Source organism: Effusibacillus consociatus (assembly GCF_042652925.1).
Lineage (GTDB): Bacteria > Bacillota > Bacilli > Tumebacillales > Effusibacillaceae > Effusibacillus > Effusibacillus consociatus.
The window spans coordinates 1-57671 of record NZ_JBHSHC010000112.1 but is presented as its reverse complement, the minus strand read 5'-3'; the positions used below and the strand labels follow the sequence as shown (position 1 = coordinate 57671).

The 57671-nt window shown below is 47.8% G+C and carries 59 protein-coding genes, 2 pseudogenes and 1 riboswitch (1 of these 62 running past the window's edge); of the genes and pseudogenes, 21 read left to right on the top strand and 40 right to left on the bottom strand.

Translation table 11 applies throughout. The features are described from left to right. The 6 genes from ACFO8Q_RS15090 to ACFO8Q_RS15065 all read left to right on the top strand — a co-directional run. Positions 1-208, top strand: partial view of a DUF3037 domain-containing protein gene (locus ACFO8Q_RS15090; RefSeq protein WP_380026639.1) — the final stretch only. 638 nt of this gene lie to the left of the window's left edge; only the last 208 of its 846 coding nucleotides appear in the window; its start codon lies off the left edge, out of view; it ends in the stop codon at positions 206-208. 65 nt (positions 209-273) lie between these two features. Next, entirely contained in the window at positions 274-885 is a 612-nt protein-coding gene (locus ACFO8Q_RS15085) for an ImmA/IrrE family metallo-endopeptidase (RefSeq protein WP_380026638.1), read from the top strand. Between the two features lie 10 nt (positions 886-895). Further along, positions 896-1321, top strand: a complete 426-nt coding sequence (locus ACFO8Q_RS15080; RefSeq protein ID WP_380026637.1) for a LexA family protein — start codon at positions 896-898, stop codon at positions 1319-1321. Positions 1322-1336: 15 nt separating this feature from the next. Further along, the gene (locus ACFO8Q_RS15075; RefSeq protein WP_380026636.1) at positions 1337-2938 is read left to right on the top strand and encodes a recombinase family protein; all 1602 of its coding nucleotides are present in this window, start codon (positions 1337-1339) and stop codon (positions 2936-2938) included. A 168-nt stretch (positions 2939-3106) separates the two neighbouring features. Then, positions 3107-3442, top strand: a complete 336-nt coding sequence (locus tag ACFO8Q_RS15070; protein WP_380027020.1) for a magnesium chelatase subunit ChlI family protein — start codon at positions 3107-3109, stop codon at positions 3440-3442. Positions 3443-3564: 122 nt separating this feature from the next. Then, positions 3565-3879, top strand: a complete 315-nt coding sequence (locus ACFO8Q_RS15065; protein ID WP_380026635.1) for a hypothetical protein — start codon at positions 3565-3567, stop codon at positions 3877-3879. A 45-nt stretch (positions 3880-3924) separates the two neighbouring features. On the opposite strand, the gene ACFO8Q_RS15060 is transcribed toward ACFO8Q_RS15065, so the two are convergent. The 10 genes from ACFO8Q_RS15060 to ACFO8Q_RS15015 form a co-directional block, all read right to left on the bottom strand. Next, positions 3925-4716 (bottom strand): ABC transporter ATP-binding protein, encoded by a 792-nt coding sequence (locus ACFO8Q_RS15060; protein WP_380026634.1) that lies wholly within the window; start codon positions 4714-4716, stop codon positions 3925-3927. Continuing rightward, positions 4713-5753: a FecCD family ABC transporter permease gene (locus tag ACFO8Q_RS15055; protein ID WP_380026633.1), complete on the bottom strand. Its 1041-nt coding sequence runs from the start codon at positions 5751-5753 to the stop codon at positions 4713-4715. Before ACFO8Q_RS15055 ends, ACFO8Q_RS15060 begins: the two co-directional genes overlap by 4 nt. Continuing rightward, the gene (locus ACFO8Q_RS15050) at positions 5753-6709 is read right to left on the bottom strand and encodes an ABC transporter substrate-binding protein (RefSeq protein WP_380026632.1); all 957 of its coding nucleotides are present in this window, start codon (positions 6707-6709) and stop codon (positions 5753-5755) included. The genes ACFO8Q_RS15055 and ACFO8Q_RS15050 overlap by 1 nt, the downstream gene beginning before the upstream one ends. Positions 6710-6827: 118 nt before the next feature. Beyond that, positions 6828-7005: riboswitch (cobalamin riboswitch) on the bottom strand. A 49-nt stretch (positions 7006-7054) separates the two neighbouring features. Next, positions 7055-7306, bottom strand: coding sequence for a YneF family protein (locus ACFO8Q_RS15045; RefSeq protein WP_380026631.1), 252 nt, complete (start codon positions 7304-7306; stop codon positions 7055-7057). Between the two features lie 20 nt (positions 7307-7326). Then, positions 7327-7689 (bottom strand): YraN family protein, encoded by a 363-nt coding sequence (locus ACFO8Q_RS15040; RefSeq protein ID WP_380026630.1) that lies wholly within the window; start codon positions 7687-7689, stop codon positions 7327-7329. Next, positions 7686-7976, bottom strand: coding sequence for an EscU/YscU/HrcU family type III secretion system export apparatus switch protein (locus tag ACFO8Q_RS15035; protein WP_380026629.1), 291 nt, complete (start codon positions 7974-7976; stop codon positions 7686-7688). The genes ACFO8Q_RS15040 and ACFO8Q_RS15035 overlap by 4 nt, the downstream gene beginning before the upstream one ends. Before the next feature lie 10 nt (positions 7977-7986). Continuing rightward, positions 7987-9429, bottom strand: a complete 1443-nt coding sequence (fliK, locus tag ACFO8Q_RS15030) for a flagellar hook-length control protein FliK (protein WP_380026628.1) — start codon at positions 9427-9429, stop codon at positions 7987-7989. Positions 9430-9453: 24 nt separating this feature from the next. Further along, a complete protein-coding gene (locus ACFO8Q_RS15025) occupies positions 9454-10233 on the bottom strand; it encodes a ribonuclease HII (RefSeq protein ID WP_380027018.1) in 780 nt (259 codons plus the stop codon). Positions 10234-10426: 193 nt separating this feature from the next. Continuing rightward, positions 10427-13903: an efflux RND transporter permease subunit gene (locus ACFO8Q_RS15020; protein WP_380026627.1), complete on the bottom strand. Its 3477-nt coding sequence runs from the start codon at positions 13901-13903 to the stop codon at positions 10427-10429. 30 nt (positions 13904-13933) lie between these two features. After that, positions 13934-14716: a TetR/AcrR family transcriptional regulator gene (locus ACFO8Q_RS15015; protein WP_380026626.1), complete on the bottom strand. Its 783-nt coding sequence runs from the start codon at positions 14714-14716 to the stop codon at positions 13934-13936. A 141-nt stretch (positions 14717-14857) separates the two neighbouring features. Here ACFO8Q_RS15015 and ACFO8Q_RS15010 point away from each other — a divergent pair, with 141 nt between their 5' ends. After that, the gene (locus ACFO8Q_RS15010) at positions 14858-15625 is read left to right on the top strand and encodes a MerR family transcriptional regulator (RefSeq protein ID WP_380026625.1); all 768 of its coding nucleotides are present in this window, start codon (positions 14858-14860) and stop codon (positions 15623-15625) included. Positions 15626-15673: 48 nt separating this feature from the next. On the opposite strand, the gene ylqF is transcribed toward ACFO8Q_RS15010, so the two are convergent. From ylqF to ACFO8Q_RS14980, 6 genes are all read right to left on the bottom strand, one after another. Further along, the gene (gene ylqF / locus ACFO8Q_RS15005) at positions 15674-16522 is read right to left on the bottom strand and encodes a ribosome biogenesis GTPase YlqF (RefSeq protein WP_380026624.1); all 849 of its coding nucleotides are present in this window, start codon (positions 16520-16522) and stop codon (positions 15674-15676) included. Between the two features lie 11 nt (positions 16523-16533). Further along, positions 16534-17064 carry a signal peptidase I gene (lepB, locus tag ACFO8Q_RS15000; protein WP_380026623.1) on the bottom strand — a complete coding sequence of 177 codons (531 nt, stop codon included), beginning with the start codon at positions 17062-17064 and terminating at the stop codon, positions 16534-16536. A gap of 86 nt (positions 17065-17150) precedes the next feature. Beyond that, the gene (gene rplS, locus ACFO8Q_RS14995; protein WP_380026622.1) at positions 17151-17498 is read right to left on the bottom strand and encodes a 50S ribosomal protein L19; all 348 of its coding nucleotides are present in this window, start codon (positions 17496-17498) and stop codon (positions 17151-17153) included. 124 nt (positions 17499-17622) lie between these two features. Beyond that, complete coding sequence (locus tag ACFO8Q_RS14990; protein ID WP_380026621.1) at positions 17623-17910, bottom strand: hypothetical protein; 288 nt, start codon at positions 17908-17910, stop codon at positions 17623-17625. Between the two features lie 2 nt (positions 17911-17912). Beyond that, positions 17913-18320: a Rossmann-fold NAD(P)-binding domain-containing protein gene (locus ACFO8Q_RS14985; protein WP_380026620.1), complete on the bottom strand. Its 408-nt coding sequence runs from the start codon at positions 18318-18320 to the stop codon at positions 17913-17915. A gap of 158 nt (positions 18321-18478) precedes the next feature. After that, the gene (locus tag ACFO8Q_RS14980) at positions 18479-18955 is read right to left on the bottom strand and encodes a hypothetical protein (protein WP_380026619.1); all 477 of its coding nucleotides are present in this window, start codon (positions 18953-18955) and stop codon (positions 18479-18481) included. Between the two features lie 158 nt (positions 18956-19113). Between ACFO8Q_RS14980 and ACFO8Q_RS14975 the strand changes: the two genes are divergently transcribed. From ACFO8Q_RS14975 to ACFO8Q_RS14955, 5 genes are all read left to right on the top strand, one after another. Continuing rightward, entirely contained in the window at positions 19114-19683 is a 570-nt protein-coding gene (locus tag ACFO8Q_RS14975; RefSeq protein WP_380026618.1) for an RNA polymerase sigma factor, read from the top strand. After that, positions 19680-20459 (top strand): anti-sigma factor, encoded by a 780-nt coding sequence (locus ACFO8Q_RS14970; RefSeq protein ID WP_380026617.1) that lies wholly within the window; start codon positions 19680-19682, stop codon positions 20457-20459. The genes ACFO8Q_RS14975 and ACFO8Q_RS14970 overlap by 4 nt, the downstream gene beginning before the upstream one ends. A gap of 144 nt (positions 20460-20603) precedes the next feature. Beyond that, positions 20604-21194 (top strand): hypothetical protein, encoded by a 591-nt coding sequence (locus ACFO8Q_RS14965; RefSeq protein WP_380026616.1) that lies wholly within the window; start codon positions 20604-20606, stop codon positions 21192-21194. Positions 21195-21231: 37 nt separating this feature from the next. Then, positions 21232-22230: a GMC oxidoreductase gene (locus ACFO8Q_RS14960; protein WP_380026615.1), complete on the top strand. Its 999-nt coding sequence runs from the start codon at positions 21232-21234 to the stop codon at positions 22228-22230. Positions 22231-22286: 56 nt separating this feature from the next. Then, positions 22287-24515, top strand: a complete 2229-nt coding sequence (locus ACFO8Q_RS14955; protein ID WP_380026614.1) for a GMC oxidoreductase — start codon at positions 22287-22289, stop codon at positions 24513-24515. Between the two features lie 7 nt (positions 24516-24522). Here the strand turns inward: ACFO8Q_RS14955 and ACFO8Q_RS14950 are convergent, their stop codons facing one another. After that, complete coding sequence (locus ACFO8Q_RS14950; RefSeq protein ID WP_380026613.1) at positions 24523-25128, bottom strand: DUF3298 and DUF4163 domain-containing protein; 606 nt, start codon at positions 25126-25128, stop codon at positions 24523-24525. Positions 25129-25402: 274 nt separating this feature from the next. On the opposite strand from ACFO8Q_RS14950, the gene ACFO8Q_RS14945 reads away from it, so the two are divergent. The 4 genes from ACFO8Q_RS14945 to ACFO8Q_RS14930 are packed head-to-tail and all read left to right on the top strand — an operon-like array spanning position 25403 to position 29521. Next, positions 25403-26908 (top strand): spore germination protein, encoded by a 1506-nt coding sequence (locus ACFO8Q_RS14945; protein ID WP_380027016.1) that lies wholly within the window; start codon positions 25403-25405, stop codon positions 26906-26908. Positions 26909-26942: 34 nt separating this feature from the next. Beyond that, a complete protein-coding gene (locus tag ACFO8Q_RS14940) occupies positions 26943-28112 on the top strand; it encodes a Ger(x)C family spore germination protein (protein ID WP_380026612.1) in 1170 nt (389 codons plus the stop codon). Between the two features lie 41 nt (positions 28113-28153). Further along, entirely contained in the window at positions 28154-28396 is a 243-nt protein-coding gene (locus ACFO8Q_RS14935; protein ID WP_380026611.1) for a hypothetical protein, read from the top strand. A 30-nt stretch (positions 28397-28426) separates the two neighbouring features. Further along, a complete protein-coding gene (locus ACFO8Q_RS14930) occupies positions 28427-29521 on the top strand; it encodes a GerAB/ArcD/ProY family transporter (RefSeq protein WP_380026610.1) in 1095 nt (364 codons plus the stop codon). Positions 29522-29550: 29 nt separating this feature from the next. Here the strand turns inward: ACFO8Q_RS14930 and ACFO8Q_RS14925 are convergent, their stop codons facing one another. Then, the gene (locus ACFO8Q_RS14925; protein WP_380026609.1) at positions 29551-30513 is read right to left on the bottom strand and encodes a sugar phosphate isomerase/epimerase family protein; all 963 of its coding nucleotides are present in this window, start codon (positions 30511-30513) and stop codon (positions 29551-29553) included. 172 nt (positions 30514-30685) lie between these two features. On the opposite strand from ACFO8Q_RS14925, the gene ACFO8Q_RS14920 reads away from it, so the two are divergent. The 4 genes from ACFO8Q_RS14920 to ACFO8Q_RS14905 all read left to right on the top strand — a co-directional run bounded on the left by ACFO8Q_RS14920 (position 30686) and on the right by ACFO8Q_RS14905 (position 36273). Continuing rightward, positions 30686-32212, top strand: coding sequence for a GMC oxidoreductase (locus ACFO8Q_RS14920; protein WP_380026608.1), 1527 nt, complete (start codon positions 30686-30688; stop codon positions 32210-32212). Positions 32213-32234: 22 nt separating this feature from the next. Continuing rightward, positions 32235-33875, top strand: coding sequence for a GMC oxidoreductase (locus tag ACFO8Q_RS14915; RefSeq protein ID WP_380026607.1), 1641 nt, complete (start codon positions 32235-32237; stop codon positions 33873-33875). A 62-nt stretch (positions 33876-33937) separates the two neighbouring features. Then, complete coding sequence (locus tag ACFO8Q_RS14910; protein ID WP_380026606.1) at positions 33938-35428, top strand: GMC oxidoreductase; 1491 nt, start codon at positions 33938-33940, stop codon at positions 35426-35428. 26 nt (positions 35429-35454) lie between these two features. Beyond that, a complete protein-coding gene (locus tag ACFO8Q_RS14905; RefSeq protein WP_380026605.1) occupies positions 35455-36273 on the top strand; it encodes a sugar phosphate isomerase/epimerase family protein in 819 nt (272 codons plus the stop codon). A gap of 100 nt (positions 36274-36373) precedes the next feature. Here ACFO8Q_RS14905 and pcrA read toward each other — a convergent pair whose 3' ends face one another. From pcrA to ACFO8Q_RS14875, 6 genes and pseudogenes are all read right to left on the bottom strand, one after another. Continuing rightward, positions 36374-38521, bottom strand: a complete 2148-nt coding sequence (gene pcrA / locus ACFO8Q_RS14900; protein ID WP_380026604.1) for a DNA helicase PcrA — start codon at positions 38519-38521, stop codon at positions 36374-36376. An 89-nt stretch (positions 38522-38610) separates the two neighbouring features. Then, complete coding sequence (locus ACFO8Q_RS14895; RefSeq protein WP_380026603.1) at positions 38611-39294, bottom strand: TetR/AcrR family transcriptional regulator; 684 nt, start codon at positions 39292-39294, stop codon at positions 38611-38613. 64 nt (positions 39295-39358) lie between these two features. After that, positions 39359-40444, bottom strand: a pseudogene (locus tag ACFO8Q_RS14890) (GerAB/ArcD/ProY family transporter). 35 nt (positions 40445-40479) lie between these two features. Continuing rightward, a complete protein-coding gene (locus ACFO8Q_RS14885) occupies positions 40480-40716 on the bottom strand; it encodes a hypothetical protein (RefSeq protein ID WP_380026602.1) in 237 nt (78 codons plus the stop codon). Positions 40717-40776: 60 nt separating this feature from the next. Beyond that, positions 40777-41205: a GerAB/ArcD/ProY family transporter gene (locus ACFO8Q_RS14880; RefSeq protein ID WP_380026601.1), complete on the bottom strand. Its 429-nt coding sequence runs from the start codon at positions 41203-41205 to the stop codon at positions 40777-40779. A gap of 100 nt (positions 41206-41305) precedes the next feature. Further along, on the bottom strand, positions 41306-41509 hold the full coding sequence (locus ACFO8Q_RS14875; RefSeq protein WP_380026600.1) for a spore germination protein: 204 nt from the start codon (positions 41507-41509) through the stop codon (positions 41306-41308). 257 nt (positions 41510-41766) lie between these two features. On the opposite strand from ACFO8Q_RS14875, the gene ACFO8Q_RS14870 reads away from it, so the two are divergent. Next, positions 41767-42627 carry a hypothetical protein gene (locus ACFO8Q_RS14870; protein ID WP_380026599.1) on the top strand — a complete coding sequence of 287 codons (861 nt, stop codon included), beginning with the start codon at positions 41767-41769 and terminating at the stop codon, positions 42625-42627. A 339-nt stretch (positions 42628-42966) separates the two neighbouring features. Here the strand turns inward: ACFO8Q_RS14870 and ACFO8Q_RS14865 are convergent, their stop codons facing one another. The 16 genes and pseudogenes from ACFO8Q_RS14865 to ACFO8Q_RS14790 form a co-directional block, all read right to left on the bottom strand. Then, a complete protein-coding gene (locus ACFO8Q_RS14865) occupies positions 42967-43173 on the bottom strand; it encodes a GPR1/FUN34/YaaH family transporter (protein WP_380026598.1) in 207 nt (68 codons plus the stop codon). Positions 43174-43194: 21 nt separating this feature from the next. Beyond that, the gene (gene acsA / locus ACFO8Q_RS14860) at positions 43195-44925 is read right to left on the bottom strand and encodes an acetate--CoA ligase (protein ID WP_380026597.1); all 1731 of its coding nucleotides are present in this window, start codon (positions 44923-44925) and stop codon (positions 43195-43197) included. 54 nt (positions 44926-44979) lie between these two features. After that, the gene (locus ACFO8Q_RS14855) at positions 44980-45630 is read right to left on the bottom strand and encodes an adenylate kinase (RefSeq protein WP_380026596.1); all 651 of its coding nucleotides are present in this window, start codon (positions 45628-45630) and stop codon (positions 44980-44982) included. A gap of 231 nt (positions 45631-45861) precedes the next feature. Continuing rightward, positions 45862-46893: an ABC transporter permease gene (locus ACFO8Q_RS14850; RefSeq protein WP_380026595.1), complete on the bottom strand. Its 1032-nt coding sequence runs from the start codon at positions 46891-46893 to the stop codon at positions 45862-45864. Then, entirely contained in the window at positions 46890-47546 is a 657-nt protein-coding gene (locus ACFO8Q_RS14845) for an ABC transporter ATP-binding protein (RefSeq protein ID WP_380027014.1), read from the bottom strand. The genes ACFO8Q_RS14850 and ACFO8Q_RS14845 overlap by 4 nt, the downstream gene beginning before the upstream one ends. Before the next feature lie 43 nt (positions 47547-47589). Next, positions 47590-47637: pseudogene (locus tag ACFO8Q_RS14840) on the bottom strand (hypothetical protein); the annotation flags it as partial. A gap of 178 nt (positions 47638-47815) precedes the next feature. Further along, positions 47816-48550 carry an exonuclease domain-containing protein gene (locus tag ACFO8Q_RS14835; RefSeq protein WP_380026594.1) on the bottom strand — a complete coding sequence of 245 codons (735 nt, stop codon included), beginning with the start codon at positions 48548-48550 and terminating at the stop codon, positions 47816-47818. A 10-nt stretch (positions 48551-48560) separates the two neighbouring features. Further along, positions 48561-49604, bottom strand: a complete 1044-nt coding sequence (locus ACFO8Q_RS14830; protein ID WP_380026593.1) for a DUF294 nucleotidyltransferase-like domain-containing protein — start codon at positions 49602-49604, stop codon at positions 48561-48563. 22 nt (positions 49605-49626) lie between these two features. Then, positions 49627-50310: an MgtC/SapB family protein gene (locus ACFO8Q_RS14825; RefSeq protein ID WP_380026592.1), complete on the bottom strand. Its 684-nt coding sequence runs from the start codon at positions 50308-50310 to the stop codon at positions 49627-49629. A gap of 100 nt (positions 50311-50410) precedes the next feature. Further along, entirely contained in the window at positions 50411-51802 is a 1392-nt protein-coding gene (locus tag ACFO8Q_RS14820; RefSeq protein ID WP_380026591.1) for an ammonium transporter, read from the bottom strand. 28 nt (positions 51803-51830) lie between these two features. After that, a complete protein-coding gene (locus tag ACFO8Q_RS14815) occupies positions 51831-52436 on the bottom strand; it encodes an ANTAR domain-containing response regulator (protein WP_380026590.1) in 606 nt (201 codons plus the stop codon). Between the two features lie 308 nt (positions 52437-52744). Then, complete coding sequence (locus tag ACFO8Q_RS14810) at positions 52745-54223, bottom strand: methyl-accepting chemotaxis protein (protein WP_380026589.1); 1479 nt, start codon at positions 54221-54223, stop codon at positions 52745-52747. Between the two features lie 108 nt (positions 54224-54331). Continuing rightward, complete coding sequence (locus ACFO8Q_RS14805; RefSeq protein ID WP_380026588.1) at positions 54332-55570, bottom strand: nitrate/nitrite transporter; 1239 nt, start codon at positions 55568-55570, stop codon at positions 54332-54334. Between the two features lie 127 nt (positions 55571-55697). Further along, positions 55698-56777 (bottom strand): FUSC family protein, encoded by a 1080-nt coding sequence (locus ACFO8Q_RS14800; protein WP_380026587.1) that lies wholly within the window; start codon positions 56775-56777, stop codon positions 55698-55700. Between the two features lie 189 nt (positions 56778-56966). Then, positions 56967-57146 carry a hypothetical protein gene (locus tag ACFO8Q_RS14795; protein WP_380026586.1) on the bottom strand — a complete coding sequence of 60 codons (180 nt, stop codon included), beginning with the start codon at positions 57144-57146 and terminating at the stop codon, positions 56967-56969. Positions 57147-57160: 14 nt separating this feature from the next. Then, positions 57161-57409, bottom strand: a complete 249-nt coding sequence (locus ACFO8Q_RS14790) for an HPr family phosphocarrier protein (RefSeq protein ID WP_380026585.1) — start codon at positions 57407-57409, stop codon at positions 57161-57163. Between the last annotated feature and the right edge of the window lie 262 nt (positions 57410-57671).

Genomic DNA, 57671 nt, shown 5'->3' with positions numbered 1-57671 from the left:
GTTGAAAAAACTTCGAACTATTGGTGAAACCGTATTAAACCCCTCTCAACTTGAGATTGTTACTTTGGTTTACACTGGCGAAATTAGAAACAAAAACGTGTTGACTGCTTTAAATATTCTTAGGGAAGAATCATCTGAAATAATTGAAGCACGCAACGAAAAATCAATCATTGAATTTGCAGATAAGATCACTTCCGAGGTAGTGTAAAAGCCCGCCAAGGGCTTTTATTTTCCACACAAAAGCGAACATACATTCCCATCAGGAGGCCCTTTATGTTCACAGACATCAATTCGTACAAACCTTCTTTCCTTGAACAAATTGTCATCGACACTTATCAACAGCTTGGAATCTCACATCCATCGGAGATCGATATGTACACGATTGCCGATCACTTTGGTCTTTCGATTATGGAGTTAGATGTCCGGAGCAAAGTCATGGGATCCACTATTGTCATCGACTCTAGACTATATCCCGAGGAGCAGCGCGAGGATTTCTTTCACGAGTTGACCCACGCAATAAGACACGCAGGGAATCAATTGGGTATGACAGATCTCTTCCGGGAAGCTCAGGAGACCGAAGCCAACCGGATGCCCTATTATTGGCTCGTTCCTAGTTTTATGTTAATCGAACAGATTGATCTTTCCCTTCCTTTACCTTGGCTCATCAAGCAGTTGGCCGAAATCTTCAATGTCACAGAAAAGTTTATGGAGAAACGTTTGCAACTGTTGAAGGCACGGATTGAAATAAATGCAGCGAAACACCAACTGTGCGCTGCCATGGAAAAGGTTCCGAAATACGCACTGATCCGCACCATCGGACTTACAGAATACTACTGTGATGCCCTCGGCAATGTCCTGTTTACTCGCCGCCGAGCTGAACTGTAGGAGGTGCCACATGAATTTGAAATATTATGTTCCTATCGCAGGAGAGTATTACACCAAAAAAGCGATTCCCTTCTATCCGGAGGAAAACTATCCGCTCTTAAAACTTTCTACTATGGACCTACAGGACCGTTTTGCCGTGATTATTGGTGATGACGGTCTTCAGAACTGGGGAGTCCGTCCTGGCGACTATCTCCTCTTCCGACGTCAAGGATGGCCCACAGAACACGGCCAGTTATGCTTTATCCATTTCGGCGAAGAAGTCATTCTGCGAATCATTCCGGATCTGTGGAATCCCGAAGTGGATTTAGTGGCTGCCAATGACGACTATCCACCAATTTCCACCCATCGAAATCAGTTTATTGTTTCCGGTGTATGTTATGGTATTAAGCGACAGGACGATGATTTAGAGATTCTACATACTAGCGATATTTTTTAAGAAGGATGAGGACGCATGGAACTTATCAATAATCAAAGAGTTGTCGCGTATCTCAGGGTCAGCTCGGAGGATCAGCAAGAAAGAGAAACTATCGAAAATCAGGTGGAGTTTGCAACCAAGTACGCAGACCTTCACAAGTTGGAAATCGTGGACTGGTATAAAGATGATGGGGTCACAGGAACAATTCCACTTGATGCAAGGCCTGACGGAAATCGTCTAATCGAAGATGCCAAAGCCGGTAAAATTGATCTCGTACTCATTTTCAACATGAAGCGCCTTGGACGAAAGGCGCGTGTAACGTTGGACGCGGTGTACCAATTAGAGAAATACGGTGTAAAGATTAAAAGCATGACCGAACCTTTCGATACAGGAGATCCTGTGGGCCGCTTTATAATTACAGTTCTCGCCGGCCAAGCCGAATTGGATCGTGATACTACCCTTGAAGTTCTTTGGCATGGGGCAAATCGTGCGGCCAGAAAAGGAAAATGGCTCGGCGGAATCGTGCCTTATGGATATCGGGTAAATGACGAAGGTTATCTCGAAATCAACGAGGATCCGCTCCCCGGTAAAGAAGATATGAGCGAAGCTGGCGTGATCCGGTTAATATATGATTTGATCGCCAACCAGAAGTGGACAACCCCCAAAGTGGCCGACTATCTAAATGCCCTTCATATCCCTACCTCATATTCGAAGGACGACCGGAAGGTTAAAAAGGGAAAACGCAAGGAAAGTACAGCAGGTATATGGAGACCCGGAAGAATCCGAAACATGGTTATTAATGAAACGTACAAGGGTATCCATTACTATGGAAAACGAACAAATAAACAAAGGGAATTAATACCTCGTATCGTCCCTGCCATCGTCACCGTAGACGTTTGGGATAAGGCCCAACAGGTATTGAAGGAAAATCAAATAGAGGCGTTCCGCAACGCAAAAAGACAATATTTATTACGAAGTTTAATCCGGTGCGGTACATGCGGTCTAACGTATCACGGAACCGCATATCCTGACAGGAAAACAAAAGTAAAGGCGTACTATATCTGTGGGGGTAAAACATCATATCGCGGCCCGTACCAAGGTAAATGTACGTCGAAGAACTTGCCGGCTGAATGGTTAGAAGAACGCATCTGGGAATCGTGTGTATCTTTTATTGAAAATCCTGGTGAAGCAATGCAAGAATTGGCTGCTACGATGCAAGTTCAGATTTCGAAAAAAGAAGACTTCGAAACAGAAAAAAGTCTCATTATGAAGGCCATCCAGGACAAGGATAACGAAAAGCAAAATATACTTGATCTCTTTAGAAGGAAGGTCATCGGTAGTTCAGACGTAGAGCTGCAGTTTCAGAAAATAGAACAAGAAAAGCTCGCGTTGCAACAACGTGCGAGAGAAATTTCTGAGAAGATTGATGAGGAAACGGATCTGGCCGACAAGTTCAACAGCCTCCAACAGTTATTAACCGGTCTTCGTGACAAATTACATGGGGATATGAGTTTTGAAGTACGGAGAGAGATCGTGAAAACCCTGGTAAAAGAAATCGAAGTTCATACCGAATTTTCTTCAGGCGAACGGAAAAAGCCAACGGCCTCCATTACCACCCATTATAATTTTCAAGGTTGATCTCCACACGGTTGTCCGTGTGGGTACTACGGGCAAGACGATCTCACAGGCGAGGTCCCATGCTCCTGCAGCCCCTTACTCGTGCAGCGCTATCGGAACCGCATATCCGGCCCCTTGCTCGACCGGATAGATCTGCATGTAGAGGTCCCCCGGATTCAATTTGATGAAATGCAGCAAACGAAAGCTCCGGAAAGTTCGAATGAAGTATTGATGCGGGTAACTCGTGCTCGCACCATTCAGCAAGGCCGTTTTTCGAACCGGAATATGCCCACCAACTCGAATATGACAGCCTCCCAAGTTCGCAAATACTGCTCATTAACCAAAGAAGCCGCGCAGCTGATGCGGCAAGCATTTGAAAAATTGGGACTGTCGGCACGCGCCCACGACCGAATCTTAAAGGTTGCCCGAACCATCGCAGATCTCGCGGGAGAAGAAACAATTCAAAGCCACCATATCGCAGAAGCAGTCCAATATCGAAGCCTTGACCGAAAATATTGGAAATAAGCCGTGCTATTCCTGCTTTTCCAGCATATTCTACTAACAAAACTACTTTCACAAATAAGGGCAGCAGGACAATCCCCCCTTCTGGCGAATAGTAGGTTAAGCATGGGAAGGAGGCGTTCTTATTGGCGAAGCAACAACCAGGGATCAACCTTTCTGAAGTACTTAAAGCGTTTGCTTGGCTGGACGTGTATCTGGATACCATTCAGGTTGAAGTAGGAGTGCCCGATCTATACCATGCGGTATACGGTCAAGAGTTGCCTTCCATTCAAATCGATATTTCCGACAGCGAACCAATGCTTTTGTTTGACCTCTGTGAATTGTTGGAAAAGAGCGGTTATCAAGACCTGGTTCACGAATTCTTCTCTGTATTGGTCGAAAATCAAATCGATGTAACCTCTTGGACCATGAATGAAATTCCGAATCGGAAGTCGAAATAAGAATCACTAAGCCCTCGACAAGCGTCGAGGGCTTTCTCTGTGCTGCTATGAATTCTGATACGCAATCCATTTCGGGGAGATCACGATTTGGGGCACAGGTAAACCTGGAACGTCCACAACCGTAACCCGCACACCAAATACTTCTTCTAACAGATGCGAACTGAAGATCTCCTGCGGGCGACCTATCTGGACGACCTTCCCGTCGCTTAGTAACAGAAGCTGATCACAGTACTGGGCAGCCAGGTTCAAATCGTGCAAAACCGCCACCCATGTCAATCCGTCTTTCTGTGCCTGGTTGAGCAGAGTCAAAAGCTCCAACTGGTGAAACATATCGAGATAGGTTGTCGGCTCATCGAGCAGCAGCAGCTCCGGCTCCTGTGCGAGCACCTGGGCCAATAAAATTCTCTGTCGCTCGCCGCCGCTGACCTCTTCCAGATTCCGATCACGAAGATGTAGGGTACAGGTACGCTCCATGCTCTTTTCACATATTTCGTGATCACGCTCGCTCTCCATCTGAAAGCGGCTGAGAAATGGATAGCGCCCAAGCATTACGGTTTCGTAGGCGGTGAATTGTCCCGAAACGTTTGCAATTTGCTGCATAAATGCAACACGTTTTGCAAGATCCTTTTTGCGATACGAATCAATCGGTTTCTGATCAAGGAAGGCTTTTCCCGCGGTGGGTGTCAGATGTCCGCCCAGCACCTGCAGCAATGTCGATTTCCCCGCTCCGTTAGGACCGATAATTCCCAAGCTTTGTCCTTTTGCCAACTGAAGGGAGACGTCTTGCAGGATCACATTCTCGCCCATAGTCAAGGAAACCTGTTCGAGTTGAATCATGACATTCCCCTCCTGCTTCTGTGAAGCTGCCATGCAAAGAACGGAGCACCGATTGCCGCTGTAACGACCCCAATTGAGAGTTCCAGCGGAGGAAGTACGGAACGCGCTGCCGTATCACACAAGACAAGAAAAATCCCACCTGCCAAAGTCGCCAACGGGATGAGAATCCTATGATCCGATCCAATTGCCATTCGAACAGCATGCGGAATCACCAATCCGACAAATCCGATAATCCCGGCAGTCGAAACTGAAACAGCGGTTAACAAAGAGGATGTCAGCAGCAAAATCGTCTTTGTTCGTTCGATATTCACCCCAAGGGAAGCAGCTCCCTTCTCCCCCATCGCGAATGCATTCAATTCACGGCTGTATGACCAAATTACTGCAAACCCGATCAGAAAGAAAGGAAGAACAGTTAATCCGTGTTCCCATCCCCGCAAACCTAGACTCCCCAGCAGCCAAAGAACAATCTGTTGGGTTTTGTTACCCGGAACCATTGTGAGAGTGAAGGTCAAGACCGCTCCAAAGAACGAATTCACCACCACTCCGGCCAGGATCAAAGTTTCGGTTTTCAGTTTGCGGTCGGTCCGCCCAATCGAAAACACCAGCAGGATGGCAAGCAGCGCACCCAAAAAAGATACGATCGGAACCGTGAACGCACCTACAATTGCAAGACTCGTTCCTAACGAAATCATAAGTGCCGCTCCAACGGATGCTCCCGCTGAAACACCAAGGATGTACGGATCTGCCAGCGGATTTCGCAGCACCCCTTGAAATGCAACTCCTGCCAGCGACAAAGAAGCGCCCACCATAACTCCAAGCAGCACACGGGGCAACCTGATTTTTGCCAGAATCGTTTCTTCCGTTTCCGTCCAATTCGGTGCAACAATCGCCTCTCCGAAGGGAAGCTGGTTGATGATATACCCGATTGAATGGGAAAGCGGGATATGGGAACTTCCCACTGAAAGCCCCACACCCGCGCTCACTATCAACAATATGCACAGAATTGCAACACCAATTGCAAGCTTGCGTATATTCATTATTTAAACAGCTCTGGATGAATCGCTTTTGCAAACAGTTCCAGACCCTCTACCAATCGAGGACCGGGACGGGAAACCAGGTTGGTGTCAACTGCGACCACTTTCTTCTCCTTCACTCCGGATATCTTATCCCAACCCGGACGGGCTGCAACCTCTTTTTCCACTTCCGCTGTCACACCGTGAGTAGAGATGATCACCTGCGGATTTTTGGCAACGACCTGCTCAGCGCTGATTTTTGCCCAATTGGCAACATCGGAAAATGCATTCTTTCCGCCTGCGAGCGTCACCAATTCATCCATAAAAGTTCCTTTTCCCGCCGTGAATATCTCCGGAGCGGGCGATACTTCAACATAAACCAGCGGCTTCTTGTCATCGGTCAGACCTTGTACTTTCGCCTTGACCTCAGACAATTTCTTCTCCATGTTCTTTGCAACCTCTTCCGCTTTGGATACGGAATTCGTAATTTTGCCGATTTCTTTGATTGCCTGCTGCACCTCGGCAATTGTTTTGGGTTCAACGGCATACACCGTAACATTGAGTTTGCGGAGAGCATCAATCGCTTTCCCGTTCAATGTTGCACCTGCGATCACAAGATCGGGTTGTTGTGCCACTACTTTTTCGGTATCTGTGTTCATATCCCCGATTACCGGTTTCGATTTCGCTTCTGCCGGGTAGTCGGACCATTTGTCAACCCCAACGACTTTGTCGCCGAGCCCCAGAGCGAATAAAATCTCCGTGTTGCTGGAAGCAAGTGAAACGATACGCTTCGGCTCTTGTTTGATCGTGATTTCAGTCCCGGTTGCATCCTTAACAGTCAAAGGGTATGTAGTTTGCCCAGGCGCTTTCGTTTCTTTGCTGACCGGCTGCTGCGGAGTTTCTGCAGTCTTGGATCCGCAGCCTGCGGCCAGACCGGCAGCCAATGCCAGAGTGGTTACGATTGATAAGAGCTTTCTCATGTTGTTGAACTCCCCTTTTCTATGGTAAAAAATACAAAAGCCCTCAACCACCAACGGTTAAGGGCAGAAAGGCCAAGAATCACAGCTTTTCCTGCCACACCCCTTTCCGCGAAGGTTGTGGGAAAAATACGAATTGGCAGGTCTCCTGGCTCAAGTTCATCGTTCCTGTTGGTCTTCCCGCAGATGCAGTGACATTCAAAACAGGAACTCCCTCTTACAGTGGCGGGACCGCATCGGAATTGCACCGATTTCCCTATTATCTCTCATTCGAGAGCACCAAGACGTATACTAATTGGTTTGCCATTAGCAACTCAGTATCTTGTCAATCGCGATTTCAAGTTACCGTTACTTTTTCTTTTTTGACCCAGCGGCAAAATTCTTCATGTTCTTCTGGCTCATGCTTTGCATTTGACGGGTTACCTGGGCAAGCTGCTTCTTGTTCAGGTTACGACCCATGCTTCTGGCCATCGCTTGAACATCCGCTTCCGACATCGTCATATTCGCCATTTGTTTCTTCAAATATTGTACGGCTCCGTAGAAACCGGCGACTGCTCCTACAAGGAAACATACAATACCAATTACCCAATACCAAACCATTATGCTCACTCCTGTTCGATCTAAAACGCATTTTGTATATGTTCGAGCACGGGGTCTTGTCCGTTCTCATACACCTGTATGCTGATCATATCAAAACGGAAACGGGACGTGCAAACTTTATTCGCAGTCAAAAAAGCGGCCGCTACTTGTCGTACCTTTCTCTGCTTTCGCCAATCGACAGATTCGACCGCCGTGCCGAAACGTGTCGATGAGCGGGTCCTCACTTCCACGAATACTGTACATGTTCCATCTTCCGCCACGATATCGATTTCTCCAATGCGGCACCGCCAATTGACGGCCAGAATCTGCCAGCCTTTCGTTTCAAGATATTGACGGGCAATCGCTTCTCCCAGGCGGCCCCGTTCCTTTCGAGTGTCTGTCATTCCTTGCGACCCGTTCCTTTACTCGATTTTCGTTCCAAAGACTGCACAAACACAAGAATCTCAGCCACCGCCTGATAAAGCTCCGGCGGAATTTCCCGTCCCAAATCGAAAGCCATTAATGTTTCCACAAGTACCGGATCCTGGTGGACAGGAACCCCATGTTCTCTTGCCAATTCAATGATTCGTCTGCCTGCCTCCCCTTGTCCACTGGCCACCACTCTGGGGGCCTGATCCGCATTCGGATCATACGACAAAGCAGCCGCCTTATGCAATTGGTATTTCTTCACCTGTCTCACCTCAAACCTTCAGATCAAACCCGCCGCTTGCAATCAATAGGGGCAACTGTGAAAACGGTTGGATCAGATCCGGGGAGCCTTTCTCCTTCCGGACGGCTCCCAGTTGAAAACCTGCTTCCTGCAGCCCCTGCCTCAAAAAAGCTAAATCAGAGTCGGCCAGCAGAAGCCGATTTTCCTCTTCCACAATCAAACGGAGAGATACAATCCGTTCCACAATTTGAACGTGCATATGCAATTCTCCAAGCGTCGGCAACTGCAAATGGAAATAGAGAAAGCAGTTATACGGATCAAGACGTTTTCCCTCTTTCTTGCGGGTCAACAAATGAATCTTTGCTTCTCCCGCCCCCTGTTCCACTTGTACCGGAAGTGCGAGATAGTGATAGAAAAAAGGGCTGGCGTCCTCTTTCAGGGAGTGCATCAATTGTTGCCCGGTCAAATGATTCAACGCCAGTTCAGCCCCGGAGTTATTGGGATTGACCTGAAGTTCGGCCAACAACAAGGATTTCAGCGTTGCAGGGACAGTTGTGTCCGAACCGTTTTTTTGCAGAAGGGCCATTTGATTATCATGTGCCAAGCCCAGCCGTTCCACAACCGCCTGCAAAGCTTGGCCCCTCTCCTGAGGAGGAAGTTGTTGAAGCTGATCCAGATCTAACAGGATATCTTGTATTGACACCATTTGATGGAGACTCAAAGACTTGGCGGAATCATTCGGAACACGCATTTGGACAGTACTTTCCTGCATGGAAGCGACTATCGGTTGGCCGCTTGGCATCCCCTCCCGCACTCCGGACGCATCGCCTGTTGAAACATTGCTTCGGGAAGAGATTGCTACTTTCAGGATTTCATGCAGCGGAGGACCGTACCAGAGAGTTTTCATAGCTTGAAACGTTGCCGGTGTCATAGGAATATTCTTGCGAACCATGTTCACCAGCGTCTCAAGGGACATGTCGCTTCGAGAAACATGCTGCTCCGGCTCTAGTAAGGCTTGCATAGTCTTTACGAGAGACTTAGAAACCGATAATTCCGCCGCCAGTAACCGATTGACAATTTTACGATTCGCCGGGGTGGCTTCGATGTCAAGATTCTTCAACAACTTCGCTAGTGAAGGGAATTCAGACTGATCAGGCTCACTGGATAAAGGAAACATTTTCCGGGAGTCGGGATTGGAACTCCCCTGTCCGAAAGGGCTGACCTTTAACTCCAAAAGGCCGCCCTCAGTTTGACCAATCACAACCAAAGAAAGAACGGTACCCTTAGGCAGTTGGGCCTCCATCTGGACCTGCAGAACCTGTCCTTTGATTCGAACCAGAGCCGCGCGGTCATCCAGCATTTCAATCAAGCTTGCCTGAACCACTTCACCGATTCGCAATTCGAGACCTCTGGCAGGCGAATCCGGGCGAAAGGCCTGTCCTATAGTTTCCATCAGTGATGACCAGATGTTCACCGGACCCCCTCCCTTGGCGAGATTCTATACCAACCCCGAAAACACGGCCACCGGAGCAAATGACCGGCGATGAATGGGACATGGGCCGTATTTTTGTAAAGCGTGGATGTGTTCAGGCGTGTAATAGCCCATATGTTTTTCAAAGCCGTATTCCGGATAGATACGGCCATATTCCTTCATCAATTGATCCCGGGTGACTTTGGCCAGGATGGAAGCCGCCGCTATCGAATGGCTTTTGGCGTCCCCTTTGACGATTGGCAGCTGTGGAATCGTTACCTTCGGTATCGTAACCGCATCGTTTAGCAGATGATCGGGTTCCACGCCCAAACCGTCAATCGCACGCCGCATTGCTTCGTAAGTTGCCTGGAGAATGTTGTATGTATCAATATAATCGACGTCGACAATGCCTACGCCACAAGCTATAGCTTTATCGCGTATTACATGGAAAAGAGTTTCTCGCTGCTCTGCCGTTAGCTGTTTCGAATCGTTCAACCCGGGAATCTCCACACCCACTGGCAGAATGCACGCTCCCGCTACCACCGGACCTGCCAATGGACCACGGCCGGCCTCATCTATACCGGCGATCATGCGAAATCCCTGGTCGGTTAATGTCCGTTCGAACTTCCAGAGCTGCTTCATACGCTCCGCTTCGGCCTGTTGGCGTGCCCGCTTTTTGATGTAGGATTCGGCCAAAGCCCGGACGCCTGAACGAGAATCCTTTTTTAACGCCAGCAATGTCCTGTCGGTTACGTCGGATTGGCTTTCCAACCAGGTTCGAATCTGTTCGATCGAATGGTTTTTCAGGTCTTTCATGCATGCACTCTCTCCTTCGATATCTACTACGAATTCGGCACTCATCCCCCTTTTTCCTGCAAATTCGAGAAATAGCAAATTACCTTGCAAACTCACAAAAGTGACGAAGAGACTATTGACCCACGCCGACATCAAAAAGAGGCGGCCCCACTCCTTTCAGGGGTCCCACCTCAACGTTCGTTTTTTAAGCTTCTTCCATCTTAACGATCCCGAACGGATTCTTCTCTGTTTGCTTTCGTCGAACCAGCCGGTTTCGAATCGAATTCAACACTTGATATGCGACCGGGACAATAACGAGGGTTAACAGGGTAGAAGTCGTAAGACCGGAAATCACTACAATTGCCAAAGATTTCGAAATTAAGCCGCCTTCGCTGGAAACTGCAAGCGGCAGCAGTGCGCCAATCGTCGCAACCGCAGTCATCAGAATCGGCCGTATCCGGGTTACACCCGCTTCAATCAATGCTTCCCTTATCTCCATTCCAGCGGCGCGGTTTTGCTGAACCCGATCCACCAAGACAATGGCGTTTGTGACCACTATTCCAATCAACATCAAGAAGCCAACCAATGCCGGCATTCCCAACGCCTCATCAAAGACATAAAGTCCCAACAATCCTCCCGTGAAGATAAACGGCAAGGAGAAAAGAATCGAAAACGGAGCCAGCATTTCGCCAAATGCGATCATCATCACCATGTAAACCAGCAGAATACTGGCCGCCATTGCGATTGCCATGTTGCGGAAGCCATCGCTCATCGCTTTGGCCTCCCCCTCAAAATAGTACGAGACGCCGCTTGGCAGGTTGAGATTTTTGATCCGGTTTTCCACCTCGTTCTGTATACCCGACGCATTATCAGAGGTAAAACCGCCCCTTACCGATACATACTCTTGTTGGTTCAAGCGTTGTATGGCAGTGGGACCGGGCTTCTCGCTAATTGTGGCGATATCGGATAACTTCACGTGCTCACCCGTCATATTGGTTATGATCTGATTCTGAATGACATCGAGCGTTTTCAGATCATCCGCTTTCAGCCCGAGGTTAACCTCTGTTGTTCGGCCATCCAGCGTGACATTCATTACACTGTCCCCATTGATCATTTGTCGGATGGAGGAGGCAATCATAGCCGGGTTGAGACCTTTTCGAGCCGCTTCTTCCGTATGAATATCGACGAAAAGCTGCGGTTTTAACGCTGATAAATTCGTCTCAACATTCGCAAGGCCAGGCACATCCTGAATCGCGTTTGCAATCATGTCTCCCGCTTGCTTGAGCGCCGACAAGTCTGTTCCGTTCACAACAATGAACAGCCCTCCGCCGCCTGTTATTCCCTGTGGAGTAAGTGCCGAGCGGATACCGGTGCCCAAGCCGGCCGTACTCTCTCTCATGTCTTGCTCGAATTTTTTCGCAACTTCCGGAGAGACGTCATCCTTCAGCTCAATCTGCATCCGGATGCTTTCCCCGCGGACAGTTGTTTGGTAGCTCTTGATTTCAGAACGTCCGCGAACAAACGATTCAATCTTGTTTGCCACCTGGTCCGCCTTTTCAAGCGCTGTGCCAACAGGCAGAGTTACACGCAATCCGTAAGAGACTGTTTTTTCGGATGGCAGAAAGTTTTTCGGGATCTTCGGCAAAAGCGCCAATGATCCCCCGAATACGAGCAGAGCGGCAATCGCCACAGTCAATTTGTGTTGAAGCGACCATCCGAGAACGATGCGATACACCTTCTGCAGACCATTTTCCTTGTCTTCTGTATGCTTCATATTGAGCAAAAACAGTCTGGCGGCCAACGGCACAACTGTAATGGCGACCAACAATGAGAACGCGAGTGCGATAACGACCGTAATGCCGAACGGGGCAAAAAACTTCCCAACGATGCCCGGTACAAACGACAATGGGCCAAAAACGGCGATCGTCGTAAAAGTGGAAGAGGTAATCGCCTGCCCCACTTCTTTCGTCGCATCCAGTACCAGTTCCCAACTTCGCTGTGCGCTGGCGCCCACACGCCGGTATATGTTCTCGATCACCACAATCGAATCGTCAACCACCCGGCCCACCGCTACGGCAATTCCGGCCAATGTCATCATGTTAAAGCTGTAATCCATCCAGTATAAGGTGATCATGGAAGCGAGAATTGACAGCGGGATTGAAACAACCGCCACAAGAGTGGCCCGCAAATTCCGCAAGAACAGAAGCGTAACCAACACAGCCAACAAGGATCCGAGTACGACTTCACGCAGCATCCCGTCGACCGATTTTTTAATCTGGATGGAATTATCGCGTAGTTTGGTCAAGTGATAGCCATTCGGCAAAGACACTTTGTCCAGCTTTTGATTGATGCTCTTTACGATTTCAACCGTGTTGGAACCAGGTTCGGTCTTAATATCAACGAGAACTGCCGGTGTTCCGTTTAGACGGGAAAGAACCCTGTCTTTGTCCGATGAGTAGGTCACATCGGCAATGTCGGACAGCTTGAGAGCACGTATACTTAATGACGGTTTGGCGGAAATCTCCTGATTGCGGTTCTTTACGGCCGAGCTTCCGGACGCGCTTTTGAGTGTATTGGCAGCATCTGTATTGGCAGCATTGACTTGTGCCTGGAGTTCTGCCAGCTTGTTTTGCAGAGATGTAATCTGAGCCTGCTCTTCTTGGATTGTCTGTTTCAACTGCCTGATTTGGGTTTCCAACTCCGGTTGCTGCTGCGGGTTGGCTTGAGCCAGTTGAGTCAGGGCGGCGAGTTTGGATTGATTCTCAAAAAGGCTTGCGGAGAGCCCGTTAATCGCCTGCATCACCTGAATCTCCGCCTGTAACAGAATCTGCCCCTTCGTCAAATTGCCGACACCCTGCCCGAGCTGACCGACAGAAGAGCCGACCGTGCCTACTCCTTCCCCTAGCGATTGAAACGCGTTCGCAAGTCTGCTGGTATCCTGATCGATGATGATCAAATTGACATTTTTCAGTTCCTCTTCAGAACGGATTTTTTTGCCGGCTTCCACGTTTAGGCTTTTTCCGTCGATCGTGACCTCGCCGGCAGGGAAAGATACGTTGTTTGCCAGGAGCGCTTGCTTTACTTTATCAAAAGTTAGATTCTCTTTTTTCATTTTTTCAGGGTCAACCCGTATGAACAGCTTCTTTTCCGGGCTCCCCTGCACATCCACGCTCGAGATCCCTTGGATGGAAGAGAATAAAGGCTTTACATGTTCGTTTATATATTGCTTGATCGTGGCCGGATCGGTACTGGCCGTAACACCAAACGAATAAATTGGCGCAGCCGTAGGCCCCTCTTGAAAAATTCGCGGTTTCTCCGCACCTTCCGGAAGTTTGACGTTCGCCAACGCGCTGTTCACATCTTTTTTTGCTTCTTCCATGGAATGACTTAACTCAAACTCCATTGTTGTCGACACATAATTGGTGCCGGCTTCGACATAAAGATTTTTTAATTTCTCTAACCCTGACAAAGCTTGTTCGAGCGGTTTCGCCACATCGTCAACCGCTTGTTCCGGTGTGGCCCCCGGATACACAACCACAACATTCAAATAAGGAACGTCAACATTCGGAAACTGTTCAAGCTTCATGGAAAAAGTGGAATACAAGCCGCCCGCGGCAATCATAATCATCGCCAGAAAAATGACGCCTGCATTCTTCATTGAAAATCGAACCCATTTTGTCACCGCTTACCCCTCCCATTATCTGCCCCTAGCCTATAAACCCCTGACCGGTCCAATCCCCCGCCACATGATTCTAGCCAACTCCGGAGCCAACGTATTGAGGTCGACCAGTTCCGGGTCAATCATGCAGGCTACAGCCAACCCGTCAAAAACAGCTGACAAGTAGACCGAAAGCACATATGGATCCTGATCGCCTGCCAACAGTCCTGCTTCCTGCAGTTCACGGATCAGTTCACGAACCCGTTGATACAGAACACGATAAATGCTGCACAACCTCTCCTGAACTTCCGGCTCGCGGCTTTTTACTACAAATTCCCAAAACAGTCTGGGTTGATCGGGATCTTTGCAGCAGTCAATCTGGCTTTTTAAAAGAGACGCCAGCGCTGGTTCCGCACTCGTCGCTCCCGAGAGATTCCAGATTACCTCCGGAAGAGACGCGAGCTGATGTTCAATTCGTTCCTCAAGCAAAGCGAGATACAGGTCACTTTTGCTTTTAAAATGCCAGTAGACGGCACCCTTTGTAAGTCCTGCATCAGCCGCCACTTGATCGAGAGTGGCCCCCGAAAACCCATACCGGGCAAAGACCCGTTCTGCAGCAGCCAGGATTCGGGTTCTGGTGTCCGGATTCTCGTTGGCATTTTCCACCTTCTCATTCTCCAACAGTGCTCTTAATTCTTCCCTGCTCCCGACATGGCGCCGCACAGTTGGCCAGCTTTTACCGGTTTCCTTGGCAACGTCGGACAGACTGATTTGATGCAGGGGCTTTTGGGCTGCCAGCCGCCTTGCGGCCTCCAAAATCTCGTCACGTGCTTTCATATTTCAACCCCCCTTACAAAATACCGGTTAGTATTCGAATCACATACTCATGAGTATATTCTAATATTTACCATTCCGTTATTCGAATTGTCAAGTGAATTAACTGTTGAACCTAACGTTACGTGAGGATATATAGTAAAGTTGCCGGCAAATTTTAAGGCCATTAGGGAGGGGATTCCCGCAGACAGATCGGTTTGGAAAGTTGGACAGTTGGCGAAACAGACCGGGCTCTCCGTACGAACGCTGCATTTTTATGACGAGATCGGGCTGCTGAAGCCCTCGCAGCATTCGGATAGCGGACACCGCTTGTACACGGAAGCGGATATCGCCCGGCTGCAGCAAATTTTATCGCTCCGGCAGCTCGGGTTCTCGCTCGAGGAGATCATGGACTGCCTGCAGAGTCCCGATTTTTCCCCAGTGGAGGTCGTCCGCCTGCACATCGAACGGCTGCGGGAGCAGATTGATGTGCACACGCAGTTGTGCCGCCGTTTGGAGAAAATCGCCGACCAGTTGCAGGAGCGTAGGCACATTTCCGCGGAACATTTTATTCTCGCGATAGAGGGGATTCGAATGTCTGAAAAATATCCGTTTACACCGGGACAGATGGAAAAGATCAAAAAACAAGGTGAACTGCTGGGGCCCGGGAAGATGCGCGAGGTCGAACAGGAGTGGCCTGAACTGATTGCAAAGGTTCGTGAAGCGATGGAAAAAGGGACTCCCCCGGACAGTCCGGAGGTGCAGCAGCTCGGAAAGCGCTGGAAAGAACTCATCGAGATGTTTACCGGCGGTGACCCGGCCATTGCCGAAACCCTGAAGCGCCGCTACGAAGAAGAGCCGGGTTATGCAGCCCAGATGGGACTGAATCCCGAGATCTTCGCCTACATCGCCAAAGCGATGCCAAAAGACTGAAATAAAAAAGAGACCACACTTTCCTTTGGGGAAGGTGGTCTATTTTGGTTAAGGGCGCTCGAGCGAAATCTTTCCGAGCATTCCCGCCCGAAACTCACGCAGAATAAGAATGCACGTGCCCTCTTCATCTATGACGCCGCCGGAACGAACCAATCCCCTTTTCTTCCCTATGGCAAGAACAGTGTCCCAAGGTTCGTCCGGCAGCTCTTCCAGCTTATAACGTTCTTCCAGCACACCGGGATAGATTTCCCGCAGCCATTTAACCAAAAAATAGGTAAGATCCTGTTTGTCAGCTTCCAGAACCTCATCCTTGATGGCTCCCGTTAACGCCAGACGAATCCCGACTTCCGGGTCTTCGAACTTTGGCCAAAGAATACCGGGAGTATCAAGCAGTTCAAAGTCTTTCCCGACTTTGATCCACTGTTGGGCCTTGGTCACACCCGGCTTGTCCCCGGTCTTCGCGATATTGCGCTTTGCCATTCGATTGATTAAAGAGGATTTCCCGACATTCGGGATTCCGAGAATCATCGCTCGGATCGCGCGAGGGCGAATCCCTTTTTTGATCATGGCTTCCAACTTGGGCGCGACCAGTCGTTTGGCTTCCGATTCAATTTTACGAAAACCTTCGCCCTCTGTTGCCACAATTGGAATAGCCGGCGTTCCCTGTTCATCAAAAAAGGAAATCCACTCTTTTGTGATGGAAGGATCGGCCAAATCCGCTTTGTTTAACAGCACCAGGCGCGGTTTTTGTTGTGTGATTTCATTCATCATCGGATTGCGGCTTGAGATTGGAATGCGTGCATCCACCAGTTCATAAACAATATCCACCAGTTTCAGCTTTTCGGTGACTTCCCGGCGAGCTTTTGCCATATGGCCGGGAAACCATTGAATTGTCATACTGCTACCCCCTACTTGAACGGGAACAATTCAAATTTGTCTGGTGGCCAGAACACAACATCGGCACGCCCAACAACCAGATCGAACGGGACAAAACCAACGGAACCGTCCCGACTGTCTTTCGAATTGTTGCGATTGTCCCCCATTACAAACAGCTTACCCTCCGGAACTGTTACCGGACCGAACGAGCCGTTCGTGGCTTCACCGAGATAAGGCTCTGCAAGTTCGGCACCATTGCGGTATACTTTGCCGCCGCGCACCTCAATCTTATCGCCCGGGAGACCTATCACACGCTTAATAAAATCTTTCGATTTGTCGGCGGGATATTGGAATACAATAATATCTCCGTGTTCCGGTTTATGTATGCGGTAAATGATCTTATTGACAATGAGCCGTTCATGGTCTTCCATGGTGGGCATCATGGATTCACCGTCTACGAGGAACTGGGCAAAGACAAATTGATGTATGCCTAGCGCAAGAATAACCGCGAGTCCAAGTGCTTTAATCCATTCCCAAGTCTCATTCGTTGTACGTTCAGACATAGCGTTCCCCTCCAGCCCGGTTCTATAACCTTTTCGTTCCTATGACGGGAAAAGGGACTTGCATTTCACAAGTCCCTCCGAGGTATTTAACGAATTTCTTTAATACGGGCAGCTTTACCTTTGAGTTCGCGCAGGTAATAGAGTTTCGCACGACGCACACGACCACGGCGAGCAACTTCGATTTTTTCGATCTTCGGTGAATGGATTGGGAACGTACGCTCCACACCCACACCGTAAGAGATCTTGCGAACGGTAAAAGTCTCGGAAATTCCGGAGCCGCGACGCTTGATTACAACGCCTTCAAACAACTGGATCCGCTCACGGTTACCTTCTTTTACCTTCACGTGAACTTTTACAGTATCCCCCGGACGAAAGCTCGGTACATCCTTACGGAGCTGTTCGTCGGTAATTTGACGAAGAAGTTCTTGATTCATGCCTATTTCCTCCTTCCCTACAGACGTTCTTGCCAAAATCTCGTGAATTGACAGCGGACCGTCTTGATCAACAAAAGACATTTTACCATAGCAAAAATAGAAACACAACTGAGAATTTGATTTGTTACCTTAAGGTTGATTTCACCATTAAAAGCTGCTGAGCTGGAAACCATATGCCATTGACATCTACTCCGATTAACTTCGGATCATTTAAAAAAGCAGGGTGATGGTTTGAAATAAATTGGAACACTGTTAGTAAAGGTACCCCTTGTTGTGACTGCTCATTCTCGCTACCAGTCTGTTTATCAATTAAACTATGATGTCTTGGATAGCCGAAGGGGGTAACAATTTCTTCTCCGTTGTCATCAATTGTCACAAATTTGATGAACCGTATAACACTGGCGGAAGCCAAAGTTATTCCTCTTGCGACACACTTTTTGTTCCGTCCAGGCTTTTAGAAATCTTTTTAACCACTTTTTCGGGAGTGATATCCAGTTGAATGTCACGAATTCGATCTCTCATTTCATTTTTGAGAAACATAGATAACAGTTCTTCATAGGATGCAATTTGGGCAGCCTTTAAAGAATTAATTTGTTGTTGAATGTCTCTCACCAAATCCGATTCTTCCACTTCGGCTGCTTGACGGGTTTCAGGTTCAGGATTCAATGCCGGATTGTTAATTTTTGCCCGTATTTCCTCCAATTGATTTTGCAGTTCATCCACCATTTGTTTCAAATCATCAACGTCGTGAACATCAGGGCTGTAGGGCAGATAATTTCGATAAAACGGCACTGTTTCATAAGGATAATATCCCCAATACATTGGTTAAACACCCTCCCCAAGGAATAAATTCAATAACTACTGTATTGGGGTGAAGGAGATTTGGTTTGTTGTCCTGCATAATTGGGCTAAGGCGGAGTTGTGACTACCTCAATAGAAAAGCTTTCGACCCGACGGATCGAAAGCGCGTTTGCCGAGAATTACTTTACGGTAAATTTAAAGGTTTGCGGTGTAGTTCCTTCAACCGGCTTATGGTCGTTTCCGTTAATGCTCACCACTAATGTATGCTCTCCCGGCTTCACATCTTTTAAGACAATGTTATCGGGATCTTTGATCACCTTTTGTGCCACTTTCGGATCTTTCGGATCGGTATCCAACCAGATGTGGATATGTCCTTCCCCGGATTTGGGTTGTGTGTTCGTCGAAAAATCAACCAATTTGAAATCTGTGAGGGTCACTTTAATCTTCAGATCCCCGGGTTTCACACTATCCCCGTCTTTAATCCCTTCCACTTTGAAAGAAGGCTTTTTTGTTTCCGGGGCTGCTGCCGGCTGCTCTTGTTTGGCCGGTGCCGAATAAGGATCTTGGGCCGGAATTGAAGTTTTGTCACTTCCACAGCCGGTTACACCGGCAAGCGCAATTACTGTCACAGGTACTGCCAACCATTTTTTCTTCACATAACTCTCCCCTTATTCTGAAATTTGGTTTACATTCAGATAACGACAGCAACCAACAAACGGTTCGCTGTTTGATATAATTTTTTTTAAAAACCAAATCGAAAGATCAATCGTATATCTAATAGATTGGTTTATCGGAAAAAGGAGTCTCAGCCCGCATGTCCATCAAGTCTGAAGGGGAACTTTTGCACTCCCTCAAGCTTGGCGACGGAAATGCCTTGGAGGAGCTTTATGACCGCTACGCTTCTCTCGTGTATTCCCTGTCGCTGCAAATAACAAAAGACCCGCCACTCGCACAGGAAGTGGTTCAAGACGTGTTCACGAAAATATGGGTCGCACCCGAGCTTTATGATGCGAGACGGGGACGATTTTCAAGCTGGCTTTTGACTATTACTCGCAATCTTGCGATCGATGCACTTCGCAAACGTTCGAGAAAGACCCGCTTTTCCGTTCTGCCACCGCTTATGCTATACGAAACTCTCCATGATACTGTGGATTACGCATCGGGTCTGGAGCGGCAGGAACTGGCCGATACAGTCCGGCTGGGTCTTGACACACTGAAACCCGAACAACAAACGATTCTGAAGATGACTTATTGGGAAGGGCATTCGCTCTCCGAGGTGGCAGACATACTGAATCTGCCGATAGGAACGGTCAAAAGCCGGCTGCATGCCGCGTTGAAAACCCTGCGCACACTGATGCAGTCATGGAAGGAGGAAAGACAATGAACCGCGAACAAGAAAATGCCTGCTCCCTATGTCTTTCCTATGTTTTTGGCCCATTGACCCCTGAAGAACAAAAACATTTTGAAACCCATCTTGCCGGATGTGCAGATTGTCAACGTGAGATCGCTGATTTGCAGGCTGTGGCGAACAGTCTTCCCTATACGGCAAATCCGGTTCCTGTACCGGATCAACTGAAAACCCGGACCTTACAGGCGGCCTTCAGCGTAAAAGCTCCGGCAGACAACAGCGGGTCTGAAATCCGTCCGAAACAGTCCGCAGCTTCTCCGATATCCGCTTGGCAGTCATTTGTTTCAAATCGCTATGGGAAACTTGCGGCGGGAATGCTGGCGGCAGTAACCGTAGCTTTTGGAATGTCTCTTTGGCAAAACAATCAATATCAGAAACAACTGCAGGCCGAGCCCAGCAATCAACCTGGACCCACAACCAAATTAGAGCGCTCGTTCCCGCTCTATACTGCCGGAAATGACTTGGAAGCTTCCGGAATTGTGTACCTAACGGAAACCTCCCGCGGGATTCAGTTGGTGGTACAGGTCAACAACGCTGCTCCCTTAAGCGGCGAACAAGCTTACCAGGTCTGGCTGTTAAGAAACGGGCAGCGACAAAACGCGGGGACCTTCCGGGTGAATGAAAAAGGAGACGGGGTACTGGTTTACACGGCGAGCAGCAAGCCTGATTTTGACAATATCGGAATTACCAGAGAACCGGATGCAAATGGAACGTCTCCACGCGGTCCGAAAGTGATGGGGACAAAACTGTAACACTCCCACCAAGGTGCAGGATATGGCCAGAGGGTATCGGGCCGAGGGATTGGCGAGTGAAAGATGTATAATTTTAGAATGTAAATTATGTGGGGATAAACGCATATCTATTTACCCAAAGGATAAATAAAGGATGTGTTTCTTTTGAAACCATATATTTGTAAATATAGGGTTACTCTGAGAGAGATTGCGAACAGATATCATTTTGAATCAGAACATCTCCTCTCTCTCAATCCACACATTGCAGCTATCGATGTGCAAATTGATCCGGGTACAAAAGTGAATCTCCCTTCCCCAGGGATTCCGGTGAGGAAATCCGCCGAATTCCCTTCATGTCCCCCTGTTCCTGCAGCTTATCAGGAACACTGGATTCCCCTGACGCCCATTGAGAAAATGGCGCAGACCGATTATGATGTGCTGATCATCGGCAGCGGGGCGGGAGGCGGAGCCGTTCTTTGGAGATTGTGCGAACAATGGAAAAACAGCGGCAAGCGGATCGGGATGATCGAGGCCGGAGATCTTCTATTGCCGACCCATGCGTTTAATTTGCCTACTTTCGATGTACAACGTCTTACTGCATACTTGCGGCGGATTGAGGATCAAGTTGGACGATTGTGGCCGGATTATCCGGACGCAAGAATAGTTAGAGCCTTAGGCGGAAGAACCTTAAAATGGTTCACATTTGCCCCCCCGTTTTCACCCTGCAGAGTTCGAATCCTGGCCGATTCAATATAAGGATCTTGTTCCCTATTATCTTGGCGCTGAAAAACTGATGAATATAACCAGGTTCTATTCTAAGGGATCTGCCCTTCACGAAATGCTTCTCGATCGCCTTCGGTTTGGCGGATTTCCAGAGGCTACGGACATCCCCATGGCTGTAGACCTTGAAGTGACCAAATACGGGCAAGTCCATTCGAATGTCTTTTTCAGTTCGATTCTATTCTTGGCTTACGCTCTGAATACGAGACCCTTTGATTTGGCTGTAAATACACGTGCGGTACAAGTTCTGACCGAAAAAGGAAAAGCCGCAGGCGTAAAGGCAGTTACTTCGGACAATAAATCCTGCATAATCAAAGCAAAGATGGTCATCCTTTCCGCCAGTACCTTTGAAACCCCACGTATTCTGCTGAACTCAAATATTCCCGGAGAAGCCATTGGAAGATACTTGGTGAATCATCCTGTAGTCGTTGCGCATGCATCAGTAAAACGCGATCAATTTCCGGAAGTGTTGGGCATTGCCACCCTCCTGGTTCCAAGCTCGGTTGATCGAAATTATCAACTCTTGGCTTTTACAGATTTCTGGTCCCATTATGAAGAGAAGCCGCTTCGAAAAGAAGTTAACTTTGAATTACATGGTTATGGGGTCGTAGAACCTCGGGTTGACAATTATATCAGCCTTGACCCGAGAAGACGGGATGAGTACGGTGTACCCATGCTAAACGTGCAATTCTCCTACAGCCACAAGGATCAAGATCTTATCCGTAAAATATACGATTCCCTTCTAGCCTTTTCTTCCACGATGATGTTATCGCTGGACGCTCTCCCCCAACTATTTGCGCCAGGCCGTGACAACCACGAGTCGGGAACATACCGGATGGGAGATGACCCCTCAACTTCAGCAACCAACCGCTACGGTCAAGTCCATGGAATAACCGGTCTCTACGTAGCCGATAACAGCGTCCTGAATCTGACTTCACCTGCAAATCCGACACTAACAACTGTCGCTTTGGCGATTCGAACAGCAGATCATATCATCGAACAAATGACATAGACCATCTATTTTGTCAAAAAAGGAGAATAAACAATAAGTCACACAAGAAACAATCTTTGAAATCGTTCCATATCGTGTTTATTGCCGCGGAAGTCGAATATGAATCCGAATATACCCTCCCTTTGATTGCTAAGGAGGCAGAACTGTATGGAGCCCGGACGACAGTATTAACTGCCTATCCGGCTTCTTCAAATCCTGCCAATATTCCCGGTCTCGAGGCACTTGCCGATGCGGATTTGGCAGTATTTTTTATTCGTTATCGAACTTTGCCTGAGGAGCAATTTCGCCATATCCGGGATTACATTGAGAGAGGCAAACCGGTAATCGGATTCCGCACAAGCACGCATGGATTTCTTTATCCGAAAGGTCACCCTCTTGAACCATGGAATACAAAGTTTGGCATTGGGGTGCTTGGTGCTCCTTGGATCAAGCATTATGCGTATTCTTCAAGCACTGAGGTATTCGTGGCACCTAAAGCAAGGCAGCATCCAATCTTATGCGGGATTCCGGACAGATTCCATGTACGATCGTGGTTATATTATGTTCTGCCGTATCCGCCAAAAGAGGCGGAAATTTTACTCCTGGGACAATCAGTTGATCCTGATTTCAAGCCTGATGCAACCACAGAGATCAACCCTGTAGCATGGACCTTTAAAAACTATGCCGGGGGACAAACTTTCACTACCACTCTTGGCCATCCTGAGGATTTTCAGGTGCCTGCTTTTCGCAAACTGGTGATGAACGCCATTCATTGGGCGTTGGATGTCATCCCGCCAGCGTCAGTCATGAAACCGTCTACAGAGTTACCGATGCAGAACGGCAATGTGACCCGTTCCTATTCGTCCCAAACGGCGACGGAACCATGGATTCCCTTGACATCGGTCGAGGAAATGGCACAGACCGATTACGATGTCCTCATCATCGGCAGCGGAGCGGGAGGCGGGGCCGCTCTCTGGAGATTATGCGAACAATCGAAAAGCAGAGGCAAGCGGATCGGAATGATCGAGGCAGGAGATCTTTTAGTACCGACCCATGCACGCAATTTGCCTACTTTCAACAATACCCGGTTTGAGCAATTTATAGAAAATCCCCGCTACGCTGAACCTGTCGGAAAATTATGGCCGGATTATCCGGGGGCGAGAATATTCAGAGCTCTCGGCGGAAGAACCCTTCACTGGTATTTAATGTGTCCCCGTTTGCAGCCTATAGACTTCAAACTTTGGCCGATTTCATATCAAGATCTTGTTTCCTATTACCTCACGGCAGAGCAGATTATGAATGTAACCGGGGCATACGCAAGGGGATCCTCCCTGCAAGAAACACTGCTCCACCGCCTTCACTTCGGAGGATTTCCGGATGCGGCAGACCTCCCTTTGGCCGTTGACCTTGCAGGCACCAAATACGGGCAAGTCCATTCGAATGTCTTTTTTAGCTCCATTATATTTCTGGCTCACGCCCTAAATAGGAGACCTTTTGATTTGGCTGTCAACACACGTGCAGTACAGGTTCTAACCGAGAAAGGAAAAGCCGCAGGCGTCAAGGTAGTTACTTCAGACAATAAATCGTACACGATCAGAGCACAGACGGTAATCCTTTCCGCCAGTACCTTTGAAACACCGCGCATTCTTCTGAACTCAAATATTCCTGGAGAATCCATTGGCAGATATTTGGTGAATCATCCAACAGTCGTCGCGAATGCAAAAATAAACCGAAATGAATTTCCGGAAGTGTTGGGGAATGCCGCTATAATGGTTCCCAGTACGACTGATCGAAAATTCATGTTCTTCATTTTAGGATCTGATCCTTTGGAATATTTTTGGTACCAGTATGAAGAAAAAAAGCTTCGAGAAGAACTGAGACTAAGATTTCACGGATTGGCCACCATCGAACCGCGACCTGAAAACCATGTCACTCTTGATCCGACAAGACGGGATCAATACGGTGTGCCTTTGTTAAAGGTGCAATTTTCCTACAGCGATCAGGATAAAGCGACTATCGGTGAATTATTTTCCTCTATCCAAGCGGCTGCCTCCAGTATGGGATTGGAATTTTACGAGAAACCTTGCCTCTGGCCTCCCGGTCGAGACAACCATGAAGCGGGCACATGCCGAATGGGCGATGATCCGTCTACTTCGGCAACAAACCGGTACGGACAAATCCACGGCATACACGGTCTCTACGTGGCCGATAACAGCGTCCTGCCTCTTACCGGAGCTGCCAACCCGACATTAACCACCGTTGCTTTGGCAATCCGCACAGTGGATTATATCCTCGAACAAACTTAGCAGAGCATCAGTAAATCATTTTACCAAGGGGCTGCTCATTGATGATATTCTGAATAGTGTAGACCGATATGGGGAAATATTGGAACCCGTATACATATTCCGTGATTTCATTGACCTGAAAGTAAACGACCAGAGACTTATCGGCGATATAAAAATCTTGATCGGGCCGTATTGTTTTGAATTCGAACAGCAGTGGAATGTTGCGCCCTTTGATCTGCTGTTCAATGATATCGGATAAGCTTCCGACATAGTCGAGATCGTGTACGAATAAATCTTGCAAAGTGTACAATTTTCCGGTTTCCACATCAAACGTAAGCGATTTTTGCAGCGTCAATCCGTGAGCCCCACCGGAAAATGCGTAATTGAATAAAGATAAACTTATTGTTCCTCGCTCATTCGTTTTGATTTCATAATGACCGGTCCATTCCGTCTTCGGTTTTTGCGGGTATCCCTGCAGATGGAGCAGCAGGTTAACCTCATTTAAAATGGTATTATTGATTCGTTGCTGAACAATCGAATTTGCCAGTTCCTCGATGACCGGGTAAAGTATATTCAACTTGGGCATGGTGATCCGGTAAGTTTTAATGCTAACCGGGAGTTCGTTCAAAATCATCCCTCCTATCTTTTTCAATTTAATCTATTCCAATATAGGCATTTGGTTCATTTTGCATTCCGGTCATATCCACTCTTCCGCTTACAGCCCATCCAGAAGTTCGTGCAAAGAGCCCCAATCTTTTGTAAATGCATATTTTTCCAGTATAACTTGCATACTAAATCAGAATATGTACCGACAACAAAGGGGTTCAATCCAAATGACAGAGAGAAATTGGATCAAGATCAACCGGTCCTCCACTGGTAATCGTATGTTTACTGGTGAATCACCGAATATGGCGAATAGGCAGGCCGACAAAGAACAAACCCCGATTTCAACGAATTTGTCGGATAACCTGCAAAAAATTGAAACTATCTTCACAAACTGCCAGGATCTTCAAATCCTTAACTGGAGATATGGGCCTGATCTGGAACATACTGCGTTCTCCGTTTATTTTGGTACGTTAATCCAGGAAAAAAAGCTTAATTATATGAAAGCGTCCCTGCAGGATCTTGTCACCCACGAAGTGGGACCGGCCACCATGGTCACTCCCGAAGATGTGATGTTCTTTTTTGAACGACATGGAGTATCTGCTCAATCAGCAATTCTTCTCAATGACATGGATCAAGCGGTGCAAGATATCTTGAATGGGCATCTCGTCATCTTTTTCAACCAGTGGAACAAAGCGCTCAGCTATCCGGCCATGGGCCTTCACTCGAGGCAGATTACTGAACCAATCACGGAACCGGTAGTCCAAGGACCTCACATGAGCACGGTTGAGAATCTCCAGCAAAATATTGGCTTGCTCCGAAGCTTGTTGAAAAGCCCCCGTTTTAAGATCGAGACTTTCACAACCGGGCAGGAAACAAGAAGAGAGGTAATGTTCGGTTATCTGGAAGGAGCCGTCAATCCGGAAAGCTTGGCTGAATTCAGAAGGCGGATAAGAGATCTGGACAAGGAAGAAATATTGGAAACAAGCTATATCGAAGAGTGGATTGAAGAGTCTGCATATTCTCCCTTCCCCCAAGTTCGTTATACAGAACGACCCGATACCGCAGTCGCCGCCCTGTTGGACGGAAGGATTGTGGTCATGGTTGGTGGCACGCCTACGATCTTGATCTGTCCCGGCCTGTTTGTTGAGTTCTTTGCTACAAGTGAAGATTATTATCAAAGAACGGTGTTTACGACATTGATTCGCCTGTTGAGGATCGGAGCCTTCTTAATGGCGCTTACTTTGCCCAGTATTTATATTGCCTTATCCACCTTTCATCCTGAACTGATACCTACCGTTCTTTTATTGGCTATCCTTGACACGCGCGAAGGCATTCCGTTTCCAGCCTTTGTGGAAGCGCTGATCATGGAATTTTTCTTTGAACTGCTGCGGGAAGCCGGAATCCGCCTGCCACGGCCGATAGGCCCTGCCGTAAGCATCGTCGGGGCACTGGTCATCGGTGAGGCTGCGATGCAAGCCAAGATCGCTTCTCCCATGATGGTCATCGTAGTGGCCCTGACCGGGATCGCCTCCTTTGCTATTCCGCAATACAGTATGGCGATCACACTAAGGATTTTGCGATTTCCTCTGATGGTTCTTGCGTCAACATTGGGAGGCTTTGGGATGATGATTTTCTTCTTGTTGACTTTCTTGCACCTGACTTGTTTGCGCTCATTGGGACAACCCTATATGATGACACTTGCACCAATGCAAGGAAGACAATGGCGGGATGTATTCATTCGTTTCCCTCTTAAAGCCCTGATGCATTCACCGCGAAACCGGCATTTGCATAAGTTCCCGCGGAATTAATGTCATCTCGGAATCGGAGAAAGAAGGATAAACAATGAGACCATCAATGGCTGTCATTCTTTCTATTTTCCCAGTTTTTCTAATAACAGGGTGCTGGAATAAATTTGAATTGACCCAATGGGGTTTTGTCCAGGCGGTGGCGATCGATCCAACCGAGGAAGGGAAGATAGAATTGACGACACACATATATAAGCCGACCGGTGGAGGAGGCGAAGGGGGAGGACCCTCCCCACATGAAGGTATTAAGTTTATCAACGTCAAGACAGAAGCTGAAACCATCCATGACGCCATTCGTGATATTCCCATCCAATTAGGGCGCAAAGCCAAATTTGATCATATGCGGGTCATTATTGTCGGAGAAGAGTTGGCAAGGAAAAAAAACGTAGCAGAAATTCTCGATATTTTCTCCCGGGATCATGAACCGAGGGCGACCGTCTCAATAATGATTGCCAAAGGAAAGGCGAGCGAGTATTTGGATGTCAAACCGTTGATTGAAAGTACAATGGGTCAGCAACTACGGAGAATTGATGAAACCGCCAGCCGTTTTTCTGCCAAAACAATAAAGACAAACCTGTTGGACCTTGCATTGCAATTGAAAAGCGCAGGAAAGGTGGCAACGGTTCCTTACCTCGATTTCGGCAATACGAAACCGAAAACCACTCCGGTTGCAGGAATCGCCCTCCTCAAAAAAGGGAAAATGGTTGACCTTCTATCTCCAACAGATGCTGAAAACTTGATGATCCTGGTCAATCAATACAAAAGCGGGGTCATCGAAATCCCCTGCGAAAAACAAGGAAAAGAAGACAAGAAGTCAATGGAATCTTTCGAGGTGAGGTCAGTTCAGACCAAAGTCACTCCCAGGATCAAAGGAAATTCGCTCACCGTTCATGTATCCGCCAAAATTGAGGGTTCAACCAGTGAACTCCGTTGTTCTTCCTTGCTTACCAAAGAACAGGCAAAAGCATTCGAGGAAAAGATTAAAAAAAGAGTTGAGCAGAATTTACGGAAAACGATCGAGTTTCTGCAGAAGGAAAAAGTGGATGCGATCGGTCTCGGAAATAAAATCTACATCAAAGATCCTGCACTGTGGGAAAGTTGGAAGGAAAAATGGGACCAGCATTTCGCTGCCAGCCGATTTGAGATCGATGTCGATGTAAAGGTTGCGAATACGGGAATGAACGTCGGCAAGCCATTTGGCAAATAAATCCTTTCCGATTTAAATTTTCTGAACGGAGGAATGAAAGCTTGTTTGAGAAAATCATTCTTCTTTTAATTATTTATAGCGCAATTTTGATTTACGACGGTCGAAAATGGAAGCTAAAAGGCCGTCGGGAGCGTCTCTCTTACGGAGCGATAACACTGACTGCCGTTTATCTGAGTTTCATTTACGTGACTGACAGCAAATGGCCGAACCTCAACCACATTATCGAGTTCTTTTTTGCGGACCCGGCCAAACACATTGTCGAATCTGTAAAGCTCCCATCCTAGTTCGATTCAAGCTGCAGCGAAGGTGGTACGATGAAGAAGCAAGAAACGATCAATTCCTGGCAGACGGCAAGTTTATTTCTCGCTTTTATGACCGGTTCGGCAATTATTAACATTCCAGCTCCCTTGACTGGTGCCGCCAAGAACGGAGCTTGGTTGTCACTTCTGATTGCAAACGGAATCGGTTTTCTTCTTTTAGCCTGTGTCCTGTATTTACATCGGCAGTATCCGGGACTGACCTTTATCGATTACAGCCGGAAAACCCTTGGCAGCTGGCTCACCGTCGTTATTGCCGTCCCCTTTCTCTCCACCGTGTTCTTAATGCTTTCCAATATCGTTCTCGATATAGGGGGATTTTTTACCAGTACGATGATGAAGGAAACACCCTTGTATGTGTTTAACTCCCTGATTCTTATGACAGCTGCTCTGACAGCGCGCGCGGGTATCGAAGTGATGGCCAGAATGTTCACCTTGCTTCTTTATATTATGGTTACCTTAGTGTTCGCAGTTCTATTATTTGTTTTGCCCTATTACCGTCCGGAACATCTTTTGCCTGTTTTTCCGAAGGGGATCAAACCGATTCTGCATGGAGCTTACATGGCCTGGGGGTTCCCTTATGCAGAGCTGATCCTATTTTCAATGATTCTGCCATTCACTAGCAAGGAAAGAAAAAGTCCCCTCGTCAAATTCATGTTTCTGGCCCATCTTGTAAATGGGGTCAGTTTGGTCACTGTGATAGTATGCACGATTATGGCCATAGGACCCTTGGCCGGTGAAATCAAGTATTCGGTATTTCAGCTTGCACGTTTGATCAATGTTCAGGAAATAATCGAAAGAATTGAGTCCGTAATCGGTTTCACATTAATTGCCGGTTCTTATATGAAAGCAACCATTGTTCTGTTTATTCTTAATCTGGCTCTATCGCAATTATTGAAGCTGCAGGATGACCGCCTGCTGATCTTTCCTGTTGCGCTTGTCTCCCTGCTGCTCTCGCTCACCATGTTTAAAAATGAAGCCGAATTTGTGGAGAATGTAACAGTGGTTTGGCCATTACTGATTACCACCGTAGGAGTTCTTCCTGTGCTTCTGATCACAGTGGTCACTCTTTTTAAAAAGAATCGAAAGTAACAACGACGATCACAAGCAATCGGTATTTGTTATTTCTCCGCCAAAGGAGATCGGATGATCAATCCTCGGAGATTGCCGGCCGCTTTAGTAAAACCTTCCAATCCATCGATCAGGGGATCTTCTTGTTCTATGTTGAGCACATAATCGTACCCCACCATCCGGAGCGCACTACTGATGTCGGCCCAGGTTTTTAAGTCATGCCCATATCCGATGGTTCGGTAGTACCAGGAACGGAAGCCCGGTTGGTCCATTGGTTTCGGGTCCAGAACTCCGTATAAATTCATGTTGGCCTCCGAAAAAATCATATCCTTGGTTGAGACATGATAAATGGCTCCGGCAAAACCGAGGATTTTCACCGCCTCAACCGGATTGATCCCTTGGGTCCACAGGTGGCTTGCATCAAAGCCGGCTCCAATGACTTCGCCAACAGCTTCACGAAGCCTGAGAACATCGGCCGGGGAATGTACGGTGAATCCCTCGTGCATCTCGATCCCGATATTAACTCCGCGCTGGGCGGCATATCGCCCCACTTCCCTCCAATACGGGATCACTTGTTGTTCCCACTGCCATTGAAGAATCTCCGGATATTCCGGAGGCCAATATAAATAAGCAAAGTTTGGATATAGCGTACTGTCCGGGGCACCTGGATTACCGGAAAAACAATTCACCACCGGAACTCCCATTTGTTGAGCCAAATCGATCGTCCGAATCAATGTCTGATGATGTTCCCGGGCGATAGTCCGATTCGGATGAAGAGGATTGCCATGGACGCTGAATGCACTGATGAACATCCCTCGCGACTCCACAGCGTGCAGGAAACCTTTTTGCTTTCCCCCATCAGCGAGGAGCTGAGCCGGTTTGACAAAAATATCCCCGGGATAATTTCCCGTTCCGAATTCTACAGCCTCTACTCCCCATGATTTTACGAAATCCAACATTTCTTCAAACGGCAGATCCTTAAAAACTCTCGCGACAAAAACACCGAGCTTCAAGAAGCATCAGCCTCCAAGTAAACTTTATGGTTTTTTTCGCTTACCTAACTGTATTCGAATTTTTTAATCATATGATAAGTGGTCAAGAACGAGCCAAGGGCTGGCTTAGATTTAGAAATTGAGTCATATACATGGAGTGTAAAGTAAGTTTTCGGGTAAAGGATGTGACAACATGAAAAACAGAAACCAGCCCAATAACCCCCAGCCCTTTCAGCCGGTAGGTCCGTATCTTCTTCCTTGTCCGCCCGAGCCCCCATCAGACTATCTGGAGCACTGGATTCCGCTAACTTCTTTGGAGCGAATGGCTGAAACGTATTATGATGTGATTATTGTCGGCAGCGGAGCAGGAGGGGGGGCCGTTCTTTGGAGGCTTTGTGAACGATGGAGGAAAAATGGAGAACGGGTCGCTCTGCTCGAGGCGGGCGATCTCTTGCTTCAAACTCATGCGTATAACTTGCCCACTTTTGATAGCGCACGCCTAACCAAATTCTTGGCAAACCCCAAGATCGGGCGACCGATTGGGGCTGAATGGCCGGACTATCCAGGTGCTACAGAGTTTTTGGCATTAGGTGGAAAAACGCTGCATTGGGGAGCTGTCAGTCCGCGCTTCCATCCTGAAGACTTCAAATATTGGCCGATTCAATATAAGGAGCTCGTTCCCTATTACCTTATTGCGGAACGGGTGATGAATATAAATCAAGGCTTTACAGCCGGATCTTCCCTGCAGGAAATCCTTCTTGATCGTCTTCGATTCGCCGGATACTATGATGCAACCGATTTCCCCATTGCTGTGGACCGTGAAGTCACCAAGTATGGTGAGATCCATTCCAACGCCTTTTTTAGTTCGATCATCTTCTTGGCTTACGCATTAAATCTAGGTTCATTTGATTTGGCCGTCAAGGCTCGTGTGATTCAGGTTCTGGTTGAAAGCGGGAAGGCGGTCGGCGTGAAAGTGGTCACACCGGACAAGAAGTCCTGTTTTATCAAAGGAAAGACCGTTGTGCTATCGGCGAGTACCTTTGAAAATCCGCGTATTTTGCTAAATTCCGGTATTCGTGGGGAAGCCACCGGCAGATATTTAATCAATCATTCCTTTACGGTTACCCTTGCAACGGCGTCCCGGAAACAATTTCCCGAAGTTTTAGGGAATACCGGCATATTGATACCACGCTCGGAAGACCGGTCCTATCAGTTACAAATTGCCGGAACCGATCCCTATAAATATTATTGGTACCATTATAAAGAAAGACCGCTGCAGGAAGAACTTAGGTTTAGTGTGCTTGGTTTCGGTAAAGTTGAACCTCGAGTTGAGAATCGCGTTACGCTGGACCCGGCCAGACGGGATGAATATGGAATGCCAAAACTGAACGTCCATTTTTCATACAGCGAACAGGATCAAGCTATTATTGGGCAACTCGCTTCTTCCAGTACGTATGCGGTCTCCAGTATGGGCATGTCAATCGAAAAGATTCCTTGTCTGATGCCTCCAGGACTTGACTACCATGAGGCAGGAACGTGCCGGATGGGGGATGATCCCTGCACTTCCACCACCAACCGGTTTGGTCAAGTGCACGGTCTATCCAATCTCTTTGCAGCCGACAATAGCGTCTTGCCTTTCATTGGAGCCGCCAACCCGACATTGACGACAATTGCCCTGGCTATTCGAACAGCGGATTATATCATCCATCGGTTGAAATAGAATGAAGCTAGGATGTGAAACCATGTATTTCTATTTCGGTAGAGACGGAGAAACCCTCAGATTTATTTCGCAAAAATATCATCTCGAACTTAAGGATCTCCTCGCTTTCAATCCACACATTCAAAGTCCTGATCTGATCATAGCCGGCAGAAAAATAAACATCCCTTCTACAGCTGTGCCTCTCAGGCAGACCGTTCTTCCCCCTTGTCCGCCAGAGGAACCGCCGGATTATCTGGATCATTGGATACCTCTGACATCTTTGGAGAAAATGCAGCAAACGGATTATGACGTCCTTATCGTCGGAAGCGGGGCCGGTGGAGGAGCCGTTCTTTGGAGGCTGTGCGAGCGATGGGGACGAAACGGCAAACGGATCGGTATGGTCGAAGCGGGAGACCTCTTGCTGCCGACACATGCACGAAACATTCCCACGATGAGCAACCGACGTTTGGAAAACTATTTGTTAAGCCCTAAAGTATCGAAACCGCTTCCTCAATTTCCTGGTGCGAAGCAAATATTTGCGCTGGGAGGCCGAACCTTGTTCTGGGGAGCCTTCTCCCCCCGCATGTATGATGCTGAGATGCAAAAATGGCCGATCCCGGTGGAAGAGATCCGATTCTACTACAATATCGCCGAACAGATCATGAACGTCACTTCGGCTTATACCAAAGGATCTTCGATCACCCAACTGCTGCTCCAGCGCCTTCGTGAAAACGGTTTTCCCGAAGCAATGGATGTCCCGATGGCGGTCGACCTTGAGTCAACGCAATATGGCCAGATTCATTCGAATGTATTTTTCAGCTCGTTCCATTTGTTGGCTTCTTCCCTCAACCTTCGCCCTTTCGATCTGGCAGTGAAGGCACGTGCTGTCCAAGTGCTTACCGACAGAGGAAAAGCGGTCGGCGTCAAAGTGATGTCACCGGATAAAAGATCGTATGTTATTAAAGCCAAAACCATCGTTTTGTCGGCCAGTACGTTTGAAACCCCGCGCCTTCTTCTTTACTCCGGAATCCGTGGACCAGCCATTGGTCGTTATCTTGTAAATCATTCTTTTGTAAGAGCCAAAGGAATGATAAGCCGCCAGGAGTTTCCGGAGGTTTTGGGGACACTGAAAATTTTAATCCCGCAGACGGAGGCTCGTCCCTTTCAGATCGAAATTCACGGTCCGGGAACATTTGACTGGTATCAGCCCTTTGAACAAAAACCTTTGCGGGAACAATGGGAGATCATTTTATACGGTTTTGGCAAGGTCGAACCGCGGTTTGAAAACAGAGTCTATCTCGATCCCCGCAGACGGGATGAATACGGGGTACCCGAGATCCAAATCGATTTTGCCTATAGCCAAAATGACAAAGCAGTCATCCTCCATATAGCGGAGGGGATGAAGCAAACTTTCTCAGCCATGAGAGTTCCCTTCAATTCAATCGGCTCCGCGCCTATTTGCCTGCAGCCGGTCGGGGAGGTTTTCCACGATATGGGAACCTGCCGCATGGGGGATGATCCTTTGACTTCCGCAACCGACCGGTATGGCCAAATTCACGGCGTGTCCGGCCTCTATGTGGCCGACAGCAGCATTTTGGTTACTGTCGGAGCCGCCAATCCGGCATTGACGACGGTAGCTATGGCCCTTCGCACGGCAGATCATATTCTCCATCAATTGAAATAAGTATTATAAAGGATCACAGCGTCTTCGCGAAATCATGATTTGTTCGAAAGGAAGTGCCGATATTGACACCCATTTTCCCTTGCCCGCCTGAACCGCCAACAAAATACTTGGACCACTGGATTCCCCTCACTTCGCTCGAGCAAATGGAACAAACGGATTATGACGTCCTCATCGTCGGCAGCGGGGCTGGTGGAGGAGCCGTTCTTTGGAGGCTGTGCGAGCGATGGGGGCGAAACGGCAGACGGATCGGAATGGTCGAAGCGGGGGACCTCTTGCTGCCGACACATGCACATAATATTCCTACAATGAATGGCAGGCGCTTTTTAAGATATTTCCAAAACCCCAAAATATCGAAACCGATCGGCAGAATCCTCCCTCAATTTTCAGGCGCGAAACAAGTTTTCGCTCTCGGGGGAAGGACGTTGTTCTGGACTGCAGTCAGTCCCCGCATGCCTGTTTCCGAGACCGGGAAATGGCCTGTGACCGGCAAAGAAATGAAGCTGTACTACAGCATTGCCGAACAGATCATGAACGTCACTTCGGCTTATACCAAAGGGTCTTCGATCACCCAACTGCTGCTCCAGCGCCTTCGTGAAAACGGTTTTCCCGAAGCCGACGATTATCCGGTAGCCGTCGACCTTCAAACAACAAAATATGGTGAGATCCATTCCAATGTTTTTTTCAGTTCGATCAATTTCCTTGCTGCTGCCTTAAACCGGCGTCCGTTCGATTTGGCGGTGATGGCCCGCGCCGTCCGGGTTCACACCGAAAGAGGGAAAGTGACGGGGCTTCAGGTGATGTCACCCGAGAAAAAATCGTATTTTCTGAAAACCAGAAGAGTCATTTTATCGGGAAGCACTTTTGAAACCCCTCGCCTGTTGCTTCATTCGGGGATTCAGGGAAGATCCGTCGGCCATTACCTGGCCAACCATTCATTTATTATCGCAACAGGACAAATAAGCCGCCGGGAGCTTCCGGAGGTATTGGGGACACTCGGAATTTTGATCCCCCAGACGGAAGTACGTCCTTATCAGTTCCAGATTTACGGGCCTGGAACCTATTTGTGGTATCAACCGTATGAAGAAAAACCTTTACAGGACGTATGGCAGATCTTCTTTCAAGGCTTTGGGAAGGTCGAATCACGCTTTGAAAACCAGGTCTTCCTCGACCCGCGCAGGCAGGATGAATATGGGGTGCCTGAGATTCAAGTAAATTTTTCTTATAGTGAAAAAGATCAAGCGGTCATTCGACAAATGACGAAAGATATGCAGCGGGTCGCCTCAGCCATCGGGGCCCGTTTGATTTCAAAGGAAGGCCAACCGCCCATCTGCCTGAACCCGCCCGGACTTGACTTCCATGAGTCGGGAACCTGCCGCATGGGTGATGACGGATCCAATGCGGCAGTGAACCGGTATGGAGAAATTTTCGGTGTATCCGGTCTCTACGTCGCCGACAACAGCGTATTGCCATCTACCGGAGCGGCCAATCCGACATTGACCACGATCGCCCTCGCGATTCGTACAGCGGATTATGTCATTCGGCAATTAAAATAAAGAATTCGTAATTCGGAAACAAACTGATGTTTCAAATCGAGGAGGATGCAGGAGAACAGATGAAATCTCCCAGGCTTGTTAACTGGATGGAGAAGTCCAAGATTCCTCCGGGTCTCCAGCTTTATACCGTGCGCGACGAACTGGTAGAGGATTTTTTCGGAACTCTTGGGAAAATAGCGGAAATGGGATACCAAACCGTGGAGTTTGCCGGCTATTACGGTATTCCGGCAGATGAAATGAAGAAAGCTTTAGATGATTTTGGCCTGCAGGGAGTCTCGAGCCACGTTGCAATGCAGACACTGGAAAAGGAATTGATCGCCCAAATCAAATACAGCCTCACCATCGGTGGAAAATATATTGTCATCCCTTCTGTCGGCCGAGAGCAGCTTACCAACGAACAGGAATTCCGCACACTCGTTTCGTCCATTCAAAAGATCGGCAAAGAGGTCCGGCAATACGGCCTTCAATTGGCATATCATAATCATGCTTTCGAGTTTGAAAAAATTGGCGGAATGTACCTTCTTGACCGTTTATTGCATAGTGTGAGTGCCAATGTCCTGCAGCTCGAGCTTGATCTGTTCTGGGTGAAAAAGGCCGGGCTTGACCCCGCGATGACCCTTAATTCCTATAAAGGGCGAGTTCCACTTATACATGTAAAAGATATGGACCGAGAGGGCGACTTTACGGAAGTAGGGCGCGGGATTATTGATTACCGGTCCGTCTTTCCGATTGCCCGCGATGTAGGGGTGCAGTATTACTTTGTAGAGCAGGATTTCAGCCGTCTTTCCCCTCTTGAAAGCGCGAAACTGAGCATCGACTACTTGATATCAATCGGTGCCGCATAAAAAAGCAGATGTCCTCATCTCGGCAGCAGTGCCGGTGGCGATAGGAAAAGACTGGCCCAATAATCCGAGGGCCAGAACAAATTCTCATCGAAAACGCGGCTTACTTTTCGATAACCCGAAGCTTTGTCGTCTTCGGTTTTACTTTTTTTGTTCCGTGTCTGGACTGGAAAGTAACCTCCAGTTCCAATTCATCGTCTTTTCCGGTCATATCCATAATCACCCCAATCCCCCACTGTGGATGGCGGACACGCAGGCCGATTTCCCACCGGGGAACCACTTGGAAGTCAGAGCCCGATTTTTCAACCAGTTCTTCCGGCAGTTCATCCAAAAAGCGGGAGGGATCGTTCATTTGCAGCTGCCCAAAAATGGTGCGTTCCGTACAGTACGTAATATGCAGCTTCTCTTGCGCTCTTGTGATCGCCACATAGCACAGATTTCGTTCTTCTTCGATTCCACCAGTGGTATCCATCGAGCGGCTGTGCGGAAAAATCGTCTCCTCCGCCCCAATAACGAATACCACTGGAAACTCAAGCCCTTTCGATGCATGCATGGTCATCATGTGCACCGCATTATCTTTTTTCCCTGTTTCTTTGTCCGTATCGGATAACAACGAGGTTTCAGCCAAAAAATCGGCCAACGTGCCCCGGCGGCGCTTGTCAAACGCCCGTGTGACGGTCAGAAGCTCATCAATATTCTCAAGCCGGTTCTTGTCTTCTTCTTTCGGGCTTGACTCATACATTTCCCGATACCCGGTCCGCCTCAGCATTTCCTGCAGAAACTCGGTGACCGACAGTCCCTCTTGTGTAAAGTGAAGATCTGTCATCAGCAGATGAAACTTTTTCACCGCTTCGGTCGCCTTCGCACCGAGATCTGCCTGTTCCGCTTTGCCCATCGCTTCCAGCAGAGTCAAGCTGTTGTCATGAGCAAAATCAAGCAGCCGCTTAAGGGTCCCTTCCCCAATATTCCGCTTTGGAACATTGACGATCCGCAGTAAAGAAATCTCGTCCTGCGGGTTTGATATCGCCTTTAAATAGGCCATGACATCCTTGATTTCGCGCCGGTCATAAAACGTCATTCCGCCAAGAATCTTGTATGGAATCGCCGCTTGCAGGAACACTTCCTCGATCGCCCGGGATTGGGCGTTGGCCCGGTACAGAACGGTGCAATCGCGAAATTGTCCGCCATTGCCCACGTGCTCCTGGACCTTTGCCACCACATACGCCGCTTCATCTGCCTGATCAAGCGCCGCATAGATGGAGATCTTCTCACCCTGTCCTTTCGCCGACCACAGATTCTTGTCTTTCCTTTGTGTATTATTGCGGATTACCGCATTGGCCGCGTCCAGAATGGTACTGGTGGATCTGTAGTTTTGTTCCAGCATGATGACATTGGCTTCGGGATAGTCCCGTTCAAAGTTGAGAATATTGGAGATGTCCGCCCCCCGCCAGCGATAAATCGCCTGGTCAGAGTCCCCGACCACACAAAGATTTCTGTATTTCTTCGCCAGAAGATTGACTAACTTGTACTGCGCACGGTTTGTATCCTGATATTCATCGACATGTATGTACTGAAACTTTTCTTGGTACGTTTCCAACACATCCGGTTGATCTTCAAACAGCTGAACGGTTTTAAAAATCAGGTCATCGAAGTCCAACGCATTGATGCCGCTAAGTTTATGCTGATATTCCCGGTACACATTGGCCGCCACCGAATCAAGCAAAGACTTCCCGGCCATTTTTTTAAACTCGTCGGGACCGAGCAGTTCATTCTTGGCAGCGGAAATTTTCCACTGTACCGAGAAAGGCTCAAACTTCTTCATGTCATAGTTGAGGTCCAGCATACACTGCTTGATTGCAGCCATCTGGTCTTCCGGATCCAGGATGGAAAAATTGTTCTGATAGCCGAGTTTCTCAGCTTCCCGCCGCAGAATCTTCACACACATGGAATGGAATGTGCTCATCCAAATGTCGCTGGCCGCTTCCCCAACCAGTTTCTCCACACGTTCGTTCATTTCTTTCGCCGCTTTATTCGTAAAGGTAATCGCAAGGATATTCCAAGGCTGCACTTTATGGTGCCCCATCAGATACGCTATCCGCCGGGTCATTACGCTTGTTTTGCCCGAGCCCGCCCCGGCAAGAATCAGCAGGGGTCCTTCCGTTGTTTCCACCGCTTTTTTCTGCTCAGGATTCAGCCCTTTAAGGATCGAATCCGTATCAATTGTAAATGATGATTTCACCTCAGAAGTCATACAACCCTCCGCTGGCCTTCCTTAATTTTTTCCACCTTAGTAAGGTAGCACGGGAAGGGGCTCGCTGTGAAGGGCAAAAAGTACCGGCATTAGTCCTTCGCCTTAACTCCGTTCAGGTAAATCTCCACCATCCGCTGAATTTCTACCTCCTCATCCTCCTGCCCAAATACCTCCGGAGCCACGTTTCGAAGTACAACGTAGCCAGCTATCATGCTCATCAAAATTCTCAAGGCCGATACGGAGTCCACATCGCGAAGCGTTCCCTTTTCCACTTCTTCACGAATAAACCTGGTTCCGATCCCGATTACCTTCGGAAGCACTTTCTCCTTGATAGGCTGCAACAATTCGGGATGGAACGCAGCCTCAATGGCAACCGTCTTAATCAGGGGCAGATTATTTTGTGCCAGGCGAATTCGATCTCGCATCAGATCCGCCAATACATCTTCAATCCTTCGGTCTGTTCGCGATTTAAAGATTTTCTCGACACCGCTTAATACAAAAGGACGAAAGAATCTGACAAACAGCGGGATAAGCATGCCCAGAAGGAGATCTTTCTTTGTCTTGAAGTAGTTAAAAATGGTCCCTTCCGATACGCCGGCCTCTTTGGCCACCTCGCTCGTTCGACTGGCGCTGAATCCTTTTTCGGAAAACACGCGAATGGCCGCTTCGAGAATCTGCCAGTGCTTCTCCGTCAATTCAGTGTCCGGGTTAAAATCGATATCGGCCAACTCATTTGTATGGATGGGTGATTGTCGTGTGGATTTGTCCTTCATTTTGTAAACCTCCGGTCGATTCTTTCTGATGCATGATTGAGTCCTTACTCAATAATATATCATATCATGCCTTTCTTCTCCGAATCAAAATCACGGACAGCAGCAGAACAGGCAAGACCAAGAATAAGGGAATCCATGCAATGTTCGGCACAATTTTCAGACCGACATAGGCGTGTTGAGCTACGTTCTCTGCCATGTAGATTGCTGATATAAGGACGAGAATCGCTGCAGGAATAATCAGCCAACGCTCACTTTTCATCCCTGTCAACTGTCGTATCCAGCGAATTGCTCCGAACATAAAGATTCCTACTTTAAAGACCACCATAGTACACATATAGACCACAGCGAGGGGATTCAGATTTTCCACGAAATCTGCCACACTTACTTCCGGGAGAACGGAATACAGCGGATAGATATAGCGTTTAAATAGGTTTTCGCCAAAAATTGTAATTTCCATATGTTGGCAGATGCAATAAGAATCCCATATAAACAAGCCGAAAGCAAAGTGATCTTCATCACCCGCCCCGGTTCATTTGCCAATGTCCAGATCATCCCAAACACAATCGTCTCTCCATAAGGGCACGGTCACCCCGAGCGGCCATACAGCTTTCCAAACATCCCCCCACCCCTTTTCCAGGACAGGCAGCAGAAACTCCGGATGTACGATGTCTGAACTAAGAAGCAGGATCACCTCACCAATGTACAACAGCAACACCACAAGCAGTAAGAACTCTCCAGCCCGTGCGAAATTCTCTATACCGTGATACAGAATAAAAGCGATTAACATCACTAACGTACCCATAGTTACAGCAAGAGGGGTACGGGGTAAAATTGTAAGTGATATAAAATCCCCAAAATCACGCAAAACCCGTCCGCCAATATATAAGAATGTGAGAGGATAAAGCCATGCAATCACCCTCCCCGGCCAACGACCGAATTGTTCCGGGAACCATTGGACGAGAGTCAAACCTGGTTGCAGACGCATCAATGCAGTATACAATATAAGGACGAACGACCCTAAAAAGCTGGATAGCAACGCTGCAATCCACGCATCTCGACCGGCAGGTGAAGCAAAGCCAAAGATTATCGTACTGCCAATCTGAGATAACAGCGTTGTAGCAAACAGTTGATAGCCGATAATTCTCTCCACGAAGCTCGCCCCCTTCCTGGAATCATGATACGGAATCACACTAAGGATGCCCTTGTCACCTTTCTGTCACTTTTGCATATCATTTTTCCGATTGGTTCAAAGACCATTCGGAGCGGGGTGATGGGGCTGGGTATTTCAACTCCCGCAATCAGCAGGGAGCCGATCACAAAAACTTCCCCCATCCATCCGGACGGTATGACAGCCCCGGTGATTACCGGACGAATTCCTTCACTCAAAATAGGCTGCAGGCGGGCGAATTCCATGTCCCGCAATGATAACACCCAAATCAGGACAAAGGTCATAATTCCCAAGGGGACAAGAAACTGCCCGCATCATCCGATCACTTCGATCCCGGCGAATACGGCAATCCCGCAAATAACCAGCATCACTCCCGACAGTACAGCGGGTGGAGTCTTAGGCAATGCGACAACATTGAGGAAATCGATCACGAACCGAGGAATCCCTGCACTGAACGTAAAGAAATTATAAGCCAGATAGATCGCCAACAATTTCCCCATCCATTTTCCGAGGATTGTCGTACTGTATTCAACAATTGTCATTCCGGGATACCGATTTGCCAATGCGGTCATAACCATAACACTCCAGAATGCGGTCACGGACGAAGGAATTACCGCTAACCAGGCATCTTGCTTGGCCACTCCTGTCATTGTCGCAGGAACAGATAAGATTTCTGTAGCAATCACTAACGGAATCAACAACAAGCCCAACTGTGAACCGGTTATTTTCTCTTGAACGAACATCTATTCTTCCCCCGTTCGGCCTTTGCTCCGTTTCGACTGGGCTTCTGTCCTCCCGGTACACGCAGAAGGTGCTTGGACCCTTTCAACCACCGTCGCAAGTTCATGTTCCACCAAGGAACACGTACACATCCTTTAAATTCCCGAACGTAAGCGGAGCCACAGGGGTGAAATACGGAACTCCAAACGAAGGAAGGCTCGTAAGATGAATCAGAATCGCCAATAACGCGACTGTGATTCCGTAAAGTCCCAGCGTCCCCGCCAAGATAATGATCGGATAACGCAGAACCCGAATTGCATTCCCCATATTAAAACGAGGAATCGTGAAGTTTGCAATACCGGTTATTGACACGGGAAAATGGGGCGATAATCGCTATAGAGGAAATTGCAGCCTCTTCTTCTGGAATCCATCCATGGACAAACCTCCGTGTCGCCGCCAAACATCTATGCATATCTTTCCAGAACAGGAAGAAATTCATACAAACAACCGGTCTTATAACAGAATCAGGGAAACGGATGACGGGAAATCTAAGGCAAGAGTTGAAATGGAAGGATGGGAGTCTAATGAAAGAAGGTTTCATCGGCCGTACGTGTCAAACGTTATCGCTTCCACTCTACGCCCTTATGCATGACTCAATCGTAAAAGCGATGAAAGGGGCCCGCGTGTCCCGACAGGTTGCACTTGCCATCTTAGGCGAAATTCCAAAACTCAGCTTAAGCTCCAAAGAGCAAGATGAACTCCAGAACGCAAAAGGGGCGATCGAGCTGGAAGACAGCTTTGGATCGGGAAATTTCTTCGTGATTGATGCAGGTTCTAAGGAAGCGTTTGTTTGTACAGACAAGAAAAATGCGGATTATTTGAATCAACTTTTGGAGAGCCATTCCAATCAAGATTTTTTACCGGCTGTCGAGTCCGATCCGCCCGTCACCATTCAGGCGCACTCTGTTCAACTGCAATCGGCAGACCAGGCGCAAACCCAAGTTCAGCAGAACCAGACTTCAGATCAAGATCTGCTGTTAAAGATGCAATTGGTAGAAATGCTTACAAAGGGCAATGAGCAAAAAAACAAACGCGGGGTAGTGAAATTAGGTCAAAGGAGCCAGCAAAAGGAGCAAAATGTGCTGCAGCAGGTGGCCCTGCTTGAACTTCTCAGAGGAGCCGACTCAAACGAACTCTTGAAGCAACTGCAGATGGTTCAACTGATAGAGCAGATGTCCCAATCTGGAAATCCCCAACAAGGCAAACAACAAGAACAACCTGACCAACAGAATCAAATGCAGCAGGATGCCCAGATGGGAAATCAACAGCATCGGCGTCAACCAAACCGGCGGCAGCAGCAAAACCAACAGCAGCAACAAGGACAAGATCTGCTGCAAACCCTGCAGGAACTGCAGTTGTTAAAAGCCCTGCAAAGCCAAAGTTAATCTTTTTTGGATCTGTAATAGGGAACCTTCGTAAACTTTTGTTTGCGGAACAGTAAAAACAGCACGATAACCACTGCCAATCCAAGGCCAACCCACAGGGCAATTTTCATATGCCAACACCCTCTTTTCGAAAAATGATCTGTGTACTACAACGGACAACTACTATGTTTCCTAAGTTTGGCCGAACTCATTCAAGACGAGCACATTGCAAAAGCCACTTCCTCAATCTATCCATCTTGAGGAAGTGGCTTGTTTATTTCAGTTATTTATATTCCTCCAAAGCCTCCTGCAGAGTGGCTTTGGTATCTACCTTTTCAGTAAAAGTACTGCCCAATTCGATCATGGTGTTTGCAATTTCCGGACGTATTCCGGGATAATCGCTTTACAGCCCAGCAAACTGACATAGAACAGACCTAGTGTCAAGAACAGGTGAGAAATACTAGAAGGAACTAAATGGGCATTCGATAAGCTCAATACAAAAGTTGTCAGTGCAAAAGCAGCTAGGCCAAGTGGTGCTGGATCGGCGATTTGACTTTTTTCATTCATCGGCTTATGCCCCCCTCCCTATTAATCTTCCAAAGTTGACAGATCACCGGTTGGCAAGCCCAACTCCCATGCCTTCAATACACGGCGCATGATCTTCCCGGAACGAGTCTTTGGCAGCTTGTCCCGGAACTCAATTTCGCGAGGTGCAGCATGAGCAGCCAGTCCTTTTTTCACAAATTCCTGAATCTCTTTAATTAACTCCTCGGATGGCTGATAGCCTGCACGAAGAGAGATGAACGCTTTTATGATCTCACCGCGGAGGGGATCGGGCTTACCGATAACACCTGCTTCCGCTACCGCCGGGTGTTCAACAAGCTTACTCTCCACCTCAAACGGCCCCACACGCTCACCCGAAGTGTTGATCACATCATCCACACGGCCTTGGAACCAGAAGTAGCCGTCTTCGTCTTTATACGCAGAGTCACCGGAAATGTACCACGGCTTCAAGCGGAAGTATTCTTCATACTTCGACCGGTTGTTCCAAATCTGACGCATCATGGAAGGCCATGGGGCGCGGATTGCCAGATTCCCCATTCTATAGGGCGGCAGTTCATTTCCTTCGTCATCCACGATCGCCGCATAGACACCGGGGATCGGCTTCCCCATGGAGCCCGGTTTAATCGGCATGGACGGATAGTTGCAGATTAATTGAGCACCGGTCTCTGTCATCCACCAAGTATCATGGATGCGTTTTCCGAATGCCTTCATTCCCCAACGAACCACTTCCGGATTAAGCGGTTCTCCAACAGATAGAATATGGCGGACTGCGGACAGATCATACTTTTTCACTAGGTCGTCACCGGCAGCCATCAACAGCCGGAATGCGGTTGGAGCCCAGTACCAAACGGTCACTTTATACTTTTCAAGTGTTTGGTAACTGTCTTCCGGCGAAAAACGTCCGCCCCGAACTACAGAGGTGACGCCGTTCAGCCACGGAGACCACATGCCGTAGACGGTGCCAGTGACCCAGCCGGGATCTGCACAGCACCAGTAGATGTCACCCGGTTTGAGATCAAGCACCCATTTCCCGGTTTGCAGGTGCTGAATCATGGAGTTGTGAACATGCAGAACGCCTTTCGGCTTACCGGTGGAACCTGAAGTATAGTGAAGCTGCATGCCGTCTTCTAGGTCCACCCACTCAATATCCAACTCGTCGGAAGACTCGGCCATCAAATTTTCAAAGCTCAGTTCCTTTTCACCCAGTTCCCCTTCCGCACCGACCAGAATCACATGCTTCAGGGCCGGCAGTTCGGATACCGGAACACGACTTTTCAGAGCGGGAGTCGTGATGATGGCGACCGCTTCGGAATCCAGCAAACGGTCTTTGACGGCCGCTTCCATGAACGCTTCGAACAGCGGACCGACAATCGCTCCGATTTTGACGGAACCGATATAGGAAACATAGAGTTCCGGGGAACGCGGCATGAACACGAAAACGCGATCTCCTTTTTTGATGCCAAGCGAACGTAAAGCGTTGCCGAACTTGTTTGAAAGGGCTTTCATTTGAGTGAATGTGTAAGACTCTTCCCGGATTGCGTCCCTGAATAAAAGCGCGACTTTATCCCCACGGCCTTCATCTACGTGACGGTCAACCGCTTCATACGCAATATTGACCTTTCCCGTTTTCGACCAAGAGAATTCCTTTTCAACATCTTCCCACTTAAAGTTCTTATAAGCTTCTTCATAGCTTACCAGGTTATTTTCGGTGGATAAAACCGGAATCAATTCTTGTTCGTTTAGTTTCACTGTCACAACGAATACCTCCATTCCCTTTCCGGAAAGTGATTTATTGTTACTTGCAGCAAATTATAGAATATCCCGAAGGACGCTTGAAATCTGTTCGGACACTTCATTAATATTTGCTTCCCCGTCGATCGTGCGAAGCAGACCTTTCACATCATAGAACTGAAGCAATGGCTTTTGTTCCTGAATGTTGACATCAAGACGGGTTGCAACAGTTTCTATGGTATCATCTTTTCTCTGATATAATTCTCCGCCGCACTTATCGCATTTTTCTTCCACTTTGGGTGGATTGAAAATCACATGATAGGCAGAGCCACAAGAACGGCAGATTCTCCGGCCTGTGAGACGCGACAACAACCTTTCCCGATCCACGTTGAGATGAATCACGTGGTTGATCTCCCGGTTCATTTCTTCCAGAACTTGCTCCAATGCCTCCGCTTGAGGAACTGTTCTGGGGAATCCATCCAGCAAGAACCCTTCTTTGGTATCCGGACGGCTTAGACGTTCACGGACAATACCGATTGTAACCTCGTCAGGAACAAGCTGCCCTTTTTCAACATACTCCTTTGCCTTAAGGCCGAGCGGTGTTTCTTCCGCCATAGCGGCACGGAAGATGTCACCGGTGGAGATATGCGGAATACCGAACTTTTCTGTGATTCTTTCTGCTTGGGTTCCTTTGCCTGCACCTGGCAATCCCATAAAGATGACCTGCATCCAATTCCTCTCCACTCGTTAGAAATTAATTTCGTTCCTTTGTATAACATTTCTGAATTACAGTTCATTTTAAAAAAAAGATCATACATTTGACTCAAAAAATCGTAAGATGTCGTTTTTTTTTTCTGAAATGTAGAATTTCATGCTTGTTTTGTTGGGGGAACCATCAAGTTCCCGTTCCATTTCGAAAGCAAACCGTTACGAAACGAGTCGGAAGTGGCTATTTGCTGATCAAACTTTTCGATATCGACGCAATGCCAATACATTCAATGTGAGGAAAAGCGCCGAATATCCAAGCAAGACCCATAGCGGCAGTTGAATTTCTCCCAAGGACTGACCGCGAATCATAACCCCGCGTAACGCATCTGCTGCTTGAGTCAAAGGAAGCGACTCTGTGATCCAAAGTACCCATTCAGGCATCCCCCTCAGATCGAACAATCCGCTGAAGAATATTTGCGGGACCACCACAACCGGAATAAACTGCACCATTTGAAACTCATTTCTGGCAAATGCGGATAAAAGGCTGCCAAGTGACAGCGCTACGGTGGCTACCAGAATGTTTATCAGAAGCACTGACCCAAAATTGCCTGCCGAGCGGATTTCAATTACCTCAAGCGCAAACCATTGTACGAGCGTTGTTTGCAAAACGGCAAACACCCCGAACCCTAAAAAATACCCCAGCACAATTTCGTATCGGCGGATTGGAGTGGCCAAAATCCTCTCCAGTGTACCTCCCGTTCTTTCCCTCAGGAAAGAGACCCCTGAAATGAGAAACACAAAGAAAAAGATGAAAAATCCAATGAGTACCGGAGCAAAATAGTCCAGCAGGGATAATGAACTTCCTCCATGCAAGTAGGTAACGTCTACCACATTTTTCAATACCGCATTACCGGGAGAAAACTTCATCAGCGATTCCTGTGCGGTTTTTACAACTGCTTGATTGGCGATCGGATCAGATCCCTCCAGAACAACTTTGACCTTTGGCGGGGCGAATTCAATATACCCATCCGTCTCTCCGTCCGCCAGCCTTCTCCTGGCTTCTTCGAGCGAAACGGCTTCAACGGATGCATCCGTTTCTTTCATTTTTTCTAAAAATAAGGCCGGTGCGCCTACGACATCAATCGCAGACTTGGTTTCGCTTGTAGTAAATACGACACTCAATAACCACAGCACAACCAATGGAGCCATAAATAAAAGTGCAATGCTCCTTTTATCCCGAACGATTTGCTTTATGAGCCGCTTCGCCAATGACACAATTCTCACAGGGCAGCACCTCCGAAGTGGAGAAATGCTGTTTCAATCGTTTGGGCTCCCGATTTTCTTTTCAATTCTTCCGGAGTTCCCAAAGCAATCAGCCGGCCTTCCCGGATGAGTCCCAATCTGTCACAATGCTCCGCTTCATCCATGACATGGGTGGTGATGAGGATTGAAACCCCTTTTTTCCGGAGCTGCGAAAACTCCTGCCAGAAATCCTTCCGAAGAATCGGGTCAACCCCGACCGTCGGCTCATCCAACAGTAAAATTTCCGGTTCATGGAGCAGCGCGATGGCCAGGGACAAGCGCCGTTTCATTCCGCCCGAGTAAGTATGAACCGGACGTTTTGCATGCTCCGTTAATTGCACCAAATTCAAAACATACTCAATCCGCTCTTTTTTTCTGGAACGGGGGACCCCAAACAGCTCGGCAAAGAAATTCAAATTATCCGTCCCGGTTAAATCCTGATACAGCGCATCCGCTTGAGCCATATACCCGATACGGCGAATCACATTTAATGATGGCATTTTGAATCCGAGAACCGTAACCTCTCCTCCTGTAAACTCCCCTATGCCCGCTATTGCCCGAACGAGCGTGGTTTTTCCTGAACCGGACGGCCCCAGCAACCCCAGGATTTCCCCTTTCTGCAGGTCAAGAGAGATTTTATGAAGTACTTTCCGTTTGCCAAACTGCTGTTCAAGCTGTTCAACGCTTACAACCGCCGAATTTTGCATATATGGCACCTCCAAAACTTTTCCCCTGGTTCCCACTTTCAAATTCTCAGGTATCGGAAGAAAACTCACATGGCGGATCTAGGGGCAGTGGTTTAGGGAATTGAGCACTCACTCAACGATTGAGTACTTACTCAAAGTATATGACGCAAATTTTCTCCCTGCAACCAAAAAATAAATCCGGGGCTTTCCCCCGGACACTACCGTTTGGAGAGTACAATCTGTTCATACAAATCTCCCAATGTTGAAACTCCTTTTTCTATTGACTCGTGGATCAGCAGCTTCCATAGCTGTCCCGTCATTCTTGCATCTCCTAACGCCGTGTGCCGGCCCTCTACCGGAATTTGATAGGTCGCAAGAAGTTCATCAAGTCCATATTGATTTAAACTTGGACGAAGCCACTTTGCCACATCAAAAGTATCGATCACCCGATGGGTCAAATGGGTTCGGGACTTCAGCCACAGGGCCGCATTCAAAAAGCGGACATCATGGCTGGAATGATGCATCACCAACACGGCATCTTTTGCAAAGTCCAAAAACTCATGAAGGACTTTGCTCAGTTCCGCTGCGGTCGCCACATCTTCGTTCCGTATCCCCGTCAACTTCACAACAACGGGCGGAATCATCCTTTCCGGTTCCGGACGAATTAAGGAATGATAGGTTCGCGCGGGAACAATCTGATCCCCTATCATCTCGATGGCGCCAATTGCAATGAGGACATCCGTATTCGGGTTAAAACCAGTCGTTTCCGTATCGACGACAACAAAACGAGTCTCAAGCAAAGGGACGTCCCATGCTTCTTTCGTTCTTGCCTCTTTCAATAAATGACGGATAAGAGCTTCTGCTTGCATCTCGCTCTGGGAGTCGGATGTCGATACCGGCACCTCGTTAAACTTTAAGAAACGGCGAAAAAATCCAAGTCGATTGGGGTCCATCACGCTTCACTCACTTCGGTTTACGAAATTGCTTGGCTGTCAATTTTTGCAGATATCTCGCGGTGGTCATTGCCTCTTTAAGCTCAAATGCCTCGGATTCAGACAGTTTGTCGGGAGTCACATAATTGCTCCATAGCCGGTAGCGCAAGAACACATGCAAAGCTTTCATCACCTGTATAGCCAATTCGTTTTTCCACACTTGCTGATCCCGAAGCAGCTTGATGCGTTCCACGGTCGAAGCAGCATGGATTCGATGCGCCAGCGACCAAAGTCTTGTGGCATTTACAATTTGCAAATAGCCGCCTTCCTTTATATTCAATTCACCGGTATGTTCCCCCCATCGCCCAACCCGAAAGCGATCAAAAAAATCCAACCCCACTTTGTGTGACAATCCGTGATCGGCAATTTGCCAATGGACGAAGGAATGCTCCTTCATTTGTTCCATAAACCAGTCGCGAAATTGTGCTGCGATTTCCAAGTCACCGTGCAGGGGGCGAATATCCCCAATCAACATTAAGAAACGAACATTATCCCAATCCGGATAGGATAAATATCCTTCTACTTTCTGTTTCCAATCTGAAAGGGATAAATTCCAACGCTGATTGGTCGCCATTACATAGCCTGGGCAGTAAGGGTACCCAATTTCGGCCAAACTTCCGACAACCCTCTCGGCCAACGTCTGGAAATAAGCCTTTCCCCTATCCTTTTGGCCGGACTGCTCTTCCAGGTACAGGATGGCGTTATCTTGATCCGGCTGCAGGGTTTGTTCCCCGCGTCCTCCGCTTCCAAGCAACAGCCAGCAAAAAGGGGATGGAGGAGGACCCCAGCCTTCTTGTTCCATTGTCGCAAGGACCAATTGGATTACTCGAGAAGTCAGCTTATCGTGCCACCTGTTAACAAATGAAAGAATTTCGGCAGAATCAATCAGATTTGCCTTCAATTGAAAAGCCACTTCCGGCATCCGGTCATGTATCGCGCGCAGTTCCCCCACGTCATTCACACTGTTAACTTGGTTCTTGATCTGTGTCAACATTGACTCCAAGTCAGGCTGCACCCAATCACATCCTTGTCACCGATCATTCCAAACTCACGGATAAAACACTGTCTACATTCGAGATGGTTTCAAGAAGTCCTTCCAAATTCTGATTGGAAGAACAAGAAATTTCGATCGTAGTCGTCACCACATCGTCATCCGCCTGCATGGAGACATCGGTGATATTAATCCCCTGCGCCCCTAGCAGCGAGGCAATTTCGGCAAGCAGTCCCGGTCGATCCACAGAAACGTATGTCAGCTGTTTCCGCTGCGGCTTGTGGATTCGCTTCTGGATTGGAGGAATCCACACCATACACAAAATAACAGCCACTACAGTCACGACGGAGACGAAATATTGTCCGCTTCCAACCGAGAACCCTATGATCATGGCCAAAAGCAGCATTGCGGCGGTCGAATATCCACTGATTGCAAATTTATCACTGCGCAGAAAAATACCGGCTGCAAGAAATCCTCCAATACCTCCTCCGACCTGCGCAGCCAAACGCGCAGGGTCAAATCTTGCGTTCGGATGTTCCGTAAACTCAGTAAACGAATAGGTAGAGAGCCACATCAACAGGCATCCGGATACGGAAACAAGAATGTGGGTTTTTAAACCTGCCGATTTATTTTTCCGTTCCCGTTCCCATCCCAGCACACCCCCCAGCAAAATACTCAGCAGCAACCGGACAAGAAAAGTGAGATGGGTGTCCGATACAGCAGTAATCATGACGTCACTCTCCCCCCCTGCAACGAAGTTATTTCTTTCTCTAAAATAGGCAAACGGGGCAACCGAAGTTGCCCCAGCGCCTTCTTGAACTTTGTTATTTTTAAAGAGCCTCAGCTTTGGTATAGGTACCACCATTAGGAAGTTGTTCCGGGTATCCCGATGTACCATGTTCGCTGACATCCAGTCCGATGATCTCTTCTTCACGGCTGATGCGAATACCAACTGTAACTTTAAGCAGATACAACACGATGAACGAAGCGATGAAAACGAAGGCGAATACGGAAGCCACGCCCATTGCCTGCACACCGAGCTGATGGAAGCCGCCGCCGTAGAACAAGCCCGGTTTGCCAACTCCCAACTTCTCAACCAGATCAGGTGCCGCGAAAAATCCTGTAGAAAGTGTTCCCCAGATACCTGCTACGCCGTGAACCGAAAACGCTCCAACCGGATCGTCAACTTTCACTACCCGATCAAAGAAGAGGTAGGAGAATACCATCAAAATACCCGCAACTGCTCCGATTACAACCGCAGCCCATGGCTTAACGAATGCACAGGAAGCAGTAATTGCAACCAAAGCCGCCAAAACACCATTGAGCATGTAGCTGATATCCGGTTTGCCAAGAACTGCCCACACTGTGAGCAAAGCCGCTACAGCACCTGCCGCTGCCGCCAGGTTCGTTGTTAAAGCGACATACGGGAAGAATGTTCCGTTTGCTGCCATTGTAGAACCGGCATTGAATCCAAACCAACCAAACCAGAGAATGATTACGCCCAATACGGAGTAAACCATGTTATGACCCGGAATTACATTCACACTGCCGTCTTTGTTGTATTTGCCGATACGGGGTCCCAACAACATGGCTCCCACGAGAGCGGCTGTAGCACCTGTCAAGTGAACAACTGTAGAACCGGCGAAGTCCTGCTTGCCATGTGCTGCAAGCCAACCGCCACCCCAAATCCAGTGACCGACAATCGGATAAATAAGAGCGATGAAGATAGCGCCGAATACAAAGTACACAATCAATTTGGATCTTTCTGCAATACCGCCCCAGAAAATCGCCAAGGATACACCTGCGAATACAACCTGGAACAGGAACTTGGCAGCCAGCGGAGTGTCTGTCCACGCCAGGGATGCAAACACCTCATTTACTTGCTCATCCGCCACATTCAAGAACCAACCGCTTGAACCCATGAAACTGTTGCCGGAACCAAAAGTGATTGCAAAACCAATCGCCCAGAACACCAGGGTCGTGATCCCGAAACTGAGAACATTTTTACCTGCAATGTGACCGGCATTTTTCATTCGGGTGGCCCCTGCTTCAAGTAAAGCAAAACCTGCCTGCATAAGGAAAACAAGTGCAAATGCTACAATTACCCACAATGCGTCAACCGCCTGAATAGCATCTTTGACGGTTGGTTCTGCACCGGCTGCCAGAGCTTGCCCTGTTACCGACAGAAGAACAAGAGGCAGCATCGCCAATACTTTTTTCATACTTTCACCCTCCATCCAATGATGTTAGTTATGATGACATATTATTCAGATCTTCCATCAGCAGGATGCTTTCCGCAATTTGTACCATACTCTTTCGGTTGCGCATCGCTTCCTGACGCATTCGCTGATAAGCGTCCGATTCCGACAAACCGAACCGGTCCATCAAAATCCCCTTGGCCCTTTCGACCCGTTTTCGATTTTCCAGGTCAGTCAAAGCCTTATCGGCGATTTTTCGATACTTTTCCTCCTTCTGCCAGCTTGCAATTGCCATTTTGATCAAACATGCGGCGGTCACAGAGTGAGTGTCAGGAGTCAAGATTCCTTTCACATCGGCTTTTTCAACAATTCCGAGCAGGCTCTCGGTCAACTGGGATACTCCCCAAAGCACCGGGCCTTTTTGTTCCTGCTGAACGCTTCTTGTCCAATCAGTCAATTCCCCGAGATCATCCATCAGAACGACCGCTTTGGTCGAAGATTGGAAGAAAGTCCGTGAGAGATCAGGAACGGTCTTAGGTGATGCTGTCCTGGACGGAATCTGCTGGAATCGCAGATGCAGCGGGCACTTGGTCAATATGCTTTCCAGCCATCCGCCGAGCTTTTTGTCAGAACCTACAACAACAATCTCATCGCGCACCTGCCTCCCCCTCACTCCAACTTTCAGTTCATGTAAGAATATCTAACATTTAATTCTTTATCTGTATTCTATACACAAAGTCAGAAAACTTCAAATGTTAAATGTGAAGGAATATAACACATAGGGTTCTCAGTTAACCGTTTTCACTCTTGTTTTCTCCGTTTTTCTAATACGTGTTATATTTTATGACATCTTTAAGACACGAAGCTTCCGACCTGATGGCTGGAAGCTCCATTGCCAAATGAATCTCCGTTGACCCAACTTATTGCGATCAGTGACTGTTTACAGGGCACTCTATGTAAAGTTTCTTAACAATCCGGTGATGAATCTACCCAGCAGCTAATGCCTGCATCCATCACTTTTTTAAATTTCTGGCGCCCGTTAGTAATCAGATTGTGTCGTGCCTGTTGATATTCTCCTTGAAGCATCAATCTGGCATTGGTATCTTTGACTTCGCTAAAATCATTCCATGCCTGTTCAAAATTCTCCAATAAGACTCGTTCATGACCGTGGGACATCCTGCCCTTGAGATTTGTGAGCAACTTCCGGAATTCTTTTTCCGATTGATCCTTAGCTTCAGATAACTGTTTGATCACTCTCAAATCATCAGAATTAACTAAAGTGACCATGATACCTCGAATTTCGAGAGCTTTCTCGAGCAACTCCTCGATTGCGATTTGAGTTTCATTCATTTTAGTAAAATCAGGAAGCGTGAACTGGGATACAACTGAAATCAAGGTTCGGTTGCGGTTTACCGTAACCTGTACAAGGCGATCCAATCTTTCCATATTACTCCGCTGTTCTTCCGTAGCAGCCAATACTTCTTGACTGGCAGCCGCTATTTGCTCAATGACAGCCGAAGAATGACTGAATGAGTCTGTAATCTGATCCGCACTGCCGGATATATGGCGGATATCTGCTTGAGCGCCTCGGACTTCAGTTGTAATTTGAACCAGCGACTGATTAATGTTGTCGTAGGCCGCACTTGCCTCCGTCACCCGGGCGGATCCGGAAGAAGCGAGTTCGATACTGGAAAATACATTTTTGACCGCGTGTTGAACATGATCTTTCAATTGGTGCAGGAGCCCGTCAATTTCTTCCGTTGCTGTCTTCGATTGATTGGCCAATTTGCGGATCTCATCTGCCACCACGGAGAATCCTTTGCCATGTTCTCCGGCTCTTGCCGCCTCGATATTCGCGTTCAGTGCAAGCAGGCTTGTCTGATCGGAAATCTGATTGATAATTTGCGTAATCGAGGAAATTGACCGCGACAAGTTATCCAATTGGTGTATTTTTTGTGCGACTTCGTTGTTTTGTTTCTCCAACTCTTGCATGAATCGAACCGCTTCCCGGACAGACGATTGCCCGTCTGCCACTGCCTCTTCCGTGTTTACGCAAACGTTGATAATCTGATCATTGCGACCTGCCAATGTTCTGATCAGATTCTGAATTTTTTCCATCTCCAAAGCCGAACGGCTTGCCTCTTCGGCTGAACCTTGAATTCCCGTCGCCAATTGGGTCATCGTCTCCGCGACGGCGTGTACTTCCGCTACCATTTTTTTCGATACAATCGATAACTCACCCATGTTTGAATCTACATTACCGGCTGTCTTGCTGGCCATCCGAATCAGATTTTGAAACGTATTTATCGTTTTATACAGAATTTGATAGAACGGATGGTTTCGTTTGCTTGGATTTGTTCCGGACCAACTGATCCGCAAATCGCCATCCGCCAGTTTTCCTAATGTTTCTCCTACGAAATCGTTACGCTTCCAAATAGTCAACAAACGAATCCACTCCTCTCCTTAGCGAAATTTAACACACTGATGATATGTAATTAAGGAAAAGTCCCGTCTCTTCAACCTAGGAGGTCAGATTGACGGGACGAATTTCATTTACTTGCTGATTTCATGTTCAATTTGTCCAATTCTCACTCTGCCGCCTTCGCCAATCCAGGTTTTCTTCCACTGACCCTGTACAACCAATATGAGCAAAACACAACAAACGGCGATTCCGCTCAAGATGAGAAAGCCCTGTGAAAAAGAACCTGTTGCAAGCTTAATGTTTCCAAGAATCTTCGGCAGGAAATAACCGCCAAGCCCTCCAGCCGCGCCTACAATTCCAGTGATTACCCCAATCTCTTTCTGGAAACGCTGCGGAACTAACTGGAATACAGAACCGTTGCCCATTCCCAGACACATCATGGCGACGAAGAGCATTACCGTCGTGATGGAGAGAGAAGGTAGAGTTGAAATTCCTGCCATCATTAAAGCAACTCCGGCATATAAAATGGTGAGCATGCGGATTCCGCCAACCTTATCCGCCAGCCATCCCCCAACCGGACGAAAGAAACTGCCCGCGATTACGCACAACGTTGTAAAGTCTGCCGCCTTTACCGGACTCAATCCGTATTGCGCGTTGAAAAAAATCGTGAGATAACTTGCCATTCCGACAAAGCCGCCAAACGTCACAGAGTAGAATATACAAAACAGCCAAGTGTCTTTTTGCTTGAGTACCTGAACATAGTCAGCGAACTTTTTCGGTTCCGGCTGATTCGGACTGTCCTTTGCCAGGAGTGAGAACACAATAAATGTAAGCAGTACTGGAATGAGTGCAAATCCGAAAACGATATGCCAATCGCCGCCATAATGTTGTGCAATCCGATTCGCAAATAAAGTGGTTATGATCGTACCGCTGTTCCCTGCCCCGGCGATCCCCATCGCTAAGCCTTGATACTGCGGCGGATACCAGCGGCTGGCAAGCGGAAGAGCTGCAGCGAAACTGGCACCGGCAACTCCTAACAGCAACGCTACAAAATATAGTTCTGATAAGGAGTTTGCAAACTGCCATCCCCAAAATAAAGGAATCATCGTTACAATCATGCCAATCTGCCCCGTCTTTTTGGGACCTATGTGATCCGTCATCCAGCCAAGTACTAATCGGAGAATTGAGCCTCCCAAGATCGGCAAAGCGACTAAGTTTGCTTTTTGTGCCGCATCCATTTTGAAATCATTCATAATGATTACCGCAAGAGGCCCCAACAGAACCCAGACCATAAAGCTAATGTCAAAATACAGAAATGCACTGAATAGAGATGGTGTGTGTCCGCTCTTTAGAAAGCTTGTTTTGTTCATTAGTTTCTCCCTCTCTTAACGAGTTTTACTGTTTCACTCTGGTATTGAATACGTTTTAGAATGTCGGTTTCACCCCCTTATCAGATTTTTAAAAAACAATGAAGCCCCGACCCAATGGACAGAGGCTTCATTGCCTGGTGTGTGTCGCCGTTGACACGAACATTTCGTGATTTATGGCTTTGGAGTAGGTCGGAAAATGTATTTTTCTTTCGAATGTCGGTAACATGTCGTGTTGTGAGACTTGTTCGGAACTAATTTCCCGGACATATTCCAACAAATATCCGTAAAAATTGTAAAAGGCTAACCTGCTCGCAAAGTCTGCACTGACTTTTTGAGGAATCCACATCGTAATCCTTCGTTGTTCAAGTACACGCTTCACCAGATTCGCGTGGGAGATCTTAGCGTTGACCGCTCGTTCCTGCACACAGGCAGCTACGCGAACCGCTTTTTTTAAAAATCCGATCTGCTGATCAGTCAGATCAATTTGTTGCAGTTCTTTTGACATATCGCGAATTCGTTCCACCATGATCTCGAATGAATGAAAAATCGTGAATGTATTTTTGTGCGGAAAAATACGAAACCTCTGATCTTCACTGATCAATCCTGAAATTTCTTTTCCTTTTTCAATAAAGCCGCGAACGTGTTCAATCTGTTCCTTCATAACGGAAGCGTAAGGGGTAACTCTATTTTCCTGTAAGTCAAGGTGCATATAATGCAGAAGTGCCCTGAGCATTCCTTCTGATTGAACGAGCAGAACTCTGGCTCTTACTTCATGCACAGGTTTGTGAAGCAGATTGATGAGGGTACCAATCCCCATCCCGATCAATACCAATGCCATCTGATTTAATGCGGATTCCGCAAAGGAAAGGTGTGTTGTTCCCATTGTATTGATCGCAATTACAACGGCCACGAGAAGCGAGTTCGTCCATCGAATCTTGACATGGAGAGTCATCAGCAGCAGCGCAACAATTCCCATCACAAAGAACGAATCCCCCACAGCGTATAATGCGAATGCTCCTAATGATGCACCTAAAACAGCACTGATGGTTTGCTGAATTCCATGCCGAAACGTTCGATAGATCGAAGGTTGAACTGCCAACACCGCAATGATTCCTGCGAAATGTGGGGTATCAAGGTCATAACTTCTCGCTAAGAGAATAGAAATGGCTACTGCCAGCGATGTTTTGATTACCCGGGCTCCGATCATCCGAATCCCCCTTTTTAAGTATCAGTCGGATCTCATCGGAATGACTTTGTCGACTTTGAAATTTGGCATCACGGATCTTCTTGGCAATTTCATAGAGTACTCCCATAAAAATGCCTCCCCTCAGGCCTCACCTGGTTTGTTTCTAGAATTAGAGTAGCAGGAAGCGCTCCCCCTCTGCAATCAGTTATGTCAGGATACCTTACATACATTGTGTTCATTCGGCAATTCGATGCACCCGTTTTGAACAGATCTCAATATTTCATGGGCACGCGAGCCAGACATGGCAATCAACTGTTCCCACAGTTCATCCCTTAGCAAATCCAACTGAATGATTTCTTTTGCCAACTGTAGAGCTTGTTCACGGTTCATACGAATGCCCCCTCTCAACTCACCATACCGACTAACGTTTCGACAGCTCTTTCCGCATCCGAACCATTCGCCCGGATCGTGATCACAGATCCATTGGAGATGACCTGGGACATGAGGCCCATAATGCTTTTTGCGTTGACCGTTTTGCCCCCTTTCTCGACAAAAATATCGGATTTGAATTGAGTAGCTTGTTTGACGAACAAGACTGCCTCACGTGCATGTAAGCCCATACGAAGATTTACTTTCACTTGTCTGTCGACCATGAAGATCAACTCCTTTTTCAAATGCGAATCAATCTTATTTCACGGATTTGGTTTAAGCGTATCAGAACTGCAAGAACTCAACAACGCATTATGTTATATAATCTTACATGGCGAAAAAAACCTTGAAAAAAAGCATCGTGAGCCCTTTTAAGCTCACGATGCTCTTTCTCCCGCTGTTTGATTCTTACATGTTGATATACACTTTATTGCCGATCACGTCTACCTTGTACGTGGTCACACACCCCGTATCGGGCGCTTGCAC

Excerpts from the sequence above, each read along its gene's own strand:
- ACFO8Q_RS15085 (WP_380026638.1), top strand. The coding sequence starts at position 274 with ATGTTCACAGACATCAATTCGTACAAACCTTCTTTCCTTGAACAAATT.
- ACFO8Q_RS15080 (WP_380026637.1), top strand. The coding sequence starts at position 896 with ATGAATTTGAAATATTATGTTCCTATCGCAGGAGAGTATTACACCAAA.
- ACFO8Q_RS15075 (WP_380026636.1), top strand. The coding sequence starts at position 1,337 with ATGGAACTTATCAATAATCAAAGAGTTGTCGCGTATCTCAGGGTCAGC.
- ACFO8Q_RS15070 (WP_380027020.1), top strand. The coding sequence starts at position 3,107 with ATGCAGCAAACGAAAGCTCCGGAAAGTTCGAATGAAGTATTGATGCGG.
- ACFO8Q_RS15060 (WP_380026634.1), bottom strand. The coding sequence starts at position 4,716 with ATGATTCAACTCGAACAGGTTTCCTTGACTATGGGCGAGAATGTGATC.
- ACFO8Q_RS15055 (WP_380026633.1), bottom strand. The coding sequence starts at position 5,753 with ATGAATATACGCAAGCTTGCAATTGGTGTTGCAATTCTGTGCATATTG.
- ACFO8Q_RS15050 (WP_380026632.1), bottom strand. The coding sequence starts at position 6,709 with ATGAGAAAGCTCTTATCAATCGTAACCACTCTGGCATTGGCTGCCGGT.
- ACFO8Q_RS15045 (WP_380026631.1), bottom strand. The coding sequence starts at position 7,306 with ATGGTTTGGTATTGGGTAATTGGTATTGTATGTTTCCTTGTAGGAGCA.
- ACFO8Q_RS15040 (WP_380026630.1), bottom strand. The coding sequence starts at position 7,689 with ATGACAGACACTCGAAAGGAACGGGGCCGCCTGGGAGAAGCGATTGCC.
- ACFO8Q_RS15015 (WP_380026626.1), bottom strand. The coding sequence starts at position 14,716 with ATGAAAGCACGTGACGAGATTTTGGAGGCCGCAAGGCGGCTGGCAGCC.
- ylqF (WP_380026624.1), bottom strand. The coding sequence starts at position 16,522 with ATGACAATTCAATGGTTTCCCGGCCATATGGCAAAAGCTCGCCGGGAA.
- lepB (WP_380026623.1), bottom strand. The coding sequence starts at position 17,064 with ATGTCTGAACGTACAACGAATGAGACTTGGGAATGGATTAAAGCACTT.
- rplS (WP_380026622.1), bottom strand. The coding sequence starts at position 17,498 with ATGAATCAAGAACTTCTTCGTCAAATTACCGACGAACAGCTCCGTAAG.
- ACFO8Q_RS14985 (WP_380026620.1), bottom strand. The coding sequence starts at position 18,320 with ATGTATTGGGGATATTATCCTTATGAAACAGTGCCGTTTTATCGAAAT.
- ACFO8Q_RS14975 (WP_380026618.1), top strand. The coding sequence starts at position 19,114 with ATGTCCATCAAGTCTGAAGGGGAACTTTTGCACTCCCTCAAGCTTGGC.
- ACFO8Q_RS14970 (WP_380026617.1), top strand. The coding sequence starts at position 19,680 with ATGAACCGCGAACAAGAAAATGCCTGCTCCCTATGTCTTTCCTATGTT.
- ACFO8Q_RS14960 (WP_380026615.1), top strand. The coding sequence starts at position 21,232 with ATGAATATAACCAGGTTCTATTCTAAGGGATCTGCCCTTCACGAAATG.
- ACFO8Q_RS14950 (WP_380026613.1), bottom strand. The coding sequence starts at position 25,128 with ATGATTTTGAACGAACTCCCGGTTAGCATTAAAACTTACCGGATCACC.
- ACFO8Q_RS14945 (WP_380027016.1), top strand. The coding sequence starts at position 25,403 with ATGGCGAATAGGCAGGCCGACAAAGAACAAACCCCGATTTCAACGAAT.
- ACFO8Q_RS14940 (WP_380026612.1), top strand. The coding sequence starts at position 26,943 with ATGAGACCATCAATGGCTGTCATTCTTTCTATTTTCCCAGTTTTTCTA.
- ACFO8Q_RS14930 (WP_380026610.1), top strand. The coding sequence starts at position 28,427 with ATGAAGAAGCAAGAAACGATCAATTCCTGGCAGACGGCAAGTTTATTT.
- ACFO8Q_RS14920 (WP_380026608.1), top strand. The coding sequence starts at position 30,686 with ATGAAAAACAGAAACCAGCCCAATAACCCCCAGCCCTTTCAGCCGGTA.
- ACFO8Q_RS14915 (WP_380026607.1), top strand. The coding sequence starts at position 32,235 with ATGTATTTCTATTTCGGTAGAGACGGAGAAACCCTCAGATTTATTTCG.
- ACFO8Q_RS14905 (WP_380026605.1), top strand. The coding sequence starts at position 35,455 with ATGTTTCAAATCGAGGAGGATGCAGGAGAACAGATGAAATCTCCCAGG.
- pcrA (WP_380026604.1), bottom strand. The coding sequence starts at position 38,521 with ATGACTTCTGAGGTGAAATCATCATTTACAATTGATACGGATTCGATC.
- ACFO8Q_RS14895 (WP_380026603.1), bottom strand. The coding sequence starts at position 39,294 with ATGAAGGACAAATCCACACGACAATCACCCATCCATACAAATGAGTTG.
- ACFO8Q_RS14880 (WP_380026601.1), bottom strand. The coding sequence starts at position 41,205 with ATGTTCGTTCAAGAGAAAATAACCGGTTCACAGTTGGGCTTGTTGTTG.
- ACFO8Q_RS14875 (WP_380026600.1), bottom strand. The coding sequence starts at position 41,509 with ATGGGGAATGCAATTCGGGTTCTGCGTTATCCGATCATTATCTTGGCG.
- ACFO8Q_RS14870 (WP_380026599.1), top strand. The coding sequence starts at position 41,767 with ATGAAAGAAGGTTTCATCGGCCGTACGTGTCAAACGTTATCGCTTCCA.
- ACFO8Q_RS14865 (WP_380026598.1), bottom strand. The coding sequence starts at position 43,173 with ATGAATGAAAAAAGTCAAATCGCCGATCCAGCACCACTTGGCCTAGCT.
- ACFO8Q_RS14855 (WP_380026596.1), bottom strand. The coding sequence starts at position 45,630 with ATGCAGGTCATCTTTATGGGATTGCCAGGTGCAGGCAAAGGAACCCAA.
- ACFO8Q_RS14835 (WP_380026594.1), bottom strand. The coding sequence starts at position 48,550 with ATGGACCCCAATCGACTTGGATTTTTTCGCCGTTTCTTAAAGTTTAAC.
- ACFO8Q_RS14825 (WP_380026592.1), bottom strand. The coding sequence starts at position 50,310 with ATGATTACTGCTGTATCGGACACCCATCTCACTTTTCTTGTCCGGTTG.
- ACFO8Q_RS14820 (WP_380026591.1), bottom strand. The coding sequence starts at position 51,802 with ATGAAAAAAGTATTGGCGATGCTGCCTCTTGTTCTTCTGTCGGTAACA.
- ACFO8Q_RS14805 (WP_380026588.1), bottom strand. The coding sequence starts at position 55,570 with ATGAACAAAACAAGCTTTCTAAAGAGCGGACACACACCATCTCTATTC.
- ACFO8Q_RS14800 (WP_380026587.1), bottom strand. The coding sequence starts at position 56,777 with ATGATCGGAGCCCGGGTAATCAAAACATCGCTGGCAGTAGCCATTTCT.
- ACFO8Q_RS14795 (WP_380026586.1), bottom strand. The coding sequence starts at position 57,146 with ATGAACCGTGAACAAGCTCTACAGTTGGCAAAAGAAATCATTCAGTTG.
- ACFO8Q_RS14790 (WP_380026585.1), bottom strand. The coding sequence starts at position 57,409 with ATGGTCGACAGACAAGTGAAAGTAAATCTTCGTATGGGCTTACATGCA.